The sequence below is a fragment of the Bacillus sp. JJ634 genome (assembly GCF_036962285.1).
GTDB classification, from domain to species: Bacteria; Bacillota; Bacilli; order Bacillales; family DSM-1321; genus Peribacillus; species Peribacillus asahii_A.
On the sequence record NZ_JBALMU010000011.1, the window covers coordinates 1 to 55,792 of the forward strand.

66 protein-coding genes, 1 riboswitch and 1 other annotated feature (1 of these 68 cut by a window edge) are annotated in these 55,792 nt (G+C 38.2%); of the genes, 42 read left to right on the forward strand and 24 right to left on the reverse strand.

The window, feature by feature from the left end; genetic code table 11:
- Positions 1-11: 11 nt before the first annotated feature.
- The gene (locus tag V7068_RS01495) at positions 12-173 is read right to left on the reverse strand and encodes a DUF1540 domain-containing protein (RefSeq protein ID WP_119116954.1); all 162 of its coding nucleotides are present in this window, start codon (positions 171-173) and stop codon (positions 12-14) included.
- Between the two features lie 145 nt (positions 174-318).
- Between V7068_RS01495 and V7068_RS01500 the strand changes: the two genes are divergently transcribed.
- On the forward strand, positions 319-474 hold the full coding sequence (locus tag V7068_RS01500; protein WP_127761727.1) for a DUF1540 domain-containing protein: 156 nt from the start codon (positions 319-321) through the stop codon (positions 472-474).
- Positions 475-657: 183 nt separating this feature from the next.
- On the opposite strand, the gene V7068_RS01505 is transcribed toward V7068_RS01500, so the two are convergent.
- Both V7068_RS01505 and yidD read right to left on the reverse strand, forming a co-directional pair.
- Positions 658-1,638, reverse strand: a complete 981-nt coding sequence (locus V7068_RS01505; RefSeq protein WP_499710658.1) for a metal ABC transporter solute-binding protein, Zn/Mn family — start codon at positions 1,636-1,638, stop codon at positions 658-660.
- Positions 1,639-1,764: 126 nt separating this feature from the next.
- The gene (gene yidD / locus V7068_RS01510) at positions 1,765-2,001 is read right to left on the reverse strand and encodes a membrane protein insertion efficiency factor YidD (RefSeq protein WP_127761725.1); all 237 of its coding nucleotides are present in this window, start codon (positions 1,999-2,001) and stop codon (positions 1,765-1,767) included.
- Between the two features lie 162 nt (positions 2,002-2,163).
- Here yidD and V7068_RS01515 point away from each other — a divergent pair, with 162 nt between their 5' ends.
- On the forward strand, positions 2,164-2,637 hold the full coding sequence (locus V7068_RS01515) for an S-ribosylhomocysteine lyase (protein ID WP_499710659.1): 474 nt from the start codon (positions 2,164-2,166) through the stop codon (positions 2,635-2,637).
- Between the two features lie 89 nt (positions 2,638-2,726).
- Here V7068_RS01515 and ytzI read toward each other — a convergent pair whose 3' ends face one another.
- Positions 2,727-2,870: a YtzI protein gene (ytzI, locus tag V7068_RS01520; protein WP_252287065.1), complete on the reverse strand. Its 144-nt coding sequence runs from the start codon at positions 2,868-2,870 to the stop codon at positions 2,727-2,729.
- 171 nt (positions 2,871-3,041) lie between these two features.
- Here ytzI and V7068_RS01525 point away from each other — a divergent pair, with 171 nt between their 5' ends.
- Complete coding sequence (locus V7068_RS01525) at positions 3,042-3,485, forward strand: Dps family protein (protein WP_499710660.1); 444 nt, start codon at positions 3,042-3,044, stop codon at positions 3,483-3,485.
- 109 nt (positions 3,486-3,594) lie between these two features.
- Here V7068_RS01525 and V7068_RS01530 read toward each other — a convergent pair whose 3' ends face one another.
- Positions 3,595-3,849, reverse strand: a complete 255-nt coding sequence (locus V7068_RS01530) for a DUF6154 family protein (protein WP_119116947.1) — start codon at positions 3,847-3,849, stop codon at positions 3,595-3,597.
- Between the two features lie 246 nt (positions 3,850-4,095).
- Between V7068_RS01530 and V7068_RS01535 the strand changes: the two genes are divergently transcribed.
- Together V7068_RS01535 and ytkD are read left to right on the forward strand one after the other, a co-directional pair.
- On the forward strand, positions 4,096-4,440 hold the full coding sequence (locus tag V7068_RS01535; RefSeq protein ID WP_499710661.1) for a hydrolase: 345 nt from the start codon (positions 4,096-4,098) through the stop codon (positions 4,438-4,440).
- Between the two features lie 173 nt (positions 4,441-4,613).
- Positions 4,614-5,090, forward strand: coding sequence for an RNA deprotection pyrophosphohydrolase (gene ytkD, locus V7068_RS01540; protein WP_499710662.1), 477 nt, complete (start codon positions 4,614-4,616; stop codon positions 5,088-5,090).
- A gap of 127 nt (positions 5,091-5,217) precedes the next feature.
- Here ytkD and V7068_RS01545 read toward each other — a convergent pair whose 3' ends face one another.
- From V7068_RS01545 to V7068_RS01555, 3 genes are read right to left on the reverse strand one after another with little or no spacing between them, the layout of a single operon-like run.
- The gene (locus tag V7068_RS01545) at positions 5,218-6,009 is read right to left on the reverse strand and encodes an ABC transporter permease (RefSeq protein WP_499710663.1); all 792 of its coding nucleotides are present in this window, start codon (positions 6,007-6,009) and stop codon (positions 5,218-5,220) included.
- Positions 5,999-6,763 carry an ABC transporter ATP-binding protein gene (locus V7068_RS01550; protein WP_499710665.1) on the reverse strand — a complete coding sequence of 255 codons (765 nt, stop codon included), beginning with the start codon at positions 6,761-6,763 and terminating at the stop codon, positions 5,999-6,001. The genes V7068_RS01545 and V7068_RS01550 overlap by 11 nt, the downstream gene beginning before the upstream one ends.
- 4 nt (positions 6,764-6,767) lie before the next feature.
- Positions 6,768-7,763 (reverse strand): ABC transporter substrate-binding protein, encoded by a 996-nt coding sequence (locus tag V7068_RS01555; protein ID WP_375349160.1) that lies wholly within the window; start codon positions 7,761-7,763, stop codon positions 6,768-6,770.
- An 84-nt stretch (positions 7,764-7,847) separates the two neighbouring features.
- On the opposite strand from V7068_RS01555, the gene V7068_RS01560 reads away from it, so the two are divergent.
- Positions 7,848-8,681 (forward strand): alpha/beta hydrolase family protein, encoded by an 834-nt coding sequence (locus tag V7068_RS01560; protein ID WP_499710666.1) that lies wholly within the window; start codon positions 7,848-7,850, stop codon positions 8,679-8,681.
- Between the two features lie 35 nt (positions 8,682-8,716).
- Positions 8,717-8,959: a DUF2584 domain-containing protein gene (locus V7068_RS01565; protein WP_499710667.1), complete on the forward strand. Its 243-nt coding sequence runs from the start codon at positions 8,717-8,719 to the stop codon at positions 8,957-8,959.
- A 102-nt stretch (positions 8,960-9,061) separates the two neighbouring features.
- On the opposite strand, the gene pckA is transcribed toward V7068_RS01565, so the two are convergent.
- Positions 9,062-10,642 (reverse strand): phosphoenolpyruvate carboxykinase (ATP), encoded by a 1,581-nt coding sequence (gene pckA, locus V7068_RS01570; RefSeq protein ID WP_499710668.1) that lies wholly within the window; start codon positions 10,640-10,642, stop codon positions 9,062-9,064.
- Between the two features lie 722 nt (positions 10,643-11,364).
- A riboswitch (SAM riboswitch) is annotated at positions 11,365-11,529 on the forward strand.
- 230 nt (positions 11,530-11,759) lie between these two features.
- Between pckA and metK the strand changes: the two genes are divergently transcribed.
- The gene (metK, locus tag V7068_RS01575) at positions 11,760-12,953 is read left to right on the forward strand and encodes a methionine adenosyltransferase (protein ID WP_499710670.1); all 1,194 of its coding nucleotides are present in this window, start codon (positions 11,760-11,762) and stop codon (positions 12,951-12,953) included.
- Positions 12,954-13,297: 344 nt separating this feature from the next.
- Here the strand turns inward: metK and V7068_RS01580 are convergent, their stop codons facing one another.
- Positions 13,298-13,816: a gamma carbonic anhydrase gene (locus V7068_RS01580; RefSeq protein ID WP_375349186.1), complete on the reverse strand. Its 519-nt coding sequence runs from the start codon at positions 13,814-13,816 to the stop codon at positions 13,298-13,300.
- A gap of 231 nt (positions 13,817-14,047) precedes the next feature.
- On the opposite strand from V7068_RS01580, the gene V7068_RS01585 reads away from it, so the two are divergent.
- A complete protein-coding gene (locus V7068_RS01585; RefSeq protein WP_499710671.1) occupies positions 14,048-14,851 on the forward strand; it encodes an alpha/beta hydrolase in 804 nt (267 codons plus the stop codon).
- Positions 14,852-15,008: 157 nt separating this feature from the next.
- On the opposite strand, the gene V7068_RS01590 is transcribed toward V7068_RS01585, so the two are convergent.
- Together V7068_RS01590 and V7068_RS01595 are read right to left on the reverse strand one after the other, a co-directional pair.
- Positions 15,009-16,577, reverse strand: a complete 1,569-nt coding sequence (locus V7068_RS01590; RefSeq protein ID WP_499710672.1) for a sodium/solute symporter — start codon at positions 16,575-16,577, stop codon at positions 15,009-15,011.
- A complete protein-coding gene (locus V7068_RS01595) occupies positions 16,574-16,939 on the reverse strand; it encodes a hypothetical protein (RefSeq protein ID WP_499710673.1) in 366 nt (121 codons plus the stop codon). Before V7068_RS01595 ends, V7068_RS01590 begins: the two co-directional genes overlap by 4 nt.
- A 199-nt stretch (positions 16,940-17,138) precedes the next feature.
- Here V7068_RS01595 and V7068_RS01600 point away from each other — a divergent pair, with 199 nt between their 5' ends.
- The gene (locus V7068_RS01600; protein WP_499710675.1) at positions 17,139-18,329 is read left to right on the forward strand and encodes a helix-turn-helix domain-containing protein; all 1,191 of its coding nucleotides are present in this window, start codon (positions 17,139-17,141) and stop codon (positions 18,327-18,329) included.
- A 149-nt stretch (positions 18,330-18,478) separates the two neighbouring features.
- Here V7068_RS01600 and V7068_RS01605 read toward each other — a convergent pair whose 3' ends face one another.
- Both V7068_RS01605 and V7068_RS01610 read right to left on the reverse strand, forming a co-directional pair.
- Positions 18,479-20,038 (reverse strand): solute symporter family protein, encoded by a 1,560-nt coding sequence (locus tag V7068_RS01605; RefSeq protein WP_499710676.1) that lies wholly within the window; start codon positions 20,036-20,038, stop codon positions 18,479-18,481.
- Complete coding sequence (locus tag V7068_RS01610) at positions 20,038-20,391, reverse strand: DUF485 domain-containing protein (protein WP_252287053.1); 354 nt, start codon at positions 20,389-20,391, stop codon at positions 20,038-20,040. The genes V7068_RS01605 and V7068_RS01610 overlap by 1 nt, the downstream gene beginning before the upstream one ends.
- 273 nt (positions 20,392-20,664) lie before the next feature.
- On the opposite strand from V7068_RS01610, the gene V7068_RS01615 reads away from it, so the two are divergent.
- On the forward strand, positions 20,665-21,894 hold the full coding sequence (locus V7068_RS01615) for an AraC family transcriptional regulator (protein WP_499710677.1): 1,230 nt from the start codon (positions 20,665-20,667) through the stop codon (positions 21,892-21,894).
- A gap of 113 nt (positions 21,895-22,007) precedes the next feature.
- Here the strand turns inward: V7068_RS01615 and mnmM are convergent, their stop codons facing one another.
- Positions 22,008-22,583, reverse strand: a complete 576-nt coding sequence (gene mnmM / locus V7068_RS01620; RefSeq protein ID WP_499710678.1) for a tRNA 5-(aminomethyl)-2-thiouridylate-methyltransferase MnmM — start codon at positions 22,581-22,583, stop codon at positions 22,008-22,010.
- Positions 22,573-23,541 carry a tRNA modification radical SAM protein MnmL/YtqA gene (gene mnmL / locus V7068_RS01625; RefSeq protein ID WP_499710680.1) on the reverse strand — a complete coding sequence of 323 codons (969 nt, stop codon included), beginning with the start codon at positions 23,539-23,541 and terminating at the stop codon, positions 22,573-22,575. Before mnmL ends, mnmM begins: the two co-directional genes overlap by 11 nt.
- A gap of 135 nt (positions 23,542-23,676) precedes the next feature.
- On the opposite strand from mnmL, the gene V7068_RS01630 reads away from it, so the two are divergent.
- From V7068_RS01630 to V7068_RS01660, 7 genes are all read left to right on the forward strand, one after another.
- On the forward strand, positions 23,677-23,940 hold the full coding sequence (locus tag V7068_RS01630; RefSeq protein ID WP_252291282.1) for a DUF2524 family protein: 264 nt from the start codon (positions 23,677-23,679) through the stop codon (positions 23,938-23,940).
- 192 nt (positions 23,941-24,132) lie between these two features.
- Positions 24,133-24,361: a binding site (T-box leader), on the forward strand.
- Positions 24,362-24,416: 55 nt separating this feature from the next.
- On the forward strand, positions 24,417-26,831 hold the full coding sequence (gene leuS, locus V7068_RS01635) for a leucine--tRNA ligase (RefSeq protein WP_499710681.1): 2,415 nt from the start codon (positions 24,417-24,419) through the stop codon (positions 26,829-26,831).
- 76 nt (positions 26,832-26,907) lie between these two features.
- Positions 26,908-27,105, forward strand: coding sequence for a DUF3311 domain-containing protein (locus V7068_RS01640; protein ID WP_499710682.1), 198 nt, complete (start codon positions 26,908-26,910; stop codon positions 27,103-27,105).
- The gene (locus tag V7068_RS01645; RefSeq protein ID WP_499710711.1) at positions 27,105-28,574 is read left to right on the forward strand and encodes a sodium:solute symporter family protein; all 1,470 of its coding nucleotides are present in this window, start codon (positions 27,105-27,107) and stop codon (positions 28,572-28,574) included. The genes V7068_RS01640 and V7068_RS01645 overlap by 1 nt, the downstream gene beginning before the upstream one ends.
- A 347-nt stretch (positions 28,575-28,921) precedes the next feature.
- Positions 28,922-29,491 carry an RDD family protein gene (locus V7068_RS01650; protein ID WP_499710684.1) on the forward strand — a complete coding sequence of 190 codons (570 nt, stop codon included), beginning with the start codon at positions 28,922-28,924 and terminating at the stop codon, positions 29,489-29,491.
- 261 nt (positions 29,492-29,752) lie between these two features.
- A complete protein-coding gene (locus V7068_RS01655) occupies positions 29,753-30,310 on the forward strand; it encodes a competence protein ComK (RefSeq protein ID WP_499710685.1) in 558 nt (185 codons plus the stop codon).
- 96 nt (positions 30,311-30,406) lie between these two features.
- Positions 30,407-31,231: a DUF2935 domain-containing protein gene (locus V7068_RS01660; RefSeq protein ID WP_127761701.1), complete on the forward strand. Its 825-nt coding sequence runs from the start codon at positions 30,407-30,409 to the stop codon at positions 31,229-31,231.
- A gap of 38 nt (positions 31,232-31,269) precedes the next feature.
- Here the strand turns inward: V7068_RS01660 and V7068_RS01665 are convergent, their stop codons facing one another.
- The gene (locus tag V7068_RS01665; protein WP_499710686.1) at positions 31,270-32,184 is read right to left on the reverse strand and encodes a DMT family transporter; all 915 of its coding nucleotides are present in this window, start codon (positions 32,182-32,184) and stop codon (positions 31,270-31,272) included.
- A gap of 238 nt (positions 32,185-32,422) precedes the next feature.
- Between V7068_RS01665 and V7068_RS01670 the strand changes: the two genes are divergently transcribed.
- Positions 32,423-32,914, forward strand: a complete 492-nt coding sequence (locus V7068_RS01670; RefSeq protein ID WP_499710687.1) for an Lrp/AsnC family transcriptional regulator — start codon at positions 32,423-32,425, stop codon at positions 32,912-32,914.
- Between the two features lie 175 nt (positions 32,915-33,089).
- Here V7068_RS01670 and V7068_RS01675 read toward each other — a convergent pair whose 3' ends face one another.
- Entirely contained in the window at positions 33,090-33,638 is a 549-nt protein-coding gene (locus tag V7068_RS01675) for a shikimate kinase (protein WP_499710688.1), read from the reverse strand.
- A gap of 242 nt (positions 33,639-33,880) precedes the next feature.
- Positions 33,881-34,255: a cytochrome-c oxidase gene (locus V7068_RS01680; protein ID WP_499710689.1), complete on the reverse strand. Its 375-nt coding sequence runs from the start codon at positions 34,253-34,255 to the stop codon at positions 33,881-33,883.
- A 132-nt stretch (positions 34,256-34,387) separates the two neighbouring features.
- Between V7068_RS01680 and V7068_RS01685 the strand changes: the two genes are divergently transcribed.
- The 4 genes from V7068_RS01685 to V7068_RS01700 all read left to right on the forward strand — a co-directional run bounded on the left by V7068_RS01685 (position 34,388) and on the right by V7068_RS01700 (position 35,830).
- Complete coding sequence (locus V7068_RS01685) at positions 34,388-34,699, forward strand: rhodanese-like domain-containing protein (protein ID WP_127761696.1); 312 nt, start codon at positions 34,388-34,390, stop codon at positions 34,697-34,699.
- Positions 34,700-34,763: 64 nt separating this feature from the next.
- Positions 34,764-34,949, forward strand: coding sequence for a sporulation protein Cse60 (locus V7068_RS01690; protein WP_119116917.1), 186 nt, complete (start codon positions 34,764-34,766; stop codon positions 34,947-34,949).
- Positions 34,950-35,133: 184 nt separating this feature from the next.
- Positions 35,134-35,463, forward strand: coding sequence for an MGMT family protein (locus V7068_RS01695; RefSeq protein ID WP_252291268.1), 330 nt, complete (start codon positions 35,134-35,136; stop codon positions 35,461-35,463).
- A 28-nt stretch (positions 35,464-35,491) separates the two neighbouring features.
- Positions 35,492-35,830 carry a GyrI-like domain-containing protein gene (locus V7068_RS01700; RefSeq protein ID WP_499710690.1) on the forward strand — a complete coding sequence of 113 codons (339 nt, stop codon included), beginning with the start codon at positions 35,492-35,494 and terminating at the stop codon, positions 35,828-35,830.
- Positions 35,831-35,904: 74 nt separating this feature from the next.
- On the opposite strand, the gene V7068_RS01705 is transcribed toward V7068_RS01700, so the two are convergent.
- Positions 35,905-36,027, reverse strand: coding sequence for a DUF4023 family protein (locus V7068_RS01705; protein WP_499710691.1), 123 nt, complete (start codon positions 36,025-36,027; stop codon positions 35,905-35,907).
- Positions 36,028-36,126: 99 nt separating this feature from the next.
- A complete protein-coding gene (locus tag V7068_RS01710; protein ID WP_375349143.1) occupies positions 36,127-37,395 on the reverse strand; it encodes a BaiN/RdsA family NAD(P)/FAD-dependent oxidoreductase in 1,269 nt (422 codons plus the stop codon).
- A gap of 228 nt (positions 37,396-37,623) precedes the next feature.
- On the opposite strand from V7068_RS01710, the gene V7068_RS01715 reads away from it, so the two are divergent.
- On the forward strand, positions 37,624-39,231 hold the full coding sequence (locus V7068_RS01715) for a putative polysaccharide biosynthesis protein (protein ID WP_499710692.1): 1,608 nt from the start codon (positions 37,624-37,626) through the stop codon (positions 39,229-39,231).
- 199 nt (positions 39,232-39,430) lie between these two features.
- Positions 39,431-40,144, forward strand: a complete 714-nt coding sequence (locus tag V7068_RS01720; RefSeq protein WP_499710713.1) for a pseudouridine synthase — start codon at positions 39,431-39,433, stop codon at positions 40,142-40,144.
- Positions 40,145-40,220: 76 nt separating this feature from the next.
- Here the strand turns inward: V7068_RS01720 and V7068_RS01725 are convergent, their stop codons facing one another.
- Entirely contained in the window at positions 40,221-40,442 is a 222-nt protein-coding gene (locus V7068_RS01725; RefSeq protein WP_119116910.1) for a DeoR family transcriptional regulator, read from the reverse strand.
- A 550-nt stretch (positions 40,443-40,992) separates the two neighbouring features.
- On the opposite strand from V7068_RS01725, the gene V7068_RS01730 reads away from it, so the two are divergent.
- From V7068_RS01730 to V7068_RS01780, 11 genes are all read left to right on the forward strand, one after another.
- The gene (locus tag V7068_RS01730; RefSeq protein ID WP_499710693.1) at positions 40,993-42,321 is read left to right on the forward strand and encodes an RNA-guided endonuclease InsQ/TnpB family protein; all 1,329 of its coding nucleotides are present in this window, start codon (positions 40,993-40,995) and stop codon (positions 42,319-42,321) included.
- Positions 42,322-42,605: 284 nt separating this feature from the next.
- Positions 42,606-43,058 (forward strand): RrF2 family transcriptional regulator, encoded by a 453-nt coding sequence (locus tag V7068_RS01735; RefSeq protein WP_499710695.1) that lies wholly within the window; start codon positions 42,606-42,608, stop codon positions 43,056-43,058.
- Between the two features lie 135 nt (positions 43,059-43,193).
- Positions 43,194-43,898: a DsbA family oxidoreductase gene (locus tag V7068_RS01740; protein WP_499710696.1), complete on the forward strand. Its 705-nt coding sequence runs from the start codon at positions 43,194-43,196 to the stop codon at positions 43,896-43,898.
- Between the two features lie 85 nt (positions 43,899-43,983).
- Positions 43,984-44,292, forward strand: a complete 309-nt coding sequence (locus V7068_RS01745) for a hypothetical protein (RefSeq protein ID WP_252291256.1) — start codon at positions 43,984-43,986, stop codon at positions 44,290-44,292.
- Between the two features lie 145 nt (positions 44,293-44,437).
- Positions 44,438-44,986, forward strand: coding sequence for a signal peptidase I (gene lepB / locus V7068_RS01750; protein ID WP_499710697.1), 549 nt, complete (start codon positions 44,438-44,440; stop codon positions 44,984-44,986).
- Between the two features lie 182 nt (positions 44,987-45,168).
- Positions 45,169-45,654, forward strand: coding sequence for a DedA family protein (locus V7068_RS01755; RefSeq protein ID WP_252295519.1), 486 nt, complete (start codon positions 45,169-45,171; stop codon positions 45,652-45,654).
- Between the two features lie 130 nt (positions 45,655-45,784).
- Positions 45,785-47,194 carry a dipeptidase PepV gene (pepV, locus tag V7068_RS01760; protein WP_499710698.1) on the forward strand — a complete coding sequence of 470 codons (1,410 nt, stop codon included), beginning with the start codon at positions 45,785-45,787 and terminating at the stop codon, positions 47,192-47,194.
- 15 nt (positions 47,195-47,209) lie between these two features.
- Positions 47,210-48,067, forward strand: a complete 858-nt coding sequence (gene dat / locus V7068_RS01765; RefSeq protein WP_499710699.1) for a D-amino-acid transaminase — start codon at positions 47,210-47,212, stop codon at positions 48,065-48,067.
- Between the two features lie 303 nt (positions 48,068-48,370).
- Positions 48,371-48,928 carry an RNA 2',3'-cyclic phosphodiesterase gene (gene thpR / locus V7068_RS01770; RefSeq protein WP_252291250.1) on the forward strand — a complete coding sequence of 186 codons (558 nt, stop codon included), beginning with the start codon at positions 48,371-48,373 and terminating at the stop codon, positions 48,926-48,928.
- A gap of 17 nt (positions 48,929-48,945) precedes the next feature.
- On the forward strand, positions 48,946-49,935 hold the full coding sequence (locus tag V7068_RS01775) for an NERD domain-containing protein (protein WP_499710700.1): 990 nt from the start codon (positions 48,946-48,948) through the stop codon (positions 49,933-49,935).
- Between the two features lie 270 nt (positions 49,936-50,205).
- Positions 50,206-50,985: a phosphotransferase family protein gene (locus tag V7068_RS01780; protein WP_252287032.1), complete on the forward strand. Its 780-nt coding sequence runs from the start codon at positions 50,206-50,208 to the stop codon at positions 50,983-50,985.
- Between the two features lies 1 nt (position 50,986).
- On the opposite strand, the gene V7068_RS01785 is transcribed toward V7068_RS01780, so the two are convergent.
- Complete coding sequence (locus V7068_RS01785) at positions 50,987-51,265, reverse strand: YtzH-like family protein (RefSeq protein WP_127761681.1); 279 nt, start codon at positions 51,263-51,265, stop codon at positions 50,987-50,989.
- Positions 51,266-51,470: 205 nt separating this feature from the next.
- Here V7068_RS01785 and trmB point away from each other — a divergent pair, with 205 nt between their 5' ends.
- Together trmB and V7068_RS01795 are read left to right on the forward strand one after the other, a co-directional pair.
- Positions 51,471-52,109 carry a tRNA (guanosine(46)-N7)-methyltransferase TrmB gene (trmB, locus tag V7068_RS01790; protein WP_499710701.1) on the forward strand — a complete coding sequence of 213 codons (639 nt, stop codon included), beginning with the start codon at positions 51,471-51,473 and terminating at the stop codon, positions 52,107-52,109.
- Positions 52,110-52,203: 94 nt separating this feature from the next.
- Positions 52,204-53,052 carry a YtnP family quorum-quenching lactonase gene (locus V7068_RS01795; protein ID WP_252287030.1) on the forward strand — a complete coding sequence of 283 codons (849 nt, stop codon included), beginning with the start codon at positions 52,204-52,206 and terminating at the stop codon, positions 53,050-53,052.
- A gap of 157 nt (positions 53,053-53,209) precedes the next feature.
- On the opposite strand, the gene V7068_RS01800 is transcribed toward V7068_RS01795, so the two are convergent.
- The gene (locus V7068_RS01800; RefSeq protein WP_499710702.1) at positions 53,210-53,530 is read right to left on the reverse strand and encodes a hypothetical protein; all 321 of its coding nucleotides are present in this window, start codon (positions 53,528-53,530) and stop codon (positions 53,210-53,212) included.
- 168 nt (positions 53,531-53,698) lie between these two features.
- Between V7068_RS01800 and V7068_RS01805 the strand changes: the two genes are divergently transcribed.
- The 4 genes from V7068_RS01805 to V7068_RS01820 form a co-directional block, all read left to right on the forward strand.
- Positions 53,699-54,772: a M42 family metallopeptidase gene (locus V7068_RS01805; RefSeq protein WP_499710703.1), complete on the forward strand. Its 1,074-nt coding sequence runs from the start codon at positions 53,699-53,701 to the stop codon at positions 54,770-54,772.
- Positions 54,773-54,791: 19 nt separating this feature from the next.
- Positions 54,792-55,310, forward strand: coding sequence for a DUF84 family protein (locus V7068_RS01810; protein ID WP_499710705.1), 519 nt, complete (start codon positions 54,792-54,794; stop codon positions 55,308-55,310).
- A 58-nt stretch (positions 55,311-55,368) separates the two neighbouring features.
- Complete coding sequence (locus V7068_RS01815) at positions 55,369-55,680, forward strand: thioredoxin family protein (protein ID WP_119116892.1); 312 nt, start codon at positions 55,369-55,371, stop codon at positions 55,678-55,680.
- An 85-nt stretch (positions 55,681-55,765) separates the two neighbouring features.
- Positions 55,766-55,792, forward strand: the beginning of a protein-coding gene (locus tag V7068_RS01820; protein ID WP_499710714.1) for a DUF1444 domain-containing protein. It continues 771 nt past the right edge of the window; only the first 27 of its 798 coding nucleotides appear in the window; the start codon lies at positions 55,766-55,768; the stop codon falls past the right edge of the window.

Genomic DNA, 55,792 nt, shown 5'->3' on the forward strand with positions numbered 1-55,792 from the left:
GAAGTTTCACTTTATAGCCCATGATTGGGTTTGAAAGTTCGGCAGCCCGTTTCATGACTAGTACGTGCACGTTCTTCGGTATAATTCATCACGCTAATGGCATCAGCAGAACAACGGTTGCCGTGTTTCCAAAATGAACAACTATCAACAGAACATTTAACATCTTGAGCCATATAATCACTCCTTTTGAAGAAATCAATCTTGCTTTTCTAGTTTGTTCAGCGAACTTTCTTGCATACGGGAAGAAATTTGGTAAACGAAAAAGAAGTATCAAACCTTTCTCTTTTGTCCAAAATAAAAAAGAGGAGGTGTGATACTATGGCTCAAGATGTTCTTTGTGAAGTAAACAACTGTAAGTTTTGGGGATCGGGCAATAAATGCCAAGCGGATGCTATTTATGTTGTTAGTAATAAAGGGAAACAAGCTTCCAACAGTGAAGAAACAGATTGTAAAACATTTGCACCAGAACTTTAATGTTCGGAAGGTAACCATTTGGGTGGTTACCTTTCCTTATATATATTATTGATAATAACTCTCATTTTCATGCAACGTTATAAATTTTTTATAAGAATTTTATCAATATTATCGTTTAGCAAAGCCTATGTACAAGAAAAGAGGTCATTTAAAAGTGTAATTCTTTTAAACGACCTCTAATTTTTAATTTAAAGCTTTTTGTAACGTTTTTATATTTTTATTCATCAAGCTCATATAATCAGCATTTGCTTGAAGATCGGCGTCCGTTAAGATGGCTAAATTATGAAGCTGTAACGCCTCAGCCCCGATTTCCTTTTGAATAATTTCGGTTAATTTAGAGCTAATATTTTGTTCGAATACAACGTATTTCAAGTTATGTTCTTGTGCTGTTTTCACGATATTTTCTAGTTCTTTTTGTGAAGGTTCAGTAGAAGTGGTTAAACCTGTAACACTAATTTGTTTTAGTCCATAATGTTCTTCCCAATATCCGTAAGCTGCATGAGAAACGATTATTTCATTTGTTTTTCCATTTTTAATTGTATCTGCTAATTGGGCATCAAGTTCATGCAGCTGCTCGTCTAATTGTTTGTATTGTGTTTCAAAATAATCTGCTTGCTCCGGCATCTGCTTCGTTAATTCCGTTTTAATTGCTTCTGCCATTTGGGCTGTATATAAAGGATTTAGCCAAAGATGCGGATCAACTCCTCCGTGATTATGGCCATCATCGTCACTATGCTCCTCTTCCTCATGTGTCTCTTCTTCGTGAGCGTGTTCATTATCAGTATGTGCTTCATCGTCTAGATTTACTTTTTCACCAATCGCTACAGTTTTTACACCTTCGTCAGAAAGAATGGGCTGAGCTTTTGTTACAAAGCCTTCTAAATTATGACCGATATAAAAAAAGAGTTCTGCGTTTGTCATGTTCACAATATCTTTTTGAGAAGGCTCATATGTATGCTCATCTGTGCCTGGAGGATAAACAGTTTCAACATGAACATATTTTCCCCCGATTTCTTCAGCTAAATATTGCAACGGGTATACGGTTGTATAAATGTCGATCATATCATCGTTTGCTGTTTCTGTTTTATTTTTTTCGGCGTTACCACAACCAGATAGGAAAAGGGCGCTTAATAAAAATATAATAGTGGTCAATTGCTTTTTCATAAGAAAAAATTCACTCCTTTGCATCAATTCGTAATTGTTCCGATTTAAATGTGGTAATTAAGCGAAATGATTCCGATTTAACTATTGTATCATACAAGAAAAGAAGTAAGAAAGCAAGCGGAAAATTTATAGTTGTTTCTTCTTTTCTTGTTTCTCTGGAACGGGGTCAAACCCGCCTGGATGAAATGGATGACATTTTAGAATGCGAATAATAGTGAGCAAGCTTCCTTTGAATGCTCCATGTACTTTAATTGCTTCTAGGCCATAATGAGAGCAGGTTGGATAGAAACGACAAGATGGTGGTTTTAATGGTGAAAGAGCAATTTGATAAAATCGAATGAGTTTTGTTAAAAGTGTTTGCATAATCTGTACTCGCTTTCAAAATATTCGTGGTTTTACTATATCACATTTCTGCATTCTTATTAAAATGGTTTTGGTATATCGACATTCTTCAAAAATAATAAGGATGAAAAAAATTAGATTTAGAGGTAGAATAGGAACATACACATTTAAGGAGTGAAGAAAATGCCTTCAGTTGAAAGCTTTGAATTAGATCATAACGCCGTAAAAGCGCCATATGTTAGACATTGTGGAGTGCACAAAGTTGGAACAGACGGTGTTGTTAATAAATTTGATATTCGTTTCTGCCAACCAAATAAACAAGCGATGAAGCCAGATGCCATTCATACATTAGAGCATTTGCTTGCTTTTAATATTCGTAAACATTCAGAAGGATATGATCATTTCGATATTATCGATATTTCACCTATGGGCTGTCAAACAGGTTATTATTTAGTTGTAAGCGGTGAACCAACCGTATCTGAAATTATTGATGTATTAGAAGAAACAATGAAAGATGCCGTTCAAATTACAGAAATTCCAGCAGCTAATGAGAAGCAATGCGGTCAAGCAAAATTGCATGATTTAGAAGGTGCTAAGAAATTAATGAATTTCTGGCTAACTCAAAATAAAGAAGACCTTCATAAAGTATTTGGTTAAGGTTATCATAAAATATACACAAAAAGGTTCCTGAAGGGTCTGACAGGGGCCTTTTTGTGCGGCTTAATTAGCAATGGTAACTATACTTATTATTTTGAATCATCTGGATGTTCATCTGATTCTGGTGCTGGATCAATGGTATGTTTGTATGCATAGCCTTTATTGACTGTAAGCACCGATAGAAAAATGACGATTAGAATGATGAGAATAGAAATAATAAGGATAATTGTCAAACCAATACTCCTTTCCCTAGTCAATGATCATTCATGAAAACTGGGTAATTTTATTATGACCTGCAGTGAATATAGTCTGCGGATTCTGCTTTATTTTACCACAAAATGTAAGGTAATTGAACCGTGATTATAGGGGTATAATACATATAGCTTAAATGGGAGGTAATTCATATGGCAGATGCTAAATTAGTGGCATTAGTGAATAAGGAAATTGCGAATCTTACTGTTCTGTATACTAAGCTTCATAATTATCATTGGTTTGTAAGTGGACCGCGTTTTTTCGAATTACATCAAAAGTGGGAAGAATTGTATAATGAAGCGACAGCTAACTTAGATGAGTTAGCGGAACGATTGCTAGCTTTAGGTGAAAAGCCAGTGGCAACATTGAAGGAATACTTGGCGCTTGCTTCTATTGAAGAAGCAACAGGAAACGAGACACCTGAAGATATGGTTCGTAGTGTGGCTAACGATTTTGAAAAGATTTCAACGGAATTAATTGAAGCGATTGAATTAGCTGATCAAGCTGATGACCAAGTAACAGGTGACTTGCTTATCGGTATGAAGAAGAGCCTAAATAAGCATGCATGGATGTTAAACGCGTATTTGCAAAAGTAAAAAAGTGAAGCCTTGATATTCAAGGCTTCACTTTTTTGAATAAAGGAATTTAGGAGAGAAAGCAACTCGAAAGAAAGCGCTTACTATATTTTAGTAAGTGAACAGTGAGTTAGTGAAAAGTACGCGGTGAAAAATATGTAGGTTTAGCGTTTATGCTATTTTGAGCAAATTTACCTTTTAACGATTCAATAATGTACAACCCCATTAAATTGGTTAATTCTTGTTCATCCATGTCGTGTAATAACTCTAAGATTTCTTTGCGATCTAATTGTTCTAAAACTGCAAATGTCAGCATGTCAATATCTTCTTCATCACCTGTTAGCTTTGTGCGATACATGTTGTATAATTCTTCAATTAATTTCATTAACCTTCACCTCAATTTAATTAAAATTCATCGGAATATGTATGAAAAATTATTCTAGATGTCATACTTTTCAGTGCTATTCTTGATGGTTGGATATATTATATGCGTTACCCTTTGAAAGATACTTTAATCTATAATTCAAAAATTATCCACTCTTTTTTCTTGGAAAAAGTGAATTTTTTCCTTTGCATGAACTGGGGAGGGAAGTGGGAAAATAAATGTATGATTCAGAAAGGGTGAGAAGTCTTGGCTGACCAGAGGAAAACATATTATATTTGGATACCGAATGGGCAAATTTCTCAAAGTAGTACAGATTCACCGTGGAATTTTAAAATTGAAGCAAATGATGATGAAATTATGCAATTGCGAGAGTACTTTGATTATAACTATATGATCGGTGAAGAGAACTTTTATCGTGCTCACGTGCCTCTTAAGGAATATCATCATGATCATGAAAATGATGAACAAGATTTGACACTGCAAAACATTTATCAATTAATTTATGAGCTTGGCGATGAAGAAGCAAAGCAACATATTGAAAGCATGGGAATTTTACAAGCAAAGCGAACAGATGACGGCCTCCGGTATTAAGAGGCTTTTTTCTATATGAGAAAGTTATAAAAGAATTAGGGGAATACGTTCAGCGTAAGAGACCTAGCCGATTTCCGCTTGAGCTTAAAACAAGGTACTATGTACTTTTCTTGACTGCAGTCATCTGAAATTCTTGGTACAATTGAATTATTGTAATAGAGGGAGAGAATAACATGGTGACTTTTAAGGACGAACATGGTTTTTTAGTAGAATTTTCATCAAAAGCGGAGTTCGGAGAGGCTTGGCATGTATTGGTACTTTGTCAGTTTCAAGGAAAGTGGGTGTTGACGCGTCATCGAGAACGTGGTCTTGAATTTCCAGGGGGAAAACGAGAGCGTAGTGAAACAATAGAAGAAGCGGCTATTCGAGAGGTGTATGAAGAAACAGGCGGAGTTGTTGGTGAGTTGCTGTTTCTTGGACAATATCGGGTACATGAACCGAATCGATCATTTATAAAATCGATTTATTATACAGAGCTAACAGCGATGGAGAAGAAACAAGAATATTTAGAAACAGATGGACCTGTATTATGTGTTCAGTTACCAAAGAATATGAAAACCGATACCGATTATAGCTTTATTATGAAAGACGAAATTGTACCACTAAGTTTGCAGCAAATCGAAAGAGTAAAAAAGAGCACCACTTTTTAATGTAGTTCCGTTACATCATGTTGTTGATTTTTGGTTCATTTAAGCGTTCAGAGCGAACATGAGCCGATATCACTTTATCAACAAAGGTTGCTTAAGAAAGCTTAATCTAAAAAGCAGTGCTATCTAGTTATTGCTTAATTAACTTCTTTTCTAGTAATTCCACAAGCTGATACATAATAGTTGCAATAACAGCGATGATCATAAGTGAGAGCATTACAAGGGTAAAATTAAATACTTGGAAGCCGTAAATGATTAGGTAGCCAAGACCTTTTGATGAAACAAGAAATTCACCGACAATGACACCGACCCAAGATAATCCGACGTTCACTTTTAATGTTGAAATAATTGTTGGAAACGAGGCAGGGAGAATCGCTTCTTTGAATGATTGGGCACGTGTTGCTCTGAAGGTTTGTAAAACTTTTAAGTAGTTTGGATCAACTTCTCGAAAAGCCGTGTACACAACAATAGCGGTGATGATAACGGAAATAATCGCTCCCATCGCAATAATGGAAGAAAAGCCGGGTCCCATCGCTACAATTAAAATTGGACCGAGTGCTACCTTGGGCATAGCATTTAAAATGACAAGATAAGGATCAAGAATGTTTGAAAGCATTGGTGACCACCAGAGAGCTGTAGCAAGCAGCACGCCAAGCAGTGTACCGAGGATAAACCCAAGCAATGTTTCGAAAATGGTTACACTTAAATGCGATAATAAAGTTCCATCCTGAATTTTTATTACGAATAGTCGCCATACTTTCGTTGGTGAACTAAAGATAAGCGGATTAATCCATTGCAGGCGTGAAGCAACTTCCCAGCTGCTAAAAAAGATAAGAAAAATCAATATTTGATACAATCGGACAAACCGTTTTTCTCTGATTAAGGAGGCTTTGAAATCATGATGGAGTTGTTTAATGTTCAAGACTTTCAAGCTCCTTCCAAATGGTTTGAAAAAGGGATGGATATAGGGGATGATTACGTGCATCAAAAGGACGAAGTGCACGTAATTCGGCAGGTATGTCAAATATTCGATAAATCTGACCAGGATTCGCTGAGAATAAATAAATTCGGTCGCTCATAGCGATTGCTTCCCCAATATCGTGCGTTACAAGCAAGGCTGTTTTTCCAAACGATTTTAATGTTTCAAAAACGAGATCTTCCAGCTTAAGTTTTGTTTGATAATCAAGAGCAGAAAAAGGCTCATCTAATAGCAAGATTTTAGGGTCAACAGCAAGTGTGCGAGCGAGAGCAGCACGCTGTCTCATCCCGCCCGACAATTGCTTTGGAAATTGTTTTTCGACGCCGACTAAGCCGACAGCTTCCAATAGTTTTAGGGCTTTGCTATTCGTATCTTTTAGTTTTTGAAGCGTTAAACCTAATGTTACATTTTCCTCAATTGTCTTCCATGGAAACAAATAATCTTGTTGAAGCATATAGCCGATTGATGTATCTTGATCAGATTTTAACGGCTTACCTCCTAGTTGAATGCTTCCTGAGGTAGCTGGAAATAGCCCGGCGATAATAGAGAGCAGTGTCGTTTTGCCACAGCCGCTAGGACCTAGAAAGGAGACGAATTCCCCTTTTTCGATGTTAAGACTGATGTCCTTTAGAGCAGTTGTCGCTGTTTCTTGTGTGAAATACGTGTGATAGATAGAGTTAATAGTTAAAAAGCTCATCGTCTTACTCCATCACTTGTTCGGCAAAGTCGGTGTTGACCAATTCCTCATATTCCATACGTGCTGGTAGCTCACCGGCTTCGTCCATGATGTTTTGTAAATTATTCCACTCTTCTTCATCTAAAATTGGATCTGTTGCAAAGGAGCCTTGTTCTTTATAACGATCTATTACGGTTGTCATAATGTCTAAATCCGTATCTTCAAAGTAAGGAGCAATCAATTCGGCAATTTCTCTAGAGTCTGTTTCTTGCACCCATTTTTGTGCTTTATAAATGGCACGGGTGAATTTTTCCATGGTTTCTTTGTTTTCTGTTAAATAGCTTTCTTTTGTCATAAACACTGTATAAGGAACATGCCCTGATTCTGTGCCGAACGAAGCAACGATATGACCTTTTCCTTCCTTTTCAAAAATGCTGGCAGTTGGTTCAAATAGCTGTACATAATCCCCGGTTCCAGAGGCAAAGGCTGTTGCAATATTGGCAAAATCAATATTTTGAATAAGGTTTAAATCTTTGTGCGGATCAATACCGTGTTCTTTTAACACAAATTCCCCTAACATTTGCGGCATGCCACCTTTGCGTTGCCCAAGGAATGTAGAGTCCTTTAACATTTCCCATTCGAAGTTTTCAATAGGCTTGCGGGAAACAAGGAAAGTACCATCTGTTTGTGTAAGTTGCGCGAAATTGATGATAGGATCAGTTGTACCTTGTGCTGTCACGTAAATTGAGGTTTCAGATCCGACAAGAGCAATATCAGTACCATCAGATAGCAGAGCTGTCATTGTTTTATCTCCGCCTGCGGTCGTTTTTAAATCAATCTCCAGGCCTTCTTCCTCAAAAAAACCTTTTTCAATAGCGACATATTGTGGAGCATAAAAAAGAGAACGAGTTACTTCTGCTACGCGTACTTTTGTGACTTCGTCTTTTCCACAGGCTACTAGAGGAATCATTAAGATACAAGTTAATAAAAGTATAGATCCTGTCTTCCATATGCTTTTCATTTGTTTTCCTCCTTAAAAATAGGTATGTGCCTAAGTCATTGTATGAAGAGAGGAAAGGGGTGGTGCCTTAAAAGGGGGATAATTTTGGTAAGATGCTTTAAACTAGAAGGGAAAGGAGAGTTATTTGTGTTAAACGGTAAAATCATTTCGAAAGAGCGGTTTCCATCGCCTCATCCCAATATTCACTTATATTCCGTAACGTATTTATCACAGGGTCTGTATGTAAAAGGACTGTTAGCAGAGCCAAAGGATGGAGAAGTTTACGATGGGTTTTTATACTTAAGAGGCGGGATTAAAAATGTTGGTAAAGTTCGGCCAGCCCGTATTATCCAATTTGCTGCCCAAGGATTTATTGTGTTTGCTCCCTTTTATCGAGGGAATCAAGGGGGAGAAGGAGATGAGGATTTTGCTGGCGAAGATCGTTTTGACGCCATTGGTGGATTTAAGTTATTAGAGCAGCATCCGCGTGTGAAGAAAGAACATATACATATTTTTGGCTTTTCCCGAGGTGGGATTATGGCGCTTTGGACAGCTATTGAATGTAGAACCGCTGCATCGCTTGTGACATGGGGCGGAGTATCGGATATGTTTTTGACGTATGAGGAACGTATAGATATGCGTCGAATGATGAAACGAGTTATTGGCGGGACACCTGCGAAATATCCAGAGCGGTACGAATATAGAACTCCGCTTTCTGCTGTGAGAGATCTTTGTTTACCTGTGTTAATTATTCATGGTGTGTTGGATAAAAATGTGTCGGTTGAACATTCTTATCGTTTACAAAAAGCGTTACAGCTAGGGAATAATCAAGTGGAAAGCTGGTATTTTGCTGAGTTTACTCATTATTTCCCTCCTGCAATGAATCGAAAAGTTGTTGAAGATTTAACAGATTGGATGAAAAGGCATGTGGAAAAATGATACTATAAAGGTAAATACTTTAAGGGGGTTATGATATGGGGATGCCGATGGAATTGAATACGATGATTGTTACAAAAGGTAAGGAAAGACGCGAGGATGAAAATATTTTTCATTTAACAAAAGCAGGTTATCGATTGTATCCAATTGATATTCCAGTTGAAGTGAAGAAGACGATAGAGTCTGATTCAAGTGGGACGGCTATTATTCAGAAAGTAGAGTGGGAGAATGAGCAAACAATGATTACATATCGGCTTATATCACTGAACTCGACAAATTAATGAGGTGGCTCGTTTAAGTGCTTTTACTAAACGTGGTCCGTATCACTAGGCGTATAAAAAACCCGACAATTGACTCTCAATTGTCGGGTTTTCATTCTTTAATTAAGCGATTGGTCCGCCTTGTTCAACGATTTCTTTTGATACGTTGAATTTTTGGATGTTTTCACGGAATTTAGCCGCAAGTTCCGTTGCTTTTGCTTCGTATGCTGCTTTATCTTCCCAAGTTTTGCTTGGCTGAAGAACTTCGTCTGGAACACCAGGTACATGAAGTGGAATCTCTAAACCGAAAATGCTATCTTTAACAGTTTCAATGTTTGTTAATTCACCTTCAAGAGCTGCTTGAACCATTGCACGAGTGTAAGCAAGTTTCATACGGCTGCCAGTTCCGTATTCCCCACCAGTCCAGCCAGTGTTTACAAGGTAAACTTTTGCATTGTGCTCATCGATTTTTTGTCCAAGCATTTCTGCATAACGTTGAGCTGGAAGTGGTAAGAATGGAGAGCCGAAGCATGTAGAGAAAGTTGCTTCTGGAGATGTAACTCCGCGCTCTGTACCAGCTAATTTACTAGTGTAGCCACTTAAGAAGTGGAACATAGCTTGTTCTTTTGATAATTTACTGATTGGAGGTAATACTCCATAAGCATCAGCTGTTAAGAAAATAATTGTATTTGGATGTCCAGCAACACTTGGTAATACGATATTATCAATAGCATCCATTGGGTATGCTGCACGTGTATTTTCAGTTAATGTTTTGTCATCATAATCAGGAATACGAGTATCAGGATCAATCACTACGTTTTCTAATACTGTTCCAAAACGGATTGCATCAAAGATTTGTGGTTCCTTTTCACGAGAAAGGTTGATTGTTTTTGCATAGCAACCACCTTCAATATTGAATACACCATTTGAAGACCAGCCATGCTCGTCATCACCAATTAATTTACGGTTTGCATCTGCAGATAACGTTGTTTTACCTGTTCCTGATAGTCCGAAGAATAAAGCAACATCACCTTCACGACCTACGTTTGCTGAACAGTGCATAGAGAAAATATCTGATTCAGGAAGTAAGTAGTTCATGATAGAGAAGATAGACTTCTTCATTTCTCCAGCATATTCCGTTCCACCGATTAAAACTGTACGACGTTCGAATGAGATAATGATAAATGTTTCTGATTTTGTTCCATCAACAGCTGGATTTGCTTTAAAGTTAGGAGCAGAAAGAATTGTAAATTGAGAATCATGATTAGCTAATTCTTCTTCTGTAGGACGGATGAATAATTGATGTGCAAAAAGATTATGCCAAGCATATTCATTCACAACTTGAATTGGAAGGCGAGACGATTGATCAGCACCTGCAAAACCTTTAAACACAAAAATTTCATCTTTTTCTTTTAAATACTCTGTTACTTTGTTGTATAATTTATTAAACGTCTCTTCAGAAATCGGTTGGTTAGAGCTCCAGTCTATTTTATCTTTTACGGAAGCCTCTTCCACGATATATTTATCTTTAGGTGAACGACCAGTGTATTTACCTGTTTCAGCTTTAATTGCTCCTGTTGCTGTTAATTCACCTTCGTTACGGCTTAATACTTTTTCTACTAACTGAGGTACAGAAAGTTGTATGTGAGCGTTTTTACCAGCTAATAATTGGTGTAACTCATTAGAAACATCCACAGAATTCATATATGAGATACCTTCCTTTGTTTTAAGTTTTTTAAATTACGATTAGTATAACACATTTATTTAATTAGTCTATACTAATTATTTTTTTTTGTGATTTTTTTTATATGGTCTCCTTAATCAAGTTTATCATTCGATTAAAAGGAAATATTTATCAACAAAGCAATGATAGGGTTGCATAACAGACTTGTCAACAATATTTTAAAAAATGTCATATAATAAGATTGATATGAGTATGATGAAACGTGTTCACTTTGTCAGTTGTCTAAAAAAGGATTATAGTACTCGACGTTTTCCAGTGTATAGAGTAGGTTTCTTTGCAAGCGTATGAGAAGGCACCTAACATGTTTCTTTTAATAGGAAAGAATTAAGAAAAGAAATTTATTTAATATGACTTTAACTGGAAGGTACTAAAAGGTTTTTATGCTATTCGTAACACTATGTTACAGTATCTCTTATTATGTATCGTTTGTCGATGTAATTAGGACCTTATAATCTAACGTTGAGTAACTAAAAAATGTCATATCCTCTTATCCTAATCGTACAAGTGGAGTTGTTCATTATAAAAAGGCTATATTAATGATGCTGTTCACTTTTTGCTTGTTTCATTCAGACTAGCTGAAAGGTATGTGGAACTGTGATTTCATATAGACGATATAAAACATTGTACAAAAAAGTGTTGACAGCGTCCAACAGATTCCGTATCATTTTTAATTGTACGGATTCTCTTATCCCGAGTTGGTGGAGGGACAGGCCCTATGAAACCCAGCAACCTGCCATAGTGTGAACTTAAAGTGAAATGAAGGCTGAAAATAAGGCCGTTCATTTTTTAAGGAATCATGGTGTTGGTGCTAACCTGAGCAAGGTAAACAACCCTTGAACGATAAGAGTGAAAGGATAGTTGACAGATAATAAACCTTTCCTCATTAGCTAGGATAGGTTTTTTTGTATTTTGAAGAAGAATCAAAGTACAAGGGAAACATGAATTTCGATTAATAGAGATAAAAAGTCGTGTTTTTCTAAATATATTTGTCACTATGATGGAAGCTAATAAGGGAATGAGCTCCGTAAAAGACAGACTTTTGCCTATAATATAACTAACTTCCAAGGAGGAAATAAGATGTCAAAGAACCGTCGTCTATTTACTTCTGAATCTGTGACAGAGGGTCACCCAGATAAAATTTGCGATCAGATTTCAGATTCAATTCTTGATGCAATTCTAGAAAAAGATAAAAATGCTCGTGTTGCTTGTGAAACAAGTGTAACTACAGGGCTTGTACTTGTTGCAGGTGAGATTACGACATCTGCTTATGTAGATATTCCACGTATCGTTCGGGATACAATTGCTGGAATTGGTTACACTCGTGCGAAATATGGTTTCGATGCCGAAACATGTGCTGTACTAAGTTCAATTGATGAACAATCAGCGGATATTGCTGCGGGAGTAAATCAAGCGCTTGAGGCTCGTGAAGGAACAATGTCTGATGAGGAAATCGAAGCAATCGGTGCAGGAGACCAAGGTTTAATGTTTGGTTTTGCTTGCCGAGAAACAGAAGAATTAATGCCGCTTCCAATTTCGTTAGCACATAAACTTTCTCATCGTTTAACAGAAGTTCGTAAAAACGGCACGTTAGAATATTTACGTCCAGATGGGAAAACACAAGTAACTGTAGAATACGATGAAAACAATCGACCAGTGCGCGTAGATACAATTGTTATTTCTACTCAACATGACCCAGAAGCAACGCTTGAGCAAATTCAAGATGACTTAAAAGAACATGTCATTAAAGCAGTTGTACCAGCTGAATTAATCGATGAAGCAACAAAGTATTTCATTAATCCAACAGGCCGTTTTGTAATCGGTGGACCTCAAGGGGATGCAGGTCTTACAGGTCGTAAAATCATCGTTGATACGTATGGCGGCTACGCTCGCCATGGCGGTGGAGCGTTCTCTGGTAAAGATGCAACGAAAGTGGACCGTTCAGCGGCATATGCAGCTCGTTATGTAGCGAAAAACATTGTAGCTGCTGGTCTTGCTGATAAAGCAGAAGTACAGCTTGCTTATGCAATCGGTGTTGCTCAACCTGTATCAATTGCTGTAGATACATTTGGAACAGGCACAGTAAGCGAAGAGAAATTAGTGGAGCTTGTTCGCAATAATTTCGATCTTCGTCCAGCAGGTATCATTAAAATGCTTGATTTACGTCGTCCTATTTTCAAACAAACAGCTGCTTATGGACATTTTGGCCGTACAGATGTGGATCTTCCATGGGAGCGTACAGATAAAGCGGAAGCGTTAAAAGCACAAGCATAATATGATAAGAAGAACTAACTTATTTGGGTTAGTTCTTTTTTTATTAGTCATGGAGCATATATATCAGTAAAAGTGAGCCCAAAATCATATATAATACATATAGAACCTTTTTTAAAAATACCTAACTTATAACGAGTTAGGCACTATATATGTACATGTATCCATACTTCACGGGCAGTAAGCCCCTTATTTCAAGAGTATGAGGAGATAATAAGGAAGGCAGGGGGGAGAAGGCTGCCCGTACTGCTCCAATTGGTGAGATATAGCGGAAATCTTAGTGATCGTAGAACGTGGCTAACTATCAGTTGGGGGGAAGGAAAGCCCCAACTGATGGAAGTGTCCCTTTATTTAATTCTCTCTGCGTGTTTGTATAATTGTCCTTTTTCAGCGTATTCTCGGATAATGCGTTCCACATCTTTACGATCTTCATCATTCAGCTCGCGTACGACTTTTGCTGGACGACCAAATGCGAGTGTATTTGGTGGAATCACCTTGCCTTGAGGAACGAGACTACCGGCCCCGATAAAGGCACCTTCACCAATTTCTGCTTTGTCTAGGACGATGGAGCCCATTCCGATTAGCGCACCTTTACGGATTTTACAGCTATGTAGAATAACTTGATGACCAATTGTTACCTCATCTTCAATAATCAGCGGGTTATTAGGACTCTGATGAAGTACACTATTATCTTGGATACTTACTTTTTTCCCGATAATCGTTGGGGCTACATCGCCACGAATGACGGAGTTAAACCAGATTGTTGTTTCTTCTCCAATTTTCACATCTCCAGTTACAACAGCATTTTCAGCAAGATAAGCACTTTCAGCAATTTCAGGAGTTTTTCCTTTAAAAGGATAAATAATCATTTTGTATCAAATCCTTTCCGTAACTAGTATTTTTCGGTATTATTTTAATATACCGTAAAAAGATATTACTCATTAATCATACGTGTACTGGTCCATTAGTTCTATTGTTTTTTTTACACAATTTTAAACTAAGGATAAATACTTGGCTTTTATTAAAAACTAATGTCACTATCTTTCAACAGCATTTTTTATATTACATCTAGAGAAAGATAAGAAGGGGGAATTCACATGTGGAAATGGGAGGCAGAGGGTGCTGCAAAAGCAGTAATTGTCATCATTCATGGTGCGATGGAGCATCATGGGCGCTATAAGTGGCTTGTGCAAATGTGGCGATCATCCGGATACCATGTTGTGATGGGGGATCTTCCTGGACAGGGAATAACATCACGTGCTTCTCGAGGTCATATTGATTCCTTCGATGAATATTTAGATGAAGTGAAAATTTGGATTGAAGCTGCTTATGAATACTCATTGCCTGTATTTTTGCTTGGACATAGCATGGGAGGCTTAATAGCCATCCGTCTTCTTCAAGAAGAAGATTGGGATATTGCGGGTGTCATTTTATCCTCACCCTGCTTAGGGTTAAAAAGACAGCCACCAAGAATGATGAAGGCTCTCTCTCATGGATTAAATATTGTTTTTCCTACATATAAGGTAGACTCTGCCTTGTCACCAGACTTAGTAACGCGAAATCCTGAAGTACGTGAATCGGATTTAAACGATTCATTATATGTTACAAAGGTTTCTGTTCGTTGGTACCATGAGCTTGCACACGCTATAAAAGATGCGTTTGAAGAAATTCCTGATTTGCAGGATGTTCCATTATTAGTCATGCAGGGCGGCGATGATCAAGTCGTAGATAAGAAAATGGTTCGTGAGTGGTTTAATTATACTTTACTAAGTGAGAAGCAGTTTAAAGAATGGCCGAATCTGTATCATGAAATTTTTAATGAGCTAGAGCGAGAAAATGTATTTAACTATGCGCTTGGTTTTGTGGAAACTCGATTAAAAATACTAGGATATGTCATTTGAAAGTTTTGTTATAGAATCCTATTTAATATAGTCAATTTAAGGGGGAAAGTTGCTGGATGAATGTACGTTTGGCAGCTTTTTTAATGTAGTGAAGAGAAGCTAGTTTCTTGGAAAAAGTAATCCCCCGAATCATAAAGATTCGGGGGACGTTTGTTTTTTAAGCAATTTCAGATTCCTTCGAGTGAACCTTTTTCATAAATTCATTTACGTCACCCGGTACTTTTCTGTCTAGTTTAGACACAATGTACACGGAAAGGAAACCGACTGGAACCGTGATGATTCCTGGAACATTGAATTGTAAGAATGCTGGAAGTGTGTCTTTAAAGAAAATCATGTACATCGACACACCAAGTCCGATTAAAAGTCCGGCAATTGCTCCTTTTTCCGTCATACCGCGCCACCAAATTCCTAAGATGAAAATTGGGGTAAAGGTACTTGCGGCAACCGTAAAGGCTAAGGCAACAAGGTGACCAATTGAAGCATCTTTAACAAGTAATCCAAGTGCTCCGTATAATACACCAAGAATAACAATCGCTACTTTACCAGCAACAACACGTTGTTTTTGAGTAATGTTTTTCTTTAGAACTGTTGCATATACATCATGAGCAAGAGCTCCAGAGCTTGCAATGAATAGACCTGATAGATTTGAGAAGATGGCAGCAAAGGCACCGGCAATAACAAGTCCTAGCAGCCAATCTCCACCTAGTGCTTGAGCTGTAGATGGAACAACCATGTTGTTCCCGCCTGTAATCAGGTCACTCATAACTTGTGAGGAAGCTTCTCCTTGGATAAAGATGGCGCGGCCAACTGCTCCAAGATATACAGCGAATAAGAAAAATACGCTGGCAATCCCGATGGCCATTAAGGCAGAACGTCTAGCTGCTTTAGCACTTGGGTTTGTATAGAATCGTAACAATAGATGAGGCAGACCAATCGTACCAAGAGAAAGACCGATTGTCATGGAAATAGTTTGCCAGAACGTTGGGAAGTAGTTACCTGTTCCGGACCAAGAATCCCCGTCAGCTACAACATCTTTGCCGTCAGTTGTATATTGAGCGGTATCCGCAATAGTTCCTTTAAAATCACTAATGTTCGCTAAAATTTGATTATAATGAAGTCCGATGTAGATAGCTATTACAGTCATCGCAACGAAGGCTGCAAGGCGAATCCATAGCTCTAGTGCTTGGTTTAATGTTGTTCCTTTCATCCCGCCGACACCAACATAGAACACCATAAGCGTACAAGTAAAAATAATTCCGAATTCATAACTTGTTCCAAAGAACATACTTAAGATTTGTGCGGCACCAAGTAATTGAGGAGCTGCATAAAAGCCTGAAATCGCTAAGACGACAACAACGGCTGTCAGTCGGGCACGTTGACTATGGAAGCGGTAGGCAAGAAAGTCAGCTACCGTATAGGCACCGAAGCGGCGAAGTGGACCAGCTACGAAAATAGCAAGCAATGTTAAACCGATAGAGAAACAGAATGTATAATAGGCTCCGTCATATCCTAGCTGGAATGTTAAACCAGCAAGCCCAAGGAAAGTCGCTGCACTTAAATAATCGCCACCGATGGCTGAACCGTTTGTAAACCATCCGAAGCTTCGGCCTCCAACGAAGAAATCACTAGCACTTGCATTTCTTTTTGTTAAATAGGTGATATACACGATTGTCCCCATTAAGAGAATCGTTAATAAATATTTTGGTTCTAATAAAGTTTGGATCAATTAACGTTCCTCCTTTCTTGACTGTCAGTGCTATTTTCGCTTGCATACTGTTTAAGTCGCTTCTCGTAAAGATATGTGTGTATGTAAGCGATACCGAAAGCTAATGCCATGGCAACAATACTAGTAAAGAACCATGAGTACGTCATGCCTCCCCAAATTCTTGAAAAGAAAAATTCAGGTGCGTACCAATTTAAAATTGGGATGGACAAGATAAAAATGTAGTAAAAAATAGTTAGTTTAGAACCTGTCCCAAATTCCTGCTTCATAATCTTGCTAGTTTCGGGATCAAGCGGGGGTAAATCCTTGATGTCGATTTTTTCTGCTGGTACGTATTCGTAATCATCTTTGAACTCACTAGCCAAATTCTCTCATCTCCTTTCATTTAATGAAAAGGCTTACAGTAATTGGATGTAAACCTTTCATTTTCTTGATTGTACTTGAAAAATATGGATTATACCTTACAAAATATTGCTACATTTTTACATAATATTGCTAATTTTTTATAAAAAAGTAGTATAATAGATAGAGAAATAGAATTTTTTTGTAGAAGAGGGGGAAGGAATGGCGTATTGTGTAAAATTATTAGTAGATGATCAAGAAGAAAAGCAAAAGATTGAGACGTGGTTAACGCATCCTTCTTTTAAACAATTAGTCATTCAAGATACAGATACAATTTGTAACGATGATATTCTTATAATGGAAATCAATACGCCGTTTGATTGGGTAAAAGCGAGAAGATTGCTTAAAAAACATAAAGACTTACTTATATTTCCATTACTCAACCCTTCGATACTGCAAACGTCACCTATTGCAATCGAACTCCAACTGCCATCTTTATTTATCAAGCCAATTACGAAACATTTATTTTATCGGAATATTAAAAAGGCATTGAGCTATTCTTCTAGAAGCACGTTTACATTAGAACAAGAAGATTATCCAATCGATGAGCTGCTGTTACAAAATATTCTTAAAGAGGAAATATCCGCTGAGAAAATTGAAACGGTTTTCATAAAGGGCATGGTTCCGAATGTCGTCTATTTTATCCAAGGCTTAGTGCTTTCGACAACACGAGAGGAGAGAGAGGGCTGGCAGGCTTCAAGTGTCATTCAAAAGGAGATTATGAAAGCATTCTCTATGATTGGACAGGATGTGTATTTTCTCCCTTTTAGAAAGCATTTAGCCTTAGCACTGAGAGTTCCTCCTGGTATTTCCTCTCCGTGTTATTGGGAGGAAGGAGAAAAGATGATTGTTGAGTTAATCGATAAGCTGAAGCATGAATATGGCATTCAATTATATATTGGTGCAGGGTCCATTCATCGGGAGCTATTAGGTTTAAAGAAGTCGTATCAAGAAGCGAGAATGGCTCGAACGAGTCCTCCAAAATATGGGCTGTCCCTTCGTTATTTTGATGAAATTCCAACCAATATATCCGTTCAAGAGAGCATTGATTATATTACTGAACATTACGCGGAAAATTTGTCGATTCAACAAGTAGCGTCTCAAATAAATTTTAGTCCGACATACTTTTGTCGGCTGTTTAAAAAAGAAACTGGTCATAGCTTTGTTTCCTATTTAACGTTTGTACGCATTCAAAAAGCTGTATGGTTTTTGCGCAATACAAATCAAACAATTGAACAAATTGCTTTTGAACAGGGATTTAACACACCGAGTTATTTTAGTACGATTTTTAAAAAGGTTGTCGGATTATCTCCGAGTGAATATCGGGCAACAAAAGAGGTTATTTTTATGTAAGTAAAACTATATGGATAAAAAAAGCAGATGGCAATCATCTGCTTTTTTATATGAAAGGTTTTGTTAAATGATGTTGTTAATCAGCATCGTTGTATACATGTTTTCAAAGAGAAAAACACCGCACCCATGAGGGTACAGTGTTCAATAAATTAATGTGATACGTCAGAAACAGAAATTCCTGTGTTTGCTTTGACGCGGATTTCGTTGTAGATTTTTGCATTTTTTGCTTCGTTTGCTTTGTTTTGTGTCAAGATTGTGCCAAGCCATCCTGCAAGGAATCCAAGAGGAACACTGATGATGGCCGGGTTAGATAAAGCAACAAGTGGCGTACCGACAAAGATTGCTTTACCAGCTTCTGGGTTCCAAACATTCGGGCCCAGTGCGCCAAGAATAAGACAAGAAATCAAGCCAGTTGCCATCGCGATGATAGCGCCATTGGAGTTGAACTTTTTCCAATAAATTGTGTAAAGAATAACTGGTAAATTCGCTGATGCTCCGATACAGAAAGCGAATGATACAAGGAATGATACGTTCAATGTCTGCGCGCCAAGAGCAAGCAGGATTGAAAGAATTGCAATTGAGATAGATCCTGTACGTGCTGCTACAAGCTGTTGCTTAGGAGTCAATTTACCATCTTTCATGATTTCGCCGTAAATATCGTGCGAAATTGCAGAAGCTCCTGTTAATACAAGACCGGATACTACAGCAAGAATCGTTGCAAAAGCAACTGCCGAAATGAATGACAGAAGTACGTCGCCACCAAGGAATTCAGCAAGAAGCGGCGCAGCTAAGTTTCCACCCGGATTGGCTGCTAAGATGTTTGCCTGGCCTACGAATGCAGCCGCACCGAAGCCAAGGAAGATTGTCAATGAGAAGAAAATCGCTGTAATCCAAGTTGTCCATGTAATAGATTTACGAGCTGTTTTTGCATCTTTAACTGTAAAGAAACGCATTAAAATGTGCGGAAGACCAGCTGTACCAAGTACAAGTGCAATCATCATAGATACTGAGTCGATCGTGCTTGTATATTTGATACCAGGAATCAAGAAGTTTTCACCATGGTCCGTAACGGTTGCAGCTGTATCAAACATTTTCATAATGCTAAAATCGAATTTCCAAAAAACAAGGAATGAGATAAGAGCTGTACCAAATAAAAGCAGACATGCCTTGATAATCTGAACCCATGAAGTAGCGGTCATACCACCGAATAATACATATACTGTCATCATGACACCAACGATTAGAACGGCTACCCAATATGGAATACCGAATAGCATCTGGATTAATGCACCGGCTCCTACAAGCTGGGCAATCATATATAGAATGACGATTGTGATCGTTGATGTTGCAGCTATACCGCGAATGCGCTTTTCGTTAAAACGAGCTGTCAACATATCTGCAAGCGTATATTTACCAAGGTTACGCATTGGCTCTGCGACGATGTATAAAAGAACAAGGTTCGCTACAACATAACCTACGGAGAAGAAGAAACCGTCAAAACCAGTCAAAGCAATCGCACCGGATACCCCAAGGAATGCTGCTGCTGATAAGTAGTCACCGGCGATAGCCAAACCATTTTGCCAGCCTGTCAAGCCGCCGCCTGCTGTATAGAAGTCATTCGCAGAAGACGTACGCTTAGCTGCGATATAAGTAACAAGTAATGTTAAACCAACGATTCCAACGAAAAAGCCAATAGTTACTAAATTCATCATCTGCCGCCTTTCTTTTGCTGATACTCGGCGATTACCGCCTCAGCCTGTTTGTCAAATTTGTGTGCACGGCTAACATAAAGCGTACAAAGAATAATGGTCATTAAGAATAAAGATAAAGAATAAATCCAGACCCAAGTAATGTTTCCAATTGCTTTTGCTTGCAAAGCGTCCGTGAACGCTAGAATTGGCAATAAAATATAAGCAATCATAAACAAGAATGTCGTTGTGAATAAGAATCCCCTTTTTTGTTTAACAAGTTTGTTAAACGAATCCATTTCCACAAATGCATCGTAGTCGATTTCCGGAGTTTTCGCTTTATCGTCTACGTATGCTCTGGCTGCGTTTGCCATATAAAACTCCCCCTTTTAAAAAATTAACCCCAAAGTTTTAGAACTTAGCATTGTAAGCGTTTCCTTCATCCCGCCTACTTTAGGAATCAGGAAAATAGAAAGCTATGAAAAACTTTTAAAACTGTTATAGTAAAGCTTTCTGTTTTTCAAATTGTACTATATTATAAATAGGGATACCTTACAGAAATTTGTCTTAAAAATACAAAAATTTGCACTTTTATTGTCGGAGCATAGTATAATTTGTAGAATAATTCATGGTTAGGGAGGGGTCTAATGTCGTACCGTGTTCAATTATTAGTACAGGATAATCAAGAAAAGACAAAAATAGAAACATGGTTAGCTCATCCCAGTTTTTCAAACTTGATCGTTCAATATGAAGAGCCAATTCTGCCGAATGATATTATTTTCGTAGAAATTACTTCTCTTTTTGATTGGGTAAAGATACGTAGAATGATGAAGCAGTATCAAGATATTATCGTCATTCCGGTCCTTGATCAATCAATGACTAAAACATCACCTATTGCGATTGAGCTGGGACTCCCTTCATTATTAATTAAGCCTTTAAAGAGCAGATCTTTTTATCGGAATTTTAAAAAAACTCTTTCTCTCCTTGAAGAAATGTCTGTTATAGAAGAAACGGTAGAAGGTGAATCCTACCGTGATATGTTTTGGAGAAGAGTGTTAAAAGGGGATATAACGAGTGAAGTAGAGATGTCCCAATCTCTTTCATTAATGCCTTCAGCGATGGTTCCTAATTTAGTTTGTTGTATTCAAGGCTTTCTTATTAGCCCAGAGCGAGAGAAGAGTGAGAGATGGGAAGCTTCATCTGTTGTGCAAAAAGCTATTTTGAAAGCGTTCTCTACCATTGGGCATGAAGCTTATTTTGTACCATTTCATAAAAATGCCGCTCTACTGTTAAAGAGTCCATCAGATGTGGCAACACCGTCTTTTTGGGCAGAAGGACAACGAGTGATGTTTTCTGTTATTGAAACACTTAGGGAAGAATATGGTATTCAATTATATATTGGTGTTGGGTCGATTTGTCGAGAGGCTATGCAACTGAAGGATTCTTATGAAAATGCGAAGATTGCAAGAATGGCTGTTGCTAAACATGAACTTTGGTTAAGATATTTTGATGAAATTCCAACAAATGTTTCTGTTCAAAAAAGCATTGATTATATACGCTCTCACTATACAGAAAATATTTCGATGAATGAAGTAGCAGCAAAAGTGAATTTTAGTCCAACTTATTTTAGTCGGTTATTTAAAAAAGAAACAGGACATAGTTTTGTTTCCTATGTTACGTTAGTTAAACTTCAACGCTCGATTTGGCTGTTGCGACGAACGAATCAAACAATTGAACAAATCGCGATGGATTTAAGCTTTAATACACCTAATTATTTTAGTACTACGTTTAAAAAAGAAATTGGCTGGTCACCAAGTCAATATCGAGCGACGAAGGAAATTTTATTTTCACATAGCTGGGTAGAGGATGATTTTTAAAGATAAGGCTTTAACTCAGGTATGTGAGACTAAGCTTTCACACACCTGAGTTAAAAATAAAAGTGCCTGTTTCTACTTGAATGGAACAGGCACTTTAAAATATATAGATTGTTTTATGCTCTTTTTTCAATAGCTACAATAAATGGTGGATGATTCGCTTGGTTTATGAATCCGTATTGAAGAACATGTGCTTTATCTTGCGGTAATTGTTTAACATAAGCTAGCAATTCATCTCGTTCAATCGCACCTTCTGGATGTCCATGATAAATGACAAGTACGATGATGCCTTCCGGTTTCATTTTTTCAAGCAGTTGTTCAATCGCTGAAATCGTTGTGCTTGCTTGTGTGGTAATGGTTTTATCCCCTCCAGGGAGGTAACCTAGATTAAAAATGGCACCTGTTAAGCTTCGTGTTTCTTTTTCCGGGATTAGATTTTTCAATTGTTCATGTCCAGCATGAAATAAAGTACAACGCTCAGATAGTTGTTCTGCTGCTAACTTTGCCGTAGTGCTTTGAATGGCCTCGCTTTGAATATCAAAAGCATACACATGCCCAGCTTCTCCTGTTAGGTTTGCAAGGAAAACGGTATCAAACCCATTTCCCATCGTACCATCGACTGCGATATCACCAGGTTGTACTGCTTTTTCTAATAAAATTCTTGCAAAAGGTAGAATTCGATCAAGCTTCATTCTTTACTGCCTCCGCTTTGTAAAATTTCCCTTGCCAGCTATCGCGACGTTTGAGCTCTCCATCAATCGCATTTAGTACGTCCCATTTATTTACACTCCACATCGGTCCAATCATTAAGTCAATTGGTCCATCCCCTGTGATGCGGTGAACAATCATTTCGGGTGGAATGATTTCAAGCTGGTCGCAAACAAGCTGGACATATTCATCTCGCTGAAGAAATTCAAGTATGCCCTTTTCATATTGCTTAACCATAGGTGTTCCTTTTAATAAATGCAAAAGGTGAATTTTAATTCCTTGCACATCTAATTTAGCGACTTCACGCGCTGTTTCCATCATCATGCTGTAATCCTCTTGCGGAAGTCCATTGATAATGTGGGAGCAAACACGAATGTTATGCTTGCGCAATTTGGCGACACCTTGTTTGTAACACTCATAATTATGAGCGCGGTTAATGAGGGTCGCTGTTTGTTCATGAACGGTCTGTAAACCGAGCTCAACCCATAAGTAGGTACGTTCATTTAGTTCCGCTAAATATTCGACAACATCATCTGGTAAGCAGTCAGGACGTGTTGCAATTGAAAGACCGACCACGCCTTCCTGTTTTAGAACGAGCTCATATTTCTCTCTTAATTCCTCAACGGGCGCATGCGTATTTGTAAATGCTTGAAAGTAAGCAATGTATTGACCGTCCTTCCACTTATAATGCATTTTTTCACTAATTTTCTTAAATTGCACATCAAGTGGTTCAGCACGATTTCCGGCAAAATCGCCAGATCCGGCTGCACTGCAAAATGTACACCCTCCATGAGCGACTGTACCATCGCGATTTGGACAATCAAAGCCGCCATCAAGTGCAACTTTAAAAACTTTATGGCCAAAATGATTTTTCAGATGATAATTCCATGTGTGATAGCGCTTGTTATCACTGGCATATATAAACGGGTTTATCTGACTCAACATCAGCAACCTCCTATGTTCAATTAATTTATCCCACCTATTATACAATATTTTGAGCAAGAATAATTTTAGTTTGTTTGACTTAAACTAAGTTCGATGATTCGTCATCAAATGAATGCGAAGGAGAGGATAAGAATGGGAACAAGACAATCTATTGACCATTTTTTAGAGCAATGTGAAGGGGCTCTCCGATTTGCAGATTTTGAATATATAGAGGCATCAAGGCAGGAACATTGGGATGATGAAACCTACCAAAATGCACAAGCTTATTTAGAAGAAGCTATAAGACAGATGGAACCAATTTATGCGAGTGCAAATCCAGAGCAGAAAGAGCGACTTCAACGGATGAAAGGACAGCTCGATTTAATAAGACACGATATGGTTACGTTACGACATTAAGTAAACGGGTTACCCAAGTTTGGATTGGGTAGCCCTTTTTAGTTCAGACTCATATATGAACTAAAATGAGAAACAACTCACAATTTTCAGAAGAAACGAATATATATAGGCAAACTCGTTCATAATGTTTATGAGCACCTATTGCAATTATGAAAGAAATTGACTAGAATGAAGTATAATTAAAGAATGTTTATAAAGGCTATGATGAGGAGTAGTAGCAGTTAGAACCAGTTGTAGAGAGTTGACGGATGGTGCAAGTCAACCTGGAATGATTGTGAACTCGCCTCGGAGTTTCAGGTGTGAACTAGTAGTAATGCCTGGCGTTTAACCCACGTTACGGGTGTTTGAGCTGGGCGACATAAGCGAGTTGCCAATGTGGGTGGTACCGCGGGAAGATATACATAATCCTCTCGTCCCTATTTGGGATGAGGGGTTTTTTTATATGCTCTTAAAGAGAAAAAGTAGGAGGAAAGAACATGAGTTTTGAACATAAAAGTATTGAAGCGAAATGGCAACAATATTGGGAGAAGAATAAAACATTTAAAACAGGAGAAGAAAGTGGAAAGCGTAAATTCTATGCCCTAGATATGTTCCCTTATCCATCTGGAGCAGGCTTGCATGTAGGTCACCCAGAAGGCTATACAGCGAGCGATATTTTAGCGCGTATGAAACGCATGCAAGGCTATAATGTATTACATCCAATTGGGTGGGATGCATTTGGTCTTCCTGCAGAACAATATGCAATTGATACAGGAAATGATCCAGCTGAATTTACAGAGCACAATATTAATACATTCCGTCGTCAAATTAAATCACTTGGCTTCTCATATGATTGGGATCGTGAAATCAATACAACGGATCCAAGTTATTATAAATGGACACAATGGATTTTCTTAAAGTTATATGAAAAAGGTCTTGCTTATGTAGATGAAGTGCCAGTAAACTGGTGTCCAGCACTTGGAACCGTACTTGCTAATGAGGAAGTCATTGATGGAGTGAGTGAGCGTGGAGGTCATCCAGTAGAGCGCCGTCCGATGAAACAATGGATGCTTCGTATTACAGCGTATGCGGATCGTTTACTTGACGACTTAGAGACAGTTGATTGGCCAGAAAATATTAAAGATATGCAGCGTAACTGGATTGGCCGTTCTGAAGGAGCGGAAGTAACATTCGGTATCGATGGACATGATGAAACTTTTACGGTGTTTACGACTCGTCCAGATACATTATTCGGAGCGACATACGCTGTACTAGCGCCAGAGCATCCGTTTGTTGAAAAAATTACAACAGCTGAGCAACAAGCAGCAGTTGACGTATATTTAGACCAAGTGAAACATAAAAGCGATCTTGAAAGAACGGATTTAGCGAAAGATAAAACAGGTGTTTTCACAGGTGCTTATGCCATTAATCCAGTAAACGGTGCCAAAATGCCAATTTGGATAGCTGACTATGTGTTAATCAGCTATGGAACAGGTGCGATTATGGCTGTCCCAGCGCATGATGAACGTGACTATGAATTTGCAGTGAAGTTCGAATTACCAATCATTGAAGTTGTTGCAGGCGGAGATGTAACGAAAGAAGCTTACACAGGCGACGGTATGCACGTAAACTCTGACTTCTTAGATGGTTTAAATAAAGAAGACGCAATTAAAACGATGATTCAGTGGTTAGAGGAAAAAGGAATCGGTACGAAAAAAGTAACGTTCCGCTTACGTGACTGGTTATTTAGCCGTCAACGCTACTGGGGTGAACCAATTCCGATTATTCATTGGGAAGATGGCAGCGTGGAAGCGTTAAAAGAAGAAGAGCTTCCATTGCTTTTACCGAAGACAACAGACATCAAGCCTTCTGGAACAGGTGAATCACCACTTGCGAACATTACAGAATGGGTGAACGTAACTGACGAGAATGGACGTAAAGGTCGTCGTGAAACGAATACAATGCCGCAGTGGGCGGGAAGCAGCTGGTACTACTTACGTTATATTGACCCAAACAATGCAGATGCGTTGGCAGACGCTGAAAAATTAAAAGAATGGCTTCCAGTCGATATTTATATTGGTGGAGCGGAGCATGCTGTTCTGCACTTATTATACGCTCGTTTCTGGCATAAATTCTTATACGATCTTGGTGTGGTTCCAACAAAAGAGCCATTCCAAAACTTGTTTAACCAAGGGATGATTCTTGGAGAAAATAATGAAAAAATGAGTAAATCGAAAGGAAATGTCGTAAATCCAGATGACATCGTGGAAAGCCATGGTGCGGATACACTTCGTCTGTATGAAATGTTCATGGGGCCGCTTGATGCATCCATTGCGTGGTCAACAAATGGTCTGGATGGAGCTCGTCGTTTCTTAGATCGTATTTGGCGATTGCTTGTAGATGATAACAATCAACTAACAGATAAAATCGTTGAGGGAGATTCTACAGGTAAATTGGAAAAAGTATATCACCAAACTGTGAAAAAAGTGACAGAGAACTATGAGGACTTGAAGTTTAACACAGCGATTTCACAATTAATGGTGTTTATTAACGATTGCTATAAAGCAGAAGCTCTTCCAAAAGAATATATTGAAGGCTTTGTTAAATTATTATCACCAGTTGCTCCACATATTGCTGAAGAGCTTTGGGCACAGCTTGGTCATACAGAAAGCATCACATATGAAACATGGCCTGCTTACGATGAAGCAAAACTAATCGATAATGAAGTGGAAATCGTTGTCCAAATTAACGGTAAAGTAAAAGCAAAACTTATGGTGCCAACAGATACAACCAAAGAAAAGTTAGAAGAAATCGCAATGGGTGACAATGCGGTTAAAGAACAAATCGATGGCAAAACCGTTCGCAAAGTGATTGCTGTACCGGGTAAATTGGTGAATATTGTAGCAAACTAAAATAAATGAAGCCCCCTTTTTGGATGAAGGGGGCTACTTGTATTCTTAACTAATCGTTGAATGGAGAGATTTCGTAATGAGGATTATCTATATTCTTTCTATCGTTCCTTTTATAGGCATTTTAGGTTTTCTTCCTTTAGTTAATAGAGTAGAACCTTTCGTATTAGGAATGCCTTTTAATATGTTCTGGATGGCGATGTGGACAGTGCTTACCTCTATCATTTTGGGTATCATGTACAAACTGGATCCTCGAAATCAGGAAGGGAATGAATGATGAATAGTGCGCTTTTGATTATTTTAGTTTTCTGGATATTGGCGATTTTTCTTGGAATTATGTCTGTAAAAGGAAAAGATATGAACTTGGAGCAATGGACGGTTGGCGGTCGAGGCTTTGGTTCTATGTTTGTCTTTCTTTTAATGGCTGGAGAAATTTATACGACTTTTTCTTTCCTTGGGGGAAGTGGATGGGCTTATGGGAAAGGTGCACCAGCCTTATATGTTCTTATTTACATTAGTTTATCGTATGTATTGTCTTATTGGTTATTACCTGTCATTTGGAAATATGCGAAAGAAAATAATCTAATGTCACAATCTGATTTCTTTGTCAGTAAGTATAGAAGTCCATATTTAGGAGTATTGGTCGCTTGTGTTGGTGTTATTGCAATCATTCCTATTATTGTTGTTCAACTTAAAGGTTTAGGTATTATTGTTTCGGAAGCATCATATGGAGCTATTTCCATGCCTGTTGCAATCTGGATGGGAGCAATTAGTTTGACCATTTATGTGATGATATCAGGAATTCATGGTTCAGCTTGGACCGCTGTCATTAAAGATATTATGATGGTGGTCGTAATCGGTTTCTTAGGAATTTATCTCCCGCTTCATTATTATGGGGGTCTTCAGCCTATGTTTGAGGCTATTCATGCAACTAAACCTGAACTTTTAAAACTTCCTGAACAAGGGCTCAGTGTTTCATGGTTTATCTCTACGGTAATTTTACTTGTATTAGGTTTCTACATGTGGCCGCAAGTTTTCAGTTCCGCCTATACTGCAAAGAGTGGAAAGGTATTTCGTAAAAATGCCATAATCAGTCCTTTATATACGCTGATGTTATTATTTGTCTTTTTTGTTGGATTTTCTGCTATCCTGAAGGTGCCAGGATTAGAAGGAGGAGATGTAGACCTTGCTTTACTGCGTATTTCTATTGAAACCTTTGATCCTTGGTTTATTGGTGTAATCGGAGGGGCGGGATTATTGACTGCGCTAGTGCCAGGTTCGATGCTTTTAATGAGCGGGGCCACCTTGCTGGCGAAAAATGTTTATAAGCCGTTTGTGCCATCAACTACCGATCATAGCGTTGGAAAATTGGCCAAGTATCTCGTTCCTGTCATTGCCCTTATATCTGTTTACTTCACTTTAAACGGTGGAAATACGCTTGCGACGTTACTCCTAATGGGATATAGCCTAATGACACAATTGTTTCCATCCCTTCTTTTTAGCTTTATGAAGGAAAATTTTGTTAATAAATATGGGGCGGCGTCTGGAATCATTTGCGGAATAGCTACTGTAGCGTATATTACTATTAGTGAATCGACAATTGGTACTTTGTTTCCGTCTTTACCTCAGGCAGCAAAAGATTTGAATGTTGGTATTATTGCTTTAGTGATTAACCTTTTTGTCACAATTACAGTGAGTCTAATCGTTAGAAAGTTTACAATGTCATATAAACTAGCTGCAAAATGATTCGCGGGCTGCGTTGGGATGTTGAGCAAGTTTCTAACAACGCTAACCCACTCTGTGCATTAGCGACTAATATTACAAACTAAAAAGCTAAAGCCCCCTTTTGGATGAAGGGGGCTTTAGCTTTACTGAGTGGCTGTGTTAAACCATATTGTTGATAAAACGATTGGGGGCTCATTTTCATCTGATCAGAATAAAAAAGTACATAAGTAGAATTGAAGAGCAAAACCTGGCTTTCGGCACCTGTTATATTTTGTCGAAATATATTACACTACTATTTAAGGAGTTTGAAGCATATGGATGAGAGGGGTGCTCTTTGTATGAGCATAATGAAGGAGGAATAACAAGGTATGTATTGTCAGCAATGCGGGCATGAAGCAATGAGTGGTGACTTTTGCCAGAACTGTGGCACGAGGTTGAACGAAATAGGTCATACAAAATATGCAGGATTTTGGATTCGCTTAGTAGCCTCTATGATTGATGGAATTATTATAGGGATTCCAATTACGATTATCGCATTTATTTTAGGTATTTTTTCTGTTTTTTCTACATTAGAAAGTTCGAGTTTCGATAGTTCTTATAGTGGTGATTATTATTATGAGGAGTCTATGGCTGGAGTGGATGCAGCTATTATAGTCACTCAACTCATTATTATGGTATTATCGTTAGTCATAGGTGTTCTATATTATGCTGGTATGCATGCTTCAAAATGGCAGGGAACACTTGGGAAAATAATTGTCGGCATTAAAGTCACTGACTTAAACGGTCAGCGAATTTCTTTTTTACGTGCACTTGGTCGTTATTTTGCAACCATTTTGTCAAGTATTTTATACATTGGCTACATTATCGCAGCCTTTACAGAAAAGAAACAATCACTGCATGACTTTGTTGCTAAGACAGTTGTTTTTTATAAAAGATAAATAGATACGGGCTGACTATGTGGGTCAGCTCTATTTTTTTGTGAATCAATTATTCAACAGCAGGAAGATCTGCAGGGCCCCGACAAGACGAGGTTAACTTTTCTCTCATACAAAAATATCGAAAAGCTAGTATACTAGTTGTATACTTCAAGTAGGTGGAAGGGGCGATTTCCACACGAAAGAGCGATTCGTTTAGGAGTCTATCCTGCTTAATAGCTAGTAACTCCTTTTATCACAAATTGAAAATAGGAGGAGAGTTATATGGATAAACGAAAAGTGTATATGATAAATAAGGAAACCGTTAGTCTATCGTCAGAATATGATGAGTTTGGTAACGAGTTTACGAGAGTGATTGAAGGAGAGCGGATGTTTTTCGTTGCGATGACACCAAATGAAATTATTGATCGGACTTTGAAGTATTACGGTTCTTGTCGAGAAGGAGCTATTTTAGGAGCGAGAACAATCCTTGGTGAGAAACATTCAGTTCCCGTTGCAATTGATACGAAGGAAGGATTTGTTTTCTTTCCGTGTGGCTCATTTCGCAGAAAAGATAGCGTGTGGCTTGCGAACGCGCATATTAGTCGTCTTGAAAGACTAGGAAAAGAAACGATTGTTTATACAAATTATGGACATTGTCTAATCGTTCCGATGAATATTAGCCAGATTGATATCAAAATGGGGCAAGCGTCGCGCCTTCAAATGACGCTTACACATCGTTCCACGAAGAAAATGCTTTTTCTTTATGAACGAGAGAGTGATTTTATTCTACGGAAAGGAAATGGAGAATTTAGCTTTACAGAGAAGGATGAGGAGAAGTAGAAGGGAAGCAGCTAACCTTAACGGGAGGCTGTTTTTTCGTTTTAGAAGAGAGGCAATCAATCTAGTCATAAAGAGTGCATTTGTTAGATATCATATATGAGTAAGAGTGGAAGGAGAGATGATGTGGCTTCTGAATATGAACAATCTGCAAAGTTTGAACATGGGTTTTGGCTTCAAATTTTAGGTGATCATGCTCGTTTTATTCATGATTCTCTGGCGCCGAAAGAAAAAGAAGAAATTGATCGAGCTAACTATTTTATTCATACATTTGACCGCCTGCTGGAAAGTGTCGGAACGATGAATATGGTTCAATTAAGTAAAAAAGCAGAGGAAGAAGCGCTGAGATTTCGAATGGTTAAATTAACGTTAATTGAAAAGCTCTTACTAGGAAAAGTTACGATTCATTTAGGACCTACCTTTATTAATCATATGGTGAATGAATTAGAAGAATATCTTCGTCTACTAGGCTATTTAAAATTAGGAAAGATTCCTCCGATTGCTCATGTGCTTCATCATCATTTACTTTGGACGTTAGATGCAGCCGGTCATGCGAGAGCTATATCAGATAATATGGACTGGATAGAAAAGAAAATTAAAGAGAAGAGCAATCGTTTTACAAAGGATTTTGAAGCTTTCTATTTAAAAGCTGTTGAAATGACGGGATACTTACGAACGAATTTATCAACATTTCCTGCTTTAACTAGGTTTAATGAAAGTGTGACTCTTGAAATGCAGCTGTTTATGAGCTTTCTACAAGAAATTGAAGAATTGGAGCTTAGCGAACAAGCGCTTGGCATTTTTGCTCCTCTTATGGCTGATCATATGTTTAGGGAAGAATGCTATTATTTAACGAAGTTGGCTCAGGCTACGGAGAAAAATGCGCCAAATTGTAACCCAGCAAAGCCTAGAATAAATAAGTAATTTTTTATTAAGAAAAACACCGTTCAAACGGTGTTTTTCTAGTTTTGCAAACTATGACGGACGTCAGTTTTATTTGGAATATTCTTTGTTTTAAAATGTGAAAATGCATAGCATCCTGCAATGACAATACTGCTGCCGATTACTTGGATGCTTGTCATTTGTTCGCCTAAAAATAGAAAAGCAAAAATAGCAGTGAAGATTGGGTTGAAGTTTAAGAAAAGTCCTGAAACGGTGGCTCCTACATGTTTTACCCCAAGATTCCAAAGTACGGTGCAGACGACTGTAGAAATGACACCTGTATAAAGCATCGATTGAATGAATGAAGCATTGATATTGGATACCGCAAAGCTTGAAAGATTGAAGGGAAGCAGAACAAGAAGTCCGAATATGCCTGAATAGAGAGTAGCCATCATTGCCGAAGTCTTTGATAGCGCCCACTTGCTACAAACAGAATAAATTCCCCAAATTGCTACTGCAGCGAACATATAACCGTCTCCCAAATTAAATTGGAGTGAGAGAAATAGGTCTATGTTTCCTTTAGAAAGAACAAGAATCACTCCAAGAAATGAAAAAATAATTGAAAGTATTTGCCGTCTATTCATTTTTTCCTTTAAAAAAATAAAAGAGAATAGGGCGATTGAAATCATATTGAATGTTGAAATTAGGCCTGCATTTGTCGCCGAAGTATGCTCTAATGCAGCAAATTGTAACAGATTAAATAATGTAACCCCGGTAATACCCATTAAAAATAAAGGGAAAAGGGCATCTCGTGAAGGAAGGATCTTTCTTTCTTTCCACCATACAATTGGTAATAGGACGATGACGGCAATTATCCAGCGCAAGCTTGTTAAGGTCATCGAGGAGGCGTGTTCAACAAGAGACTTGCTGATAATAAAATTACCTGCCCATAATGAACTAGTTAATAGTAATAATGAGAAGTAAACATATCGCATGTTAGTTAGCTCCATTCCTATTTCAAAAGACTGTAAAAGCTATTGAAGTCATTGTGCACAATGGCGTATAGTATTGATGTGAATAATTTTAACACTTTCGTTATATATGTAGTGATTTAATTTGTTTTATGATATAAATTTGAAATTTTAAAAAGTATATAAGTTCTTTACCGAATAAAATTCACTTTTCTATGCAGGAATGAGATTATTTTTGGAACAATTGTAAGGGGGAGAAGACGTGGAATCCATCGTGAGCAAGGTATTAGATAAAATAGATCTTCAAATTTTAGATATTTTACAAAAACAAGCGCAAATCAGCAATATAGAGATGGCTAAACGTGTCAATTTGTCTCCGCCTGCAACTCATGCGAGAATCAAGCGCCTAGAACAGGAAGGATTTATTAATCAACAGGTGGCCATTTTAAATCAAGAGAAATTGGGATTTGATTTATTATGTTTTGTTTTTATGAGTACAAACATCCATCAAGAGGAGCAAATAGAAGTAGTAGAAAAAGCGTTGAAAACGATGCCTGAAGTATTAGAATGTCACTGTTTAACAGGGGAGTATGATTATTTATTAAAAGTGATTATTAAAGAGAGAAAGGAGCTTGAACTTTTTATTAGAAAGTTAAATAAACTAGGCATTACTCGAATTCAAACGAGCTTAGCATTAAGAGAAATTAAGTGTTCGACGATTTTGCCAATCTGTGAAGGTTCAATAAGCAATTGACGTGATAAACTTAGGAAGCAGGCTTTTGTTATATAACTTTTTGGCTATGTTAAATCATATGGTGAACAAACGATTTTGGGCTTATTAACAAAGCTTTTAAGAGGAATAGAAAAGATGACTAGTTTATAGGTGAGGAGATGCTCCTTTACGCTATATTCTAGCCATCTTTTTTTCATTATTCGCGAATGTCCCAAGTGACTTTCAATGATTCGACTATATAATCTGCAACTTCTTCAACATCAAGGCCGTCCGTTTTAACTTTTGAATGATGGTAGGAGTATATCTCCTGCCTATTATTAAAAAGTTCTTCAATTTCCTCAAGAGTGCGTCCTTGTAATACTGGTCTGCTATCGATAATTAAGCCGATTCTGTCCTTCCAATATTCCCACGATAAATCTAAGAAGAACACGATGCAGTTATTCAGGCAAATCTCTCGGATTTCTTCTTGTAAAAAAGCTCCTCCTCCAACTGAAATAATTTTCAATGGTTGTTGGCTAAAGTGTTCAATTAAACTTTTTTCTTTTTCACGGAAAGCTTTTTCCCCGATTTTCTTAAATATTTCTGTCGTAGGCATATTATATTCTTTCTCAATTTCCTGATCTATATCAATAAAATCTCTATATAGTTTCTTGGCTACTAACTGTCCAATCGTAGTTTTACCTACCCCCATAAAACCAATGAAAACTATACTCTGTGTTCTAGGAGATATTCTGTTATTAATCATGGATAACCCTCTTCTCTAACTATTTATAATCATTAGAAATTATCTTGATATTCTGCTCAAATAAACTTAATTATAGTATAAGTCCATAAGTTTGTAAAAAAGTTTTTGAAATATTCTTTATACTTATTCGAATTCTGAGAACAGTTTCCTAACTGGATTTTTGCTTAAGAATGGAGAAAGGGAAAAGTAAAAAAAGCCCCAATTTTTTGAGGCTTGAAAAGGTGGTATTAGAAGGTGGATGATTATTTGCTAGTATTACGAAGATTGATAAGTACATTAAGAACAAAACAAAGAATACCGAGACTCATGATACTAGCTCCAATAGCTACGAGGGGTTGAACGGAAGCGTTTCCAGATTCGAGCACCATAAGGCTAATCATCATGATTGGCAATCCGATATTAGCAAGCCAAAAATGAAGCTTACCGAGAAGCTTTTCGGCTAGAGCTGGGAAGAGGTGATAAATAAGGCCTGCAAGTGCAAAGGAAGCCCAGCCTAAAAGATTGATATGTGCATGGGATGGCGCATACTCAAAATGATGTGTAATCGACATAAACATACCTAGACCAACACCGATGATGAAATACACAACGGAAATCTTAAGAAACCGAATCCCCATAATATGACCCCTCCTTTTCTAGTAGGAGTATATGCTCTTGTATGAGAAAAAATAATTTCAGAGGTGAAATTTTACCTTACTATATTCAATAGTTATAATGAAATAGAGAAAACTTATGAATGAGGTGCTAGGATGTCAGAAATTAAAAGTATTACTCCAGCAGAATTAGAAGCTAAGCTTGAAGCAGGAGAACAACTAGAAATCGTTGATGTACGTGAAGATGAAGAAGTACAAATGGGGATGATTGGCGAAGCAAAACATATTCCGATGAATGAAATTCCAGCGAATCTCGATCAATTCGATAAAGAAAAAGAATATATCTTCGTTTGTCGTTCAGGACGCCGCAGCGAAAATGTTTGTCATTACCTACAGGAACAAGGCTTTAAAGTTGTGAATATGACTGGCGGTATGCTTGAATGGACAGGAGAAGTCGTTTTTAAATAATAAGGTATAATATGTCCTGAAATGGGGAACCCTGTTTTAAAAAACAAAGGCAGGGAAGACGCCGATGATTCAAGTGAAGTTGTTTGATACGGAGCATGAAAAGGATTTAGAAGAAGAAATGAACGCTTTTCTCGTTAACATTCGGGACAGTCAAATTGTCGATATTAAATATAATGTGGCTATGAATGCTGAAGAGGAAGATGAACAAATCTACTGCTTTAGTGCAATGATTGTTTATAAGAAAAAATGATGGAGCTGTCTCAGTGCGGAGGCAGCTCTTTATGTTGTCTGCTTAAAAAAACTAAAGTATCATCAACAAAAATGGGGCATTCGATTGTGAACCAATAAGCACCAATCGATACGTTGGTTTGTTCCGCTTTGTTGTATTTTCTATACAACATCTTATCCTAGCTGCATATTGAGGAGTGGAAAATATGGAAAAGTTTACAGAGCGAGTTATTCAAGTTATTCAACAAATTCCACCTGGAAACGTTATGACCTATGGGCAAATTGCTAAGCTGGCCGGAAGTCCCAGAGGAGCTAGACAAGTTGTGCGAATTTTACATTCGAGCAGTCACAAATATGAGCTTCCTTGGCATCGTGTCATTAATGCGAAAGGGGAAATAAGCATTAAAAATGAGGAGTTAAGCTTTGTTCAAAAAATGAAGCTTGAACAGGAGGGCGTTCAAATTCAAAATGATAAAATAGATCTTGTGAAGTATCGATACCATCCTTGTATTGATTGCGATTCAGTTCTGGAGTGAAGCTCATGAAAATGGAACGGTTTCTCAATTGTCTCAATTAAACAATGGACAAATTAAAGGTTTATTGGGTATTACGGAAAATTTTAATGAAGAGAAAAATAAGATTGACTACTGGATTGCTGCAGAACACAGTGGTGAAGTGTCAACTGAATTATTGAGTTTTGAATTACCTGCATCCAAATGGGTCGTTTTTGAAGTGCGAGGCCCCATTCCAACCGCTATGACTAATACGTGGAAACAAATTGATTCAGAATGGTTTCTCTCTAACGGGTATGAACCTGCTAATATTCCACCATTTGAAGCATATATGGATTCTGATCTCTATCGTGCAAATTCTTATAATGAAATTTGGGTGGCAATCAAATAAAACTTCCGTTAGTAGGGATGTATCTTTGGACATATAAAAGGCTGTTCGATTGAACAGCCTTTTGAGAATTTTTGTTATTTATGGGTTTTATTAGGCTTTTTCTTGCCGGGATTTCCGTTGCCTTGGTGTTGTTTGTTTTTTTCTTGTTTTTGTTGTTGCGCTTGAATTCTTTCTACAAAATCCTCTGAGTTTACCATGATTGCTTCCTCCTCAAATAAGGTTCGTTCTCTGTTAATATCATCATTTGAGAAGAATATATTCACATCAAATAAAAAATAGGCAGAGACACCTGCTTCTTACCTGTTTTTAGAGAAAGCAGCTGCGTTCATCCCAGCGAGTCTGCCTGTAACGAGTGCGGATGTAATATTGTAGCCGCCTGTGTAGCCATGTATGTCTAAGATTTCACCGCAGAAGTAAAGTCCATCCATCAATTTGGAGGCCATTTCTTTCGGATGAATTTCTTTAACAGATACACCACCACCTGTAACGAAAGCTTTTTCGAGCGGTTGTGTCCCATTGACAGTAAAGCGAAAGTCTTTACATAATTCCGCTAAACGGCGGATTTTTTCGTGAGAGAGCATAGCTCCTTGCTCTTGAAGATCGATGCCGCTGCGTTCTAATAAGAAATGTAAGTAACGTTCAGGTACAAGACCTTTTAACGTATTTTTAATTGCTTTCTTCGGCTCAGCTTTAATTTCTTTCATGAGCATTTGAAATACTTCTTCTTTATTTTGGTCGGGAAGAACATCCAACTGCATTGTCACTTCATGCAGATTCCATTTTTTCATCGCTTTGACAACAAATTGACTGCAGCGCAGCACGGCTGGACCGGAGATGCCAAAGTGGGTGAAAATCATATCCATACGGTGCGTGATTAATGGTTTTCCTTTCGGATTAAGCACACTAAGGGATATATCTCGTAACGAGAGACCTTGCAGCGTTTTAGCCTTGATGAACGGCTCATTGCTTAAGACGGGAACCTCTGTAGGGAATAACTCAGTAATGGTATGTCCCGCTTTTTTAGCCCAAGCGTAACCGTCGCCCGTAGACCCTGTATGCGGCACAGATTTACCTCCGACAGCAATGACAAGAGCATTCGCCTCGAATGTTTGTCCATCTTTTAGCTGTATCCCTGCTGTATGACCCTCGTCATAAAGGACATCGGCAACAGGGGCATTTTTATAGATAGTGACGTTAAGTTGATTCAGGCGAGTTAACAGTGCATCGACAACGCTTTGTGCTTTATCGTTTACTGGGAACATGCGCCCATGATCTTCTTCTTTCAGTTGTACACCTAGCTTTTCAAAAAATTGAATAATGTCTTCATTGTTAAATTCCGAGAAGGCGCTGTATAGAAAGCGTCCATTGCCGGGAATATGCTGAATAATTTCATCAATCGATAAACGGTTGGTAACGTTGCAACGCCCACCACCAGAGATGGCAAGCTTGCGGCCAAGCTTTTCGCCTTTATCGACTAAAAGTACACGAGCTCCTTTTTCACCAGCGGCAATGGCTGCCATTAATCCGGAAGGGCCGCCGCCAATTACAATTACGTCATATTTCAATAGTTATCACCACTTCTTCATTTTCATTCTTCCTATTATAAAGCATTTTTGTAAATGTAGAAAATAACGAGTAAATTAGATTGAGTATTGTGTTAGAAAAAGGTAAACTGAAGAGTAGTTTTTGTTTTGAGACAAACTCTTTATATCGGCAAGTATAGAGAAATGTTTAGCTTTGTTAGAATATCGATGAGTTTCTCAATGTAACTGATATAGGCAGGATGGGATTATATGTCGTCTAAGTTCTTAAAAGGAGCTTTTATATTAACGCTTGGTTCAATTTTATCAAAAGTTTTGGGATTGTTTTATTTAATCCCGTTTGAAGCGATGGTTGGCAACAAAGGGGCTACATTGTACCAATATGGATATGTTCCGTATTCCATTTTTCTTAGTTTTGCGACAGCGGGGATGCCCCTTGCTGTTTCGAAGTTTATTTCTAAATATAATGCGTTAGAAGAATATGCTGTAGGTCGAAAGCTATTTAAATCCAGTTTACTTTTAATGATGATAACTGGTTTTCTTTCATTCTTGACATTATATTCAATGGCTCCGTTCTATGCGGGATTTGTTACGGTTGGGGAGAATCCGTTGCCGGTTGAAGATACAACGGCCGTCATTCGTGCCATTAGTTTTGCACTTATTATCGTTCCGTTTATGAGTATTATCCGCGGGTTCTTGCAAGGGCATGAAGAGATGGAACCTTCTGCCGTTTCCATGGTAGTAGAGCAGATTGTTCGGATTGTTTTCCTTTTAGCGGGTGTATATGTTGTTTTAAAGCTTATGGACGGCGAATTGGTGACAGCTATTAGTATCGCGACATTTGCAGCAACAGTTGGGGCTGTTGGTGGTCTGGCTGTGCTTTTGTGGCACTGGAAAAAAAGAAAGCCGAAATTAGATCAGTTACTTTCGCAAGATAAAGGAACGGTTCATATTTCACTTGTACAAATTTATAAGGAGATTTTATTATCGTCGATTCCGTTTGTGTTTGTAGGGATTGCTATGCCTTTATTTCAACAAGTAGATGCTTTGACATTTAACCGAGCTATGGTTTCTATTGGTTTAGATAATATCTCTGAAGATGCATTAGGGATTTTGAATGTGTATGCTCAAAAGCTTGTCATCATTCCAATGACACTTGCAACGGGTTTTTCCATGGCGCTTGTACCATCGGTAACAAAGGCTTATATCAGTCAAAATCATGATTTGTTTAAATATCAACTCGATCAATCATTTCAGATTTTACTATTTTTAACGATTCCAGCTGTTGTGGGGATGTCTGTGTTGGCGGATCCGGTTTATTCAGCCTTTTATAGTCATAATCCATTAGGTACAGAGGTGCTTCAAGCGTATGCGCCAACAGCTATTTTATTTGCCTTATTTTCGGTAACAGCCGCTATTTTACAAGGAATTAATGAACAAAAGTTTACCGTACTGAGTTTGCTTGTTGGCTTTTTGATTAAGCTAAGTTTGAACATTCCATTGATTCAATGGTTTGAAACGAAGGGGTCAATTTATGCTACAACTCTTGGGTTCCTAGCAGCTGTTGTGTTAAATTTAGCTTTCATTTCTTATTTTACAGGCTATCGCTATAATCTTCTTATACGTAGAACACTGCTTATTATTGCTTTCACAACTGGCATGGCTTTAATTGTTTGGATTGTAGAAAGTGGCTTGCAGTTGTTCCTTGATGTAGAAATCAGATGGCAGGCGATTGTCATAGTTGCGATTTGTGTTGGCTTTGGCGGTCTTTTTTACGCAGCCGTTGCTTTAAAAAGTAAGCTGGCTCACCGATTATTTGGCAGTCGAATCGAGCGTTTACAAAAACGATTAAAATTATAGAAGGTGGAGGAGCTTCCTCCGCTTTTTCTGATTTTTTTACAGGTAAAGTACATAAATTACCAGATGGAAAGTATAAACTGACAGGTAGATACCAACCTATTAGACGGAGAATATTAGTATGAAATTTCCCCCACACTTAACGGGCAGTAAGCCCCCGCTGATGGGAGTTTCACTTTATGGAATCGAAAAAGGAGATTATATGAGAATTGACAAATTACTAGCGAATATTGGATACGGAAGTAGAAAAGAAGTAAAGGGATTGCTGAAATCTGGAGCAGTGAAAGTAAATGAAGCCATCGTTAAGGATGCAAAGCTGCATGTGAAGCCGGAGGAAGATATTGTAACCGTTCACGGAGAGCAGATAGAGTATAAGGAATTTGTGTACTTAATGATGAATAAGCCGCCCGGTGTATTATCGGCAACAGAAGACCATTATCAAGAAACGGTTATTGATTTATTGGGGCTTGAGGATTCCATCTATGAGCCGTTTCCAGTTGGACGTTTGGATAAAGATACAGAAGGGTTATTGCTGATTACAAACGATGGTCAGTTGGCCCACCAATTATTATCTCCGAAAAAGCATGTACCGAAGACGTATTTTGCAGTAATTGAAGGAGAAGTGACGGAGCGGGATATTGAAGCGTTTCGAGCAGGTGTGACCCTGGATGATGGCTATTTAACGAAGCCAGGTGAGCTCGTTATTTTAAAATCAGGACCAACATCTGACATTGAGCTGACGATTACGGAAGGGAAGTTTCATCAAGTGAAGCGGATGTTTGAAGCTGTCGATAAGCGAGTGATTTATTTAAAACGCTTGTCAATGGGAAGCTTACAGTTAGATGAGGAGCTTGAACTTGGAGAGTATCGGGAATTGACGGATGAGGAACTAGAGAGCTTGAAGAGAGGTCAATAGCAAAAAAATGAGGCGGACAATATGTCGGCCTCATTCCATATAATACACATCGATTTTCGGGTGGATCGATTTTTGTTTAAGATGACATCTTTACCTTCTTGTTAGTTGTTGTCCAGAAGCCACGGCTTGGGCTTTTAACCAGGTCATTGTAAGCTAAGACATTTAAATCGCGCTGTACTGTTCGAGGAGTGATACCAAATTCTTCTACAATCTCTTGAGTAGATACCGTACCGTTGTCATTGATAAACATATAAACGGATTTAATACGGGTTAACATGCGATTTGTTGAAGGTTTCAAACAATCACTCCTTAATTATTTTTCATTGGTTTTGTTGAACAAATGAAAACAACCGATATGTCGGACAGCTTCGGGCTGTCTCTATGTATCTTGCTGGGACCCACCCTACAACTCCTCGGAAACTTCCAGAAACAATAAGATGTCCTTTATTTAATATTACCTCTATATTTGGATAATTTCTACTTGAAAGTTCGAAATTATCGAAATATTGGATATTTAGTCATTTATTTGGTAAAAGTATATGCTGTTTCACCTTTATTTAATACACTTTTTTAAAAAAAAGCTAGTGAAAAATGTTTCCACTTATTATATATAATATCCTTAATCACTAAAATATTGCATGATTATATGTTTTTTACCGATTTTCCGAACGAGAAAGCCCATTACGGTGTGAGTCACACCCCCTTTAGGGATGAGATGGGAGTGAGGTCGAACCGGGCGTGTTTTATGACACGTCAGAGGTTCGATTTTTTATAGGATATACTCTTGTGTTAAGAACAAATGTTCCGCTATAATGAGTGTAAGTAAAAGAGAAAGGAGGCAAAACGATTTGTTTGTCACTCATTCCTTTCAAATTCCTTATGATCGAAACATATACAAAGAATTAAGAACGATGCAACGAGAAGCGGCCTCCGTTTGGAATGATATCGTGCGGGAAGCTACTTCCTATTATTTTGCTTGTCAAAAGTGGGTAAGTAAAACCGAGATTCAAGCGATTCGAAAACAAACCTACAACCTTCATTCGCAAACGGTTCAAGCCATTGCAGATAAGTATGCGGCGAACCGTGAAACGATTCGACAGCTGAGAAAAACGGATAAAAAAGCCAAATATCCGTGGCGAAGAAAATATTATTATTGTATCCCCTTAAAAAAAGCTTCTATGGAAATTTCAACAGACACCATCACGATTAAAAAAGTAGACCATGGATTCTCCCTCTCTGACCTTTTAACGAAGAAGAAAAAGAAAAACTGGAACGAAAAGTTTCCGAAGCAACATACATCGGTCGTCATCCCCAATCGATCAGAAGAACACTTAGACGCATGTAACTATGCGGAAATTGTCTGGCGGAAGGGAGCGTATTGGTTTTGTTATGCGGTTCAAGTTCCTGAACAAGATCTGTCTACGTATGAGAAGAAAGTGGCAGGTGGAGATTTAGGAGAAATTCATGCGGTCGCGGTGGCCACTGAAAATCGTGCCCTTATCATGTCAGGACGTGCAATGCGCAGTATCTCTCAATTCCGTGCCAAGGCTTTAGCGGACTTAAGCAAGAAAATGTCCCGTTGTAACAAAGGATCCCGTCAACGGAAAAAGTACAAAGACGCCAGAAATCGCCTACGCCAAACAAGTAAAAATCAACTCGAAGCCTTGGAACATAAAACGACCAAAGAGATTGTCGTCTTTTTGGAAGCGGAAAAAGTGACGCATTTGGTCATCGGAAACGTGTCAGGTATTGAAAAAGGGACTAAGAAGAACGAACAAAAGAAACGAAAACAGAACAAAGTGAGAAGACAACAACTGTCCCTGTGGAATCAAGGGAAAATCAAACAAAAGCTCACCTATAAAGCGAAACTAAAAGGCATCCATGTGACAGAAACGGAAGAAAGCTATACGTCTCAAGACTGTCCGTTTTGCGGAGGTAGACATCGGGCAAAGGGAAGAACGTTTATTTGTTCTGTTCACAAAACAGAAATCCATCGTGATGTAAACGGTGCTCAAAATATTGCACGTAAACAACATCACATGGCCGTCCGACCACTTGTTTCTGTGGTGTTTAAACAGCCTGTTTGGTATCAACGTTTTTTGTCCAAAAAACAAGGAGATTCCTCTCTTAAGGACAAGCCCCCAACAGGAAAAAGTATCGCCGGTCGAACGGCGTAGTCGGCACAGACCTTGCCCACTTGAAAGACTGTTTTTCTCTCAAGTGTTGCTCACCCAAGTCCTGCCTCTGCCTCTTCTTATGGAAGGTGGTAAGTGGGGTGTTTGTGAGAAAGAACCCCGTGGCTTTAGCCATGGGAGTGGTCAGATGCTAAACGATATGACAGGGCAGACCGTTATAGATGCTATGAATGGGAATGAAGTGATAAGGCTGAGACGTTTGTTCAGAAAAAATGAAAATAGTATAATGGTAAGAAGGGAAGGTTGAGGAATAAGGGGGAAGAGGGATGTCTGGAAATCGAAATCAGCAAATTGGACCGCCTCGTTTTGCGATTGCTATTCATTCACTTGTTTGGCTTGCACAAAGCGGAAGGATATTGACGAGTGCCAAGATTGCTTTACAAGTGAATTCACATGCCACGTTTTTGCGCCGGGTGCTGGCTCAGCTTGCTGCTGCCGGAATCGTTGATACGAAGGAAGGAAGAGATGGCGGTTATAGTTTGAAGGTTCCATCCGATGAATTGACATTGGGAGATGTATATGAGGCCGTTAGACCGGAATGTTTGATTTGTTCTGATACACCTGAATGTGGAGAAATTGGCAAGCAGTTGGATCATGCTTTAGAAGAATTATTAAATGAAGCGGAATTCGAAATGATTAATAAATTAAAGAAATATACGTTAGAGCAGTTTATGGAAAATATTGATTTTAGTTATAGTGAGCAAGAATGTTTTAATTAAAGCCAATCAATTGCTTTCCAAGATTGGAATCGATATAATGCGCTTAGAATGATTGCAGTTAGTGTAAGCTAATTGCATTTTCTTTTGAATAAAATGTGCTTTTTAAAGTATCAGATTAAATGAAGGGGGCTCCTCATGAAAGTAGAAGTATGGTCGGATTATCAATGTCCATTTTGTTATATTGGAAAACGTCGATTTGAAAAGGCGTTAACGCAGTTTCCTCATCGAGATCAAGTAGAAGTTGTTTTCAAAAGTTTCGAATTAGATCCACAAGCTGAGCGTGACGTGAAAATGAGTCAAGATGAGATGTTAATGAAAAAATATAATATGACTGCTCAGCAAGTAAAGGCCTCCAATGACAATTTAACCGCACAAGCGAAAGCAGAAGGATTAGAGTATCATTTAGAGCGAACGATTTTGACGAACACGTTTGATGCACATCGTTTCATGCATTTTGCTGCGACAAAAGGTAAGGAAAAAGAAGTGAATGAGCGTTTGTTCTTAGCTTATTTTACAGAAGGCAAGCATATAGGTGATCATCAAACATTGGCAGCACTTGCGGCGGAAGTTGGGTTAGATCAAGCGGAAGTAGCAGAGATGTTAGCTGGCAATCAATTTACAGCTGAAGTGAGAACGGATGAGCAAGAAGGAAGTTTATTAGGGGTGCGAGGTGTACCATTCTTTGTGATTAATCGGAAATATGGTATTTCTGGAGCACAGCCAACAGAGGTCTTTTTGGATACATTGCAAAAAGTGTGGACCGAGGAACAGCCGCTTCAAATGGTGAACGAATCGACTGATGCAAATGCTTGCTCGGATGGTTCATGTAATATTGAATAGTATAACGAAAAAACGAATTCCTCTAGTGGAAATTCGTTTTTTTTTCGTCTATTAGTTATAATGGAAGAAAAAGGATGTGAAGGTAATGGCTCTTAAGTTATTATTTATCTTCATAGTTGGCCTATTTTTATTCGGAACAGGGACGTATGTGTGGAAAAAGCAACAAGTCTCGTTTATTGCAGGATATGGCGAGTTTTATCATCCTCGAAATGAACAGTTATTAGCGAAGAGAATTGGAACCGTAATTAGGGCACTTGGAGTGGCAACATGGATTTTACTCCCGTTAGCGCTTTATATACCTGAATTTAAAGTCTCTGTATATGGAGTTGTAGCTTTTTTACATGTCCTAATGATTCTTCTGTTAATTGCAGCCGATCATATATCATCCTATTGATTACTGGTCGTGAGTAGATAGCGAGATTGCTTACGACCATTTTCTTTAATAAAAGGGATTTTTGGGAGTATTCATAGTGGCGTGAAATCGATTGGAGTATGATATAATGACTAAAAGAATTTTTTAGAAGAAAGAGGGACATAGATTGGGAAAAGCTAAAGAATTATTTTCGTGGGTTAAAGCAATTGCCATTGCTATTATTTTGGCTTTTGTTATTCGTACATATATTTTTGCACCAATTGTTGTAGACGGTGAATCGATGATGCCAACTTTATTAGATCGTGAACGAATTATTTTGAATAAGTTTGGTACCGATATTGAAAATATCAATCGGTTCGATGTCGTCGTGTTCCATGCAACGGAAGAGCGTGATTATATTAAGCGTGTAATCGGTCTGCCGGGAGATCACATCGAATATAAAGAAGATACATTGTATATTAACGGTAAAGCTTATAAGGAACCATATTTAGACGAATATAAGGCAGAATTGGGCGGCGAGCTATTAACAGAAAATTTTACTCTTGAAGAGATTACTGGTGGTACAACGGTACCTGAAGGTAAACTATTTTTAATGGGAGACAATCGCCGTAATAGCTTAGATAGCCGTGAAATTGGTACAGTCTCAGTTGACGAAATTGTTGGTAAAGCAAATTTTGTGTACTGGCCAGTGGATGAAATTAAATTTGTGAAATAATGTTAGAGACACTTCATTTGATTGAGGTGTCTTTTTTTGGTTCAAACTGAGTACCATATAGCCTTTTAAATATGTTTCTTTTGTCCTGCTGCATATAAAATCTAATTATTACCTATTTTTCATAATGGGTTTTAAGGTAGAATGGTATTGAAGCACGTCTTGTAACGGAATGAGGGCAAATGATGGATGTAGTACAGCAATTAATCTCTCAACATGGGTATTTTGCAATTTATGGATTACTGGCAATTGGTATTATTGGACTACCGATACCGGATGAGGTGATGATGACATTTGTCGGTTACTTATCCTCTATTTCAGTATTGAATTGTCAAGGAGCACTCCTCGTTAGTTTTCTTGGCTCTATGACAGGGATGCTCGTTAGCTATTATATTGGACGGAAAATTGGAAGGCCGTTTTTAGACAAGTATGGAAAATGGCTTCGATTAACACCGGCACGATTAAAGCGGACGGAACGTTGGTTTCTTCGCTATGGTCCGTGGACATTATTGATTGCTTATTTTATTCCAGGGATACGTCATCTTGCAAGCTATTTTTCTGGGATGAGTGGCATGAATCAACGTAAATACCTCCTTTTTGCTTGTGTTGGTGCGTTTAGTTGGTGTTCTTTTTTTATAGGTTTTGGTTATTTTATAGGTGTGTTAGCTTAACAATACTGCTCTTGTTTAAAAGAGGGCGGTATTGTTTTTGTTTTAATAATTCTTAAAAAAGGGAATAGTGAGTCGAGACAGAAGCATTATGCTAAAATAAAAGCGAAATCGAAGTGAGGAGTGTCGACTTTTGGATAAGATTAATTGGCAAAACGAAATAGAAATACGTAAGCAAGATTTATTAACAGATACTCAACGATTATTACAAATTAAAAGTGTATTAGATGAGAATGATGCAACTGAAACGGCTCCATTGGGTACAGGGGTCAAAGCAGCTCTTGATTATATGCTTGATTTAGGAGCAAAAGATGGTTTTATAGTGAAAGAAGTAGACCATGTTGCTGGTCATATTGAAATGGGACAAGGTGAAGCATTGTTAGGGATTTTATGCCACGTTGATGTTGTACCAGAGGGAGATGGCTGGAGCTCTGATCCATATGGAGCGGAAATTAGAGAGGGTAAAATATATGCTCGCGGTGCTATTGATGATAAAGGACCGACGATGGCTGCTTATTATGCGATGAAAGTAATTAAAGAGCTAGATTTACCATTAAATAAACGGGTTCGGATGATTATTGGAACGGATGAAGAATCTGATTGGCGCTGTGTGGACCGCTATTTTGAAGTAGAAGAAATGCCGACACTTGGCTTTGCACCGGATGCGGACTTTCCCATCATCTATGCCGAAAAAGGCATATGGGATTTTGCAATCGTACAGCCTCCAGCGATGCATGTAGAAAAAGCAGCGGTCAACGTGATTGAATTTTCATCAGGTAGACGCATGAATATGGTGCCGGATTATGCGATTGCAACAGTTGAGACGGTGCAAACGACCGAACTGAAACAGGATTACGAATTATTTTTACATAAGCATTCATTAACAGGGAAGAGTGAGATTAAGCAAAACCAGATCACATTTGAACTTGAAGGTGTGGCTGCTCATGGAATGGAGCCTAAAAATGGTGTGAATGCAGGGCTGTTTCTAGCTTCCTTTTTAGCAGATTTAGAGGTAGATGAACACGCGAAAACTTATTTTACCTTCATTCGCGATTATCTGTTTGAAGATTCGCGTGGCGATACACTAGGTATAGCATACCATGATGAAATCACTGGTGATTTAACGATTAATGCTGGTAAATTTATTTATTCAAAAGGTAAAGACAGCAGCATTGGTTTTACGATGCGTTATCCTGTTACATTTGATTGGGGAAAAGGAAAAGAGACATTAACAGCAAAACTATTGAAGTTTCAATGGCGTGTTGAATCTTTTTCAAACTCTATGCCTCATCATGTAGACCAAGATAGTTTCTTAGTTCAAACATTACAAAAAGTATACGAAGAAGAGACAGGAGAAAAAGCGGAGCTGCTATCCATCGGCGGCGGCACATATGCTCGTTCGCTGAAGGCAGGGGTAGCATTTGGGCCGTTGTTTCCTGGGAGTGAAGATATTGCGCATCAAAAAGATGAGTATATTGAAATTGAAGATATGTTAAAGGCAGCGGCCATCTATGCGCACGCGATTTATGAATTAGCAAGATAAGGAGAATAGACAAATATGGGGAATTTAATTTTTAATGGTGAGTTAATAACTCGTTCTGCTGTAAAAATTGATGTGGAGGACCGCGGTTATCAATTTGGAGATGGCGTGTATGAAGTAATTCGTATTTATAATGGTCGATTATTCGCGAGTGAGATGCATTTAAAGCGCTTGTTTGAGAGTGCTAAGTTTATTCGTATAAAAGTGCCGTTTACACTAGATGAGTTAAAGGAGAAATTAGAGGCATTGATTGTGAAAGACGGACTGACATTTGGGATTGTGTATATGCAATTAACGAGAGGCGCGTCACCGCGAAATCATGCTTTTCCAACTGAAGAGGTGGAGCCTGTTTTTGTCGCTTATACGAGGGAAATACCATACGCTGGAGAGGTGAAGCCTGGTGTGAAAGCTTTACTAACAGATGACGTGCGTTGGTTACGCTGCAATATTAAAAGCTTGAATTTACTCGGTAATATTTTGGCTAAGCAAGAAGCTGTGGAAGCAGGGTGTGCGGAGGCAGTACTGCACCGCGATGGAATAGTAACAGAAGGAAGTTCATCCAATGTTTCTATTATTGTTGATGGTACGCTGAAAACACATCCAGCGAACAATTTGATTTTGAATGGAATTACTCGTCAAGTGATGCTGCAGCTTTGTCAGGCAAATGGCATCCCAGTTGTAGAAGAGGCATTTTCTATAGCCGATATGCTGGCAGCAGATGAAGTTCTGTACACAAGTACAGGTGTGGAAGTGACTCCGATTGTCAGCATTGACGGGAAGATTATCAACGATCGACAAACAGGTCCAATTACGAGACAATTGCAAGTCTATTTCCGGGAAGAAATTGAAAGACAATGTGGTATGCTTAAAGCGTAATGGAATGAAACTCTTGTCCAAATGTGGCAGGAGTTTTTTTATGTTCTGGGTATAAAGGGAAAAGCACATATGTAATACAAAAGTTTAATCAACATCGCCTTTTTTGTTTTAAATCGATGTGGTCGATTTCTAAATAAATATTTCTTTAGTTAGCAACCCTATAAATAGGATAGATAAAGTAAAAGCTAGTATGGAACTTTGTATGAGAACATTATATCAGTTCTAATTTCATTACATGAAACACCTATAAAAGATTTGATGGTATGTTAAAATATAAAAGATTTTAGAAGGGATGCATTTAGCATGGCGAATACTCACTTTTTCTTTGCTTTAACGTTGCCGGATGAACTAAAAAAAGAGCTATATGGTCGAATAGAACAACTTAAAACGGCATTTCCATTTAAGAAATGGCTCCATCCTGCCGATTATCATATTACGATGGCTTTTTTGGGACATGCTTCAGAATCGATGCGAAACGAAGCAGCAGCCCGTGTGAAACGAACATTAGAAAAGGAAGCAGCTTTTCCGTTAATTCTGGATGAGATAGGAACGTTTGGGAGAGACGATTATCCGCGTATTTTATGGGCAGGCGTAGAGTTTGAACAAAGGTTGTTTGATGTTCAAAAAAAGGTGTATCAAGCCTGTCTAGAAACGGGCTTTTCTCTTGATCCTAAACCGTTTAAGCCGCATATTACATTGGCGCGAAAATATAATGGGGAGGAAGCTTTTTCACTCCAGCAAGCTTCGTCTTTAACAGGATTAGAGTCAAAGCGCTTTTTAGCTTCAGCAATTACACTGTATCAAACACATATCGGAGCATCGCCATCGTATGAACCGATTTGTTCCATACAATTACAATAAGACTGGTGGTAATGTAGATGGCACAGCTCATAAAATTGCAAGATTATGTATCGCGCTATGAGCAGGATATTTATCGATATCCGTCACAGTTTATCAGATTAAAAAAACAACAATGGGATAAGTTAAAAGCCGCGTATCAAGACGGGGAATTAGAGCAATTATTCAGCCCGTCCTATGAAGCGGACTTGATTGAAAATGCATACGAAGAGGAGAAAAAAGGCATTTTCAAAAGGGTGAAAGGAATGTTCCGCCGAAATAAGGAGGAAGAAGTCAAAGTAGAAACTGAGGTTCCAAAAAGAGGAGATAATATTTTCTCCTTACATATTCCTGCTGATATAGGGAGTTTAGCGGACTTAAAGCAAACCTTTTTGAATCAATTGCTTCGCTTTCAGATGAAGTGGGGCAGCTCAACGATTCATGAAAAATCATTTGCCGATTCTTCCTTCTTTTTAGATGAAAAACTGCGCTTCTTTTTACAAAGATTCCCTGATACATTTCTTGTCATGTACAAGCCGGTATTTCGATTGAAGAACGCTCCTGTCGAGGTGGACATCATTGTCATTTCACCGACCGATGCTTGGTGTATTACGTTTTTAGAAGCGGAAGAAGATGCTGCGTTTGCCGGCTCTAGTGAAAAGTTCTGGTTACGCAGGCACCATAAGTATCCAAATAAAAAAGTACTAAATCCAATGATTTCAGCTAATCGAATGGAGAACATTGTATCGCAGCTTTTTCAGCTATATGAAGTGACACTACCGATTAAGAAGGTCGTTCTCTCACGTAATGGCTACATTGATTATCCGCTTGCTCCGTATGGTACAGAGATTATTGATAAGCGGAGTTTTCCAGATTGGTTTGAAAAAATTCGTAAAGGATCTGCTCCTTTGAAGCATCAGCAACTAAAAGGTGCACAGGCGTTATTGGAGTATTGTCAAACAACATCAGCGAAAAGAATGGAATGGCAAGTAGAAGATAGCGAGCAGATTGAGGATAATCAAACTTCGTAAGTTATGATGGTAATTTAATGAATCAGCATGTTTTCTAAGGGGAATCTGTGTATACTACTTGACGAGGAAACAAGGTTTCAACTAAAATTTATTTTATGGCTATTGTAAAATTGCTCAATAGCTATTTTTTATTGGTGATTAATGCATACATTATGTATGTTTATATACGTAGAAATAATGAATACAGATGTTTAGCTCTAGCGCCCAGTCTTGTGTGGCTGAACGGCACTTATGCTTGTCTATTAAGCGAGGAAATCGAAGGTGAACCAGTTGGAACATTTATTAGGTCAGGAGTGGGAAATCTCTCCTGCTGGAGGAGCTACAGGAGAAGCGTTCATTGCTGTTAAAGATGATCAAAAACTTTTCCTGAAACGTAATTCATCGCCATTTCTTGCTGTGTTATCAGCTGAGGGGATTGTTCCCAAGTTAATGTGGACAAGACGCCTTGAGAATGGAGATGTGATTACGGCTCAGCAGTGGCTTCCAGGCAGAGAATTGTCTCAACGGGAAATGAATGATAATCGTGTAGCGGAGATGCTGCAAAAGATTCATCAGTCAGCCCCGTTACTAAGCATGCTAAAGCGGCTTGGAAAATCTCCTTTAAGACCTGAGAGTATACTTACACAAATTACTACAGAACTGACTACAGAATTAGCGCAAATGTCAATTATTGAGGAAGGCATTCTTTTTCTGAAAAACCATCTTTTATTGATTGAATGTGATGAATGGGTTGTTTGTCATTGTGATGTGAATCATAACAATTGGTTAATTACAGAAAATGATGAATTATTCTTAATTGATTGGGATGAAGCTGTTATTGCTGATCCAGCGATTGATTTAGGTATGCTTTTGTATTCTTATGTGCCGCGTTCACAATGGGGGCAGTGGCTAGAGCGTTATGGAAAAACGTTAGATGCATGTTTGGAAATGAGAATGAAATGGCATACCACTTCACAAGCGCTATTGTCGATTAAATGGCATGATACGAAAAGTCGAATAGAAGAAAGAGATCAGCTGATTAAAAAACTCGCTAATATTTTAGCGAGTTAAACTAACTGAATTGATGAATGTCATCAACCCACTGAGTTAAACTGTCTTGATGTGAGGTAATATGTTCTTCTAAATTGTTTGTATTTATTCCATTTTGACTGTAGGTATAAATATCAGTCAATATGGTTTTGACATGACTATCGATGTGTTGGTTGCCGAGCAAAGCTGCGGCAAGTCTTTTGACTTGTTCACATTCAGAAACGGACCCGCAGCAATCAGTTTTGTGGTTACTGAGAATATCTGTTAGTAATGAAAGTTGATGTTCGTGAGATAATGGCATATATTCACCTTCGTTTCTTAGGGTAGGAGCTTAGCTTAAATAAATTCAAAATGAATCATGTTGTTTTATAGGGCCTTTCTCTCTTATAGTACGTGTTCTCGAACGTTTTATACGAGCAAAAAGGATAGAAGCTGCCCGCTTGTACGAATAATTGTTGAGTTATATTATGTTATGAATGAAATTTATGAATTATAGGGGTGTCATCATGCGTGTAAGACATAAACCATGGGCTGAAGAGCGTTTAAAAGATTTTCCGCAATATGTGATTCAGCAGCCGGAAAGCCATAAAGGAAAATGGCAAGAAGTATTTGGAAATAACAATCCAATTTATATTGAAGTAGGAACAGGAAAAGGTCGTTTTATTACAGAAATGGCAAAAGCTCATCCTAATGTCAATTTCATTGGAATTGAGGTCTTTACAAGTGTCATTGTTACAGCATTAGATCTATTAGTTGAAAATGAATTACCGAACTTAAAGTTGATGAATATAGATGCTGTAAATTTACGGGATTACTTCGACAAAGGAGAAGTCAATCGTGTTTACTTAAACTTTTCCGATCCATGGCCGAAAAAACGCCATGCAAAGCGCCGTTTAACATATAAAACCTTCCTTAGCATTTATGAGGATATTTTGCCAAATCAAGGTGAGATTCATTTCAAAACGGATAATCAAGGATTGTTTGAGTCTTCGTTAATGAGTATATCAGAATATGGTATGCTGCTTACATTTATTAGCCTAGATTTGCATAACAGTGAGTTTGAAGGAAATATTATGACGGAATATGAAGAGAAATTCTCAAGTAAAGGCGATCGAATTTATCGATTGGAAACAAGATTTCAATAATCTATTAAAAGGCATCTATTAAGATGTCTTTTTTTGTGGAAAATTGTTATTTTTTTGAAATATTAATGTTAAACTGTTGATAAGGAGGGGTATAATGGAAACTTTACAAATTGGCGAAATTACTTTGACTTGGTTAAATGGCGGGGTTACAAATTTAGATGGCGGTGCGATGTTTGGCGTGGTACCTAAACCATTATGGATTAGAAAATATCCATCAAATGAAAACAATCAAATTGAACTGAGAACAGATCCAATTCTTGTGCAAGCAAATGGCTTAAAGATGCTGATTGATGCTGGAATTGGCAGTGAAAAATTCACGGATAAACAAAAGCGTAATTATGGTATAACAGAAGAATCTAAGGTCGTTGAAGATTTGGCCAAGCTGGGCATTGCTCCAAGTGAAATCGATTACATTTTAATGACACATTTACATTTTGATCATGTATGCGGCTTAACGAAGCTTGTGAATGACCAGCCAGTATCTGTATTTGAGAAGGCTCAAATTATTACCTCACAAATTGAATGGGATGAAATGAGAAGCCCGAATATTCGCTCTAAAAGTACATATTGGCGTGAAAACTGGGAAGCGATTGCTACTCAAGTTCGCCCATTTAATACAGAACAGGAGATTACAGAAGGTGTAAAAATGATTCATACGGGCGGCCATAGCGATGGGCATTCGATTATTGTCATTGAAAATGGAGGAGAACAGCTTATTCATATGGCCGATATTATGCCTACACATGCCCATTCTAATGTACTTTGGGTTATGGCATATGACGACTATCCAATGACATCGATTGCAGCTAAAGAAAAATGGATGCAATATGGTTTAGCGAATAACGTATGGTATAGCTTCTATCATGATGCGTATTATCGTGCGCTAAAGTGGGATCAAACGGGAAAAGAGATTGTTGCTGAAGTAAAACGGATACGAGAGTAAATGAAGTAAAACTTCCATAAGTGTGGAGAAAGAACAAGCTGTGCATATAATGCATGGCTTGTTTAGTGTTTGTGCATTAATCTCGAATTGCGCATGAAAAGTAGTGTAGTACATAAATATTGAAAAGACTGATTTAATATCAGCCTTTCAAACAAAATTAATCGGCAGCTCGTACATTCAATTCCAATAATGTTCCGGTTTTAGCATCGGCCACAAATTCAAATTGCTCACGTTTGTCATCGATGTTCCGTGTAATTCCACCGTTATATACTTCATATTCCACGTCGTTTTTTATATACGTTTCGGGCTTCATCACAATCCATGAGCCGTAAATTTGACCGCTTTTCTTCAATTTTTCTTTAACATCTGCTAGTACTTTTTCTGGAGAAGCATGTCCAGATGGACCAAGTAATTCTTTTGTGATGATTCCAGCAGCAAATCCAGCGGCAGCACCTAATAAAAAGCTTTTCCAATTCATTGTGTCTCCTCCAATGTCCTTTTTATTTCTTACTTTCTAGTATACAGAAGAATGGAAAGGTTGCCTAATAATTTGAAGTTTTCTCCAAGTGAGTCTGATGGTAACTTCCTAAAAATTTCTGTAGAATATAGAGTAGGAAAGAAAATCGTAAGTTAAGGGGAAATCAAAATGAATGATGAAACTTTATCTCTATTTAAAACGTTAACAGAATTGCCTGGTACTTCAGGTAATGAGCATGCTGTTCGTGCTTTTATGCGTAGTGAGCTTGAAAAATATGCAGATGAAATTGTTCAAGATCGTCTTGGAAGTATTTTCGGCTTGAAAAAAGGAAATGCAGATGGTCCAACTGTTCTTGTAGCAGGCCATATGGACGAAGTTGGCTTTATGGTTACGTCTATTACGGATAATGGTATGATTCGTTTTCAGCCATTAGGCGGTTGGTGGAGCCAAGTGCTGATGGCACAACGCGTTCAAATTATTACGGATAACGGACCGGTAATTGGAGTCATTGGTTCGGTTCCCCCACATTTGTTAGATGAGAAGCTTCGTGCTAAACCAATGGATATTAAAAATATGTTAATTGATATTGGTGCGGATGATAAAGAAGATGCTAAACAAATTGGCATTAAACCCGGACAACAAATTGTCCCAATCTGCCCATTTACTCCGCTTGCTAATAAGAAGAAAATTCTTGCTAAAGCGTGGGATAATCGCTATGGCTGCGGATTAGCTATTGAATTGTTAAAAGATTTACAAGGGGAAACATTACCGAACACTCTTTATTCAGGGGCTACGGTTCAAGAGGAAGTTGGCTTACGAGGAGCGCAAACAGCAGCCTCACTTATTAAGCCTGACATATTCTTTGCATTAGATGCTAGTCCAGCCAATGATGCTTCAGGAAATAAAAAGGAATTTGGTCAACTGGGCAAAGGTGCATTATTGCGCATTTTTGACCGAACGATGGTTACACATCGAGGAATGAGAGAATTTATTTTGGATACAGCGGAAACGCATAATATTCCATATCAATACTATGTATCTCAAGGTGGAACGGATGCTGGTAAAGTACATATTGCCAATGAAGGTATTCCAAGTTCGGTAATCGGCATCTGTGCCCGCTATATCCATACGCATGCTTCAATTATGCATGTAGATGACTATGCAGCCGCACGCGAATTAATTGGAAAATTAGTGCGTGCATGTGATAAAACAACATTTGAAACAATTAAGAATAACGGATAAGAAAAGATGGTGTATCAACATGAGAGTAGCTGTAGGTAGTAAGAATCCAGCGAAAGTCGAAGCTGTGATGAAGGTGCTTTCGGAAGCAGAGGTGCTTTCTTTATCAGTAGAAAGCGGTGTGTCTGCTCAACCATTTTCAGATGAAGAAACGATTGAAGGTGCCGTCAATCGCGCGAAAAATTGTTTGCAGCATAGCGATGCAGAGATTGGAATTGGTCTTGAAGGGGGAGTCGTGCAAACGAAGCAGGGCTTATTCCTTTGTAATTGGGGAGCGATGACAACTAGAGACGGTGGAGTTTGGGTTGCAGGTGGAGCGCGTATCGTTTTACCCGATGTTGTAGCGAAACGGTTAGAACAGGGTGAAGAGCTTGGTCCTGTGATGGATGATTTTACTCAAAAAGCGAATATTCGTAAAAAAGAAGGGGCCATTGGTGTGTTTACAAATGAGCGGATGACGCGAGTGAAAATGTTTGAACATATCATGAGCATGCTGCTTGGACAATATGAATATCATCAGAGATTGTATATCAATGGTTGAAGCGTGCACAGTTTGGTATAATCATACTTATGACATTATGAAAGGGGAGGATGACAACATGCAACAATTACAATCAGAAGAACAATATGAGACATTAAAAAATGAAGGGAAACATATTTTTCTTTTTTCAGCAGATTGGTGCGGAGACTGCCGCGTAATCGAACCAATCCTACCTGAAATTGAAGCGAAGTTTCCTGAGTTTACGTTCATTCATGTAGATCGCGATCAATTCATTGATGTGTGCGCTGCAAACGATGTGTTTGGTATTCCAAGTTTTATCGCTTATGAAAATGGAAAAGAGCTAGGACGCTTTGTAAGCAAGGACCGTAAAACACAACAAGAAATTGAGGATTTCATTCAAGGTTTATAATGTGAAACTTCCATTAATGGAGGGGCCCTTTCTCAACTAGGGGGCCCTTCTCATTTTTTCTGCAAAGGAGGACTTAAGCATGAAAATGAACAGCAAGAAATTAACGAACTTA

What these genes read in the sequence shown, in the direction of transcription:
- V7068_RS01495 (WP_119116954.1), bottom strand. Translation starts at nt 173, where the DNA reads ATGGCTCAAGATGTTAAATGTTCTGTTGATAGTTGTTCATTTTGGAAA.
- V7068_RS01500 (WP_127761727.1), top strand. Translation starts at nt 319, where the DNA reads ATGGCTCAAGATGTTCTTTGTGAAGTAAACAACTGTAAGTTTTGGGGA.
- V7068_RS01505 (WP_499710658.1), bottom strand. Translation starts at nt 1,638, where the DNA reads ATGAAAAAGCAATTGACCACTATTATATTTTTATTAAGCGCCCTTTTC.
- yidD (WP_127761725.1), bottom strand. Translation starts at nt 2,001, where the DNA reads ATGCAAACACTTTTAACAAAACTCATTCGATTTTATCAAATTGCTCTT.
- V7068_RS01515 (WP_499710659.1), top strand. Translation starts at nt 2,164, where the DNA reads ATGCCTTCAGTTGAAAGCTTTGAATTAGATCATAACGCCGTAAAAGCG.
- V7068_RS01525 (WP_499710660.1), top strand. Translation starts at nt 3,042, where the DNA reads ATGGCAGATGCTAAATTAGTGGCATTAGTGAATAAGGAAATTGCGAAT.
- V7068_RS01530 (WP_119116947.1), bottom strand. Translation starts at nt 3,849, where the DNA reads ATGAAATTAATTGAAGAATTATACAACATGTATCGCACAAAGCTAACA.
- ytkD (WP_499710662.1), top strand. Translation starts at nt 4,614, where the DNA reads ATGGTGACTTTTAAGGACGAACATGGTTTTTTAGTAGAATTTTCATCA.
- V7068_RS01550 (WP_499710665.1), bottom strand. Translation starts at nt 6,763, where the DNA reads ATGAGCTTTTTAACTATTAACTCTATCTATCACACGTATTTCACACAA.
- V7068_RS01555 (WP_375349160.1), bottom strand. Translation starts at nt 7,763, where the DNA reads ATGAAAAGCATATGGAAGACAGGATCTATACTTTTATTAACTTGTATC.
- V7068_RS01565 (WP_499710667.1), top strand. Translation starts at nt 8,717, where the DNA reads ATGGGGATGCCGATGGAATTGAATACGATGATTGTTACAAAAGGTAAG.
- pckA (WP_499710668.1), bottom strand. Translation starts at nt 10,642, where the DNA reads ATGAATTCTGTGGATGTTTCTAATGAGTTACACCAATTATTAGCTGGT.
- metK (WP_499710670.1), top strand. Translation starts at nt 11,760, where the DNA reads ATGTCAAAGAACCGTCGTCTATTTACTTCTGAATCTGTGACAGAGGGT.
- V7068_RS01585 (WP_499710671.1), top strand. Translation starts at nt 14,048, where the DNA reads ATGTGGAAATGGGAGGCAGAGGGTGCTGCAAAAGCAGTAATTGTCATC.
- V7068_RS01600 (WP_499710675.1), top strand. Translation starts at nt 17,139, where the DNA reads ATGGCGTATTGTGTAAAATTATTAGTAGATGATCAAGAAGAAAAGCAA.
- V7068_RS01605 (WP_499710676.1), bottom strand. Translation starts at nt 20,038, where the DNA reads ATGAATTTAGTAACTATTGGCTTTTTCGTTGGAATCGTTGGTTTAACA.
- V7068_RS01610 (WP_252287053.1), bottom strand. Translation starts at nt 20,391, where the DNA reads ATGGCAAACGCAGCCAGAGCATACGTAGACGATAAAGCGAAAACTCCG.
- V7068_RS01615 (WP_499710677.1), top strand. Translation starts at nt 20,665, where the DNA reads ATGTCGTACCGTGTTCAATTATTAGTACAGGATAATCAAGAAAAGACA.
- mnmM (WP_499710678.1), bottom strand. Translation starts at nt 22,583, where the DNA reads ATGAAGCTTGATCGAATTCTACCTTTTGCAAGAATTTTATTAGAAAAA.
- V7068_RS01630 (WP_252291282.1), top strand. Translation starts at nt 23,677, where the DNA reads ATGGGAACAAGACAATCTATTGACCATTTTTTAGAGCAATGTGAAGGG.
- leuS (WP_499710681.1), top strand. Translation starts at nt 24,417, where the DNA reads ATGAGTTTTGAACATAAAAGTATTGAAGCGAAATGGCAACAATATTGG.
- V7068_RS01640 (WP_499710682.1), top strand. Translation starts at nt 26,908, where the DNA reads ATGAGGATTATCTATATTCTTTCTATCGTTCCTTTTATAGGCATTTTA.
- V7068_RS01645 (WP_499710711.1), top strand. Translation starts at nt 27,105, where the DNA reads ATGAATAGTGCGCTTTTGATTATTTTAGTTTTCTGGATATTGGCGATT.
- V7068_RS01650 (WP_499710684.1), top strand. Translation starts at nt 28,922, where the DNA reads ATGTATTGTCAGCAATGCGGGCATGAAGCAATGAGTGGTGACTTTTGC.
- V7068_RS01655 (WP_499710685.1), top strand. Translation starts at nt 29,753, where the DNA reads ATGGATAAACGAAAAGTGTATATGATAAATAAGGAAACCGTTAGTCTA.
- V7068_RS01660 (WP_127761701.1), top strand. Translation starts at nt 30,407, where the DNA reads ATGAGTAAGAGTGGAAGGAGAGATGATGTGGCTTCTGAATATGAACAA.
- V7068_RS01665 (WP_499710686.1), bottom strand. Translation starts at nt 32,184, where the DNA reads ATGCGATATGTTTACTTCTCATTATTACTATTAACTAGTTCATTATGG.
- V7068_RS01675 (WP_499710688.1), bottom strand. Translation starts at nt 33,638, where the DNA reads ATGATTAATAACAGAATATCTCCTAGAACACAGAGTATAGTTTTCATT.
- V7068_RS01680 (WP_499710689.1), bottom strand. Translation starts at nt 34,255, where the DNA reads ATGGGGATTCGGTTTCTTAAGATTTCCGTTGTGTATTTCATCATCGGT.
- V7068_RS01685 (WP_127761696.1), top strand. Translation starts at nt 34,388, where the DNA reads ATGTCAGAAATTAAAAGTATTACTCCAGCAGAATTAGAAGCTAAGCTT.
- V7068_RS01690 (WP_119116917.1), top strand. Translation starts at nt 34,764, where the DNA reads ATGATTCAAGTGAAGTTGTTTGATACGGAGCATGAAAAGGATTTAGAA.
- V7068_RS01695 (WP_252291268.1), top strand. Translation starts at nt 35,134, where the DNA reads ATGGAAAAGTTTACAGAGCGAGTTATTCAAGTTATTCAACAAATTCCA.
- V7068_RS01705 (WP_499710691.1), bottom strand. Translation starts at nt 36,027, where the DNA reads ATGGTAAACTCAGAGGATTTTGTAGAAAGAATTCAAGCGCAACAACAA.
- V7068_RS01715 (WP_499710692.1), top strand. Translation starts at nt 37,624, where the DNA reads ATGTCGTCTAAGTTCTTAAAAGGAGCTTTTATATTAACGCTTGGTTCA.
- V7068_RS01720 (WP_499710713.1), top strand. Translation starts at nt 39,431, where the DNA reads ATGAGAATTGACAAATTACTAGCGAATATTGGATACGGAAGTAGAAAA.
- V7068_RS01735 (WP_499710695.1), top strand. Translation starts at nt 42,606, where the DNA reads ATGTCTGGAAATCGAAATCAGCAAATTGGACCGCCTCGTTTTGCGATT.
- V7068_RS01740 (WP_499710696.1), top strand. Translation starts at nt 43,194, where the DNA reads ATGAAAGTAGAAGTATGGTCGGATTATCAATGTCCATTTTGTTATATT.
- V7068_RS01745 (WP_252291256.1), top strand. Translation starts at nt 43,984, where the DNA reads ATGGCTCTTAAGTTATTATTTATCTTCATAGTTGGCCTATTTTTATTC.
- V7068_RS01755 (WP_252295519.1), top strand. Translation starts at nt 45,169, where the DNA reads ATGGATGTAGTACAGCAATTAATCTCTCAACATGGGTATTTTGCAATT.
- dat (WP_499710699.1), top strand. Translation starts at nt 47,210, where the DNA reads ATGGGGAATTTAATTTTTAATGGTGAGTTAATAACTCGTTCTGCTGTA.
- thpR (WP_252291250.1), top strand. Translation starts at nt 48,371, where the DNA reads ATGGCGAATACTCACTTTTTCTTTGCTTTAACGTTGCCGGATGAACTA.
- V7068_RS01775 (WP_499710700.1), top strand. Translation starts at nt 48,946, where the DNA reads ATGGCACAGCTCATAAAATTGCAAGATTATGTATCGCGCTATGAGCAG.
- V7068_RS01785 (WP_127761681.1), bottom strand. Translation starts at nt 51,265, where the DNA reads ATGCCATTATCTCACGAACATCAACTTTCATTACTAACAGATATTCTC.
- trmB (WP_499710701.1), top strand. Translation starts at nt 51,471, where the DNA reads ATGCGTGTAAGACATAAACCATGGGCTGAAGAGCGTTTAAAAGATTTT.
- V7068_RS01795 (WP_252287030.1), top strand. Translation starts at nt 52,204, where the DNA reads ATGGAAACTTTACAAATTGGCGAAATTACTTTGACTTGGTTAAATGGC.
- V7068_RS01800 (WP_499710702.1), bottom strand. Translation starts at nt 53,530, where the DNA reads ATGAATTGGAAAAGCTTTTTATTAGGTGCTGCCGCTGGATTTGCTGCT.
- V7068_RS01805 (WP_499710703.1), top strand. Translation starts at nt 53,699, where the DNA reads ATGAATGATGAAACTTTATCTCTATTTAAAACGTTAACAGAATTGCCT.
- V7068_RS01810 (WP_499710705.1), top strand. Translation starts at nt 54,792, where the DNA reads ATGAGAGTAGCTGTAGGTAGTAAGAATCCAGCGAAAGTCGAAGCTGTG.
- V7068_RS01815 (WP_119116892.1), top strand. Translation starts at nt 55,369, where the DNA reads ATGCAACAATTACAATCAGAAGAACAATATGAGACATTAAAAAATGAA.